The following is a 46,534-nucleotide window of genomic DNA, read 5'->3' as shown; positions in this document are numbered from 1 at the left end:
GGCTGGCCGAGAAGCTGCTGCTGCGCCGCGTGTACGCCAAGCCGCACGAGTTCCACATCCTCGTGACCGTGGGCCTGGCGCTCGCGGTGCAGGAGATCGTCATCGTGTTCTGGGGCCCGCTGGGCAACAGCGTGCCCACGCCCGACCTGCTGCAGGGCGTGGTGATGTGGGGCAGCTTCATCTACCCGAAGTACCGGCTCTTCGTGATCGGCTTCACCGCCGTGCTCGCGGTGCTGCTGTGGTGGGTGCTCGAAGGCACGCGCCTGGGCAGCGCGGTGCGTGCGGGCAGCGAATCGACCGAGATGGTCTCGCTGCTGGGCATCAACGTGTTTCGCGTGTTCAGCCTGGTGTTCGCGCTCGGCGCGGCCACGGCGGCGCTGGCCGGCGTGCTGGCCGCGCCCATCCGCGGGGCCGAGCCCTTCATGGGCGTCGAGGCGCTGGGCGTGGCCTTCGTGGTCGTGGTGATCGGCGGGCTCGGCAGCTTCAGCGGGGCGCTGGTCGGCGGCGTGCTGATCGGCATCGTGCAAAGCCTCATGAGCACCATCTGGCCGCCCGGGGCGAGCCTGATGATCTACATCGCGATGGGCGCCGTGCTGCTGCTGCGCCCGCATGGCCTGCTCGGCCGCAGAGGATGACCGCGCCATGCCAAAGAAATACACCTTCCTGCTGGCGCTGATCGTCGCGCTCGCGCTGCCGCTGTTCATGCGCTCGGGCTCGCTCGCGAGCGAAGTGCTCATCTACGCGCTCGCGGCCCTGGGCTGCAACCTGCTGCTGGGCTACACCGGGCTGCTCTCGTTCGGCCAAGGCATCTTCTTCGGGCTGGGCAGCTACACCATCGCGATCCTGCTCACGCGGCTGCAACTGCCGATGCCGCTCGCGCTGCTCGCGGCCATCGCCATGGGCGCATTGGGCGCGGCGGTGGTCGGCTGGGTCGCCATCCGACAGCGCGGCACCTACTTCGTGATGCTCACGCTGGCCTTCGCGCAGATGTTCTATTTCGTGGCGTACACGGCCTCGGGGCTCACGGGCGGCGACAACGGCCTGCTCGACGTGCCGCGCCCGGCCTTCATGGACACGCCGTGGAAGTACTACGCCTTCGTGGCGGTGATCTTCCTCATCGCGTTCGCGCTGCTGCTCAAGGTGACCGATTCGGTCTTCGGCCGCACGCTGCTCGCCATCCGCGACAACGAGGACCGCGCCGCCGCCGTGGGCTACGACCTCAAGCGCTTCAAGCTGCTGGCCTTCGTGATCTCGGGCGCCGTCACCGGCCTGGCCGGCGGCCTGCACGCGATGATGACCGGCATCGCGCCGCTGTCGAACGCCGAGTACCACACGAGCGAGATGATCCTGGTCATCACCGTGATCGGCGGCACCGGCAACCTCTTTGCCTCGGTGCTGGGCTCGGCCTTCTACGTGCTGCTGGCCGACTGGCTCTCCACGCTGTGGCCGCGCTGGCTGCTGCTGCTGGGCCTGCTGCTGATCGGCGTGAGCATCGGCATGCAACGCGGCCTCTGGGGCCTGGGCGAAAGCATTTGGCGTCGCGTGTTCCGCAAGACACCGGCCGCTACCAAAGCGCCGGCCGTGCAAGGAGAACAAGCATGAGCGACATCCTTATTGAGGCCATCGGCGTCACCAAGCACTACGGCAAGTTCGCCGCGCTCGGCGGCGTCGACCTGAAGATCAAGCGCAACACCGTGCACTCGGTGATCGGGCCCAACGGCGCGGGCAAGACCACGCTGTTCCACATGCTCACGGGCACCGGTACCACCACGGGCGGGCGCATCGTGTTCGACGGCCACGACGTGACGCGCGAGCCCGACCACAAACGCGTGCAGCGCGGCATGGCACGCTCGTTCCAGGTGACCAGCCTGTTTCCCAGCCTGTCGGTGCGCGAGAACCTGCGCGTGGCGGCGCAGGGCATTGCGCCGCGCCAGGCCATGAACTGCTGGCGTGCGCCCATCGGCGAGCGCGCCTGCGCCGACACGGTGACCGAGGTGCTCGCGCGCGTCGGCCTCGAACGGCTGGCCGACACGGCCGCCAGCGTGCTCTCGCACGGCCAGCAGCGCCGCCTCGAAGTGGGCATGGCGCTGGCCGCGAAGCCCAAGGCCATCTTCCTGGACGAGCCGACCTCGGGCATGGGCATCGACGACCTCGACGAGATGAAGCACCTCATCCGCAGCCTGCGCGACGCGCACACGGTGGTGCTGATCGAGCACAACATGAACATCGTGATGGACATCTCCGACACCGTGACCGTCATGCAACTGGGCCGCGTGCTGGCCGAGGGGCTGCCGGGCGACATCCGGTCCGACGCGCGTGTGCGCACGGCGTATCTGGGCAACATGATCACCGGAGGCAAAGCATGAGGAGCGCCGTTTCTTACTCCCTCTCCCCTTGGGGAGAGGGAGCAACAGCCGGACCATGGCCGGCTCTCAGAGAACGGAGGCGACCCGATGAGCGCGAACATCCTCGAAGTCGACGGCCTGCACGCGCACTACGGCAAGAGCCATGTGCTGCAGGGCGTGTCATTCACGGTGGGCGAGGCCGAACTTGTCACGCTGCTGGGCCGCAACGGCGCGGGCAAGTCGACCACGCTCAAGAGCATTGCGGGCGCCGTCACGCCGACCGGCGGGCGCGTGCGCTTTCAGGGCGCCGACATCGCGGGCCAGCCGCCGCACCGCATCGCCACGCGCGGTGTGTGCCTGGTGCCGGAGCATCGCGGCATCTTCAAGCTGCTCACGGTGGAAGAGAACCTGCTGCTCGGCCTGCGGCGCGATTCGCCCTGGCAGCTGGCCGACATCTACCGCATCTTTCCTCGCCTGAAGGAGCGGCGGCGCAACGGCGGCGGGCAGCTGTCGGGCGGCGAGCAGCAGATGCTGGCCATCGGCCGCGCGCTCATGAACCACCCGCGCCTGCTGATCCTCGACGAGCCCGTCGAAGGGCTGGCGCCGGTGATCGTGGAAGAGATCGTCGCGCAGCTCAAGACCATCAAGGCCGCGGGCGTGGCCATCCTGCTGGTCGAACAGAACCTCGAGGTCTGCGTGCAGCTGGCCGACCGCCACTACATCGTGGAGCAGGGCGTGATCGTGCACGAAGCCGGCAATGCCGCCTTCATGGCCGATCACGACGTGAAAGACCGCTATCTCGGCGTCGGGCTTGCCTGATCCGCCCTCCATTCGTCGCAAAAATCATGAACACAACGAACGAACTTTCCACCGCGCCGGACGTGCGCGCCCTGCGCGTGAACGGCCAGCGCCTCTGGGACTCGCTGATGCAGCTCGCACAGCTCGGCGCCACCGAGAAGGGCGGCGTGTGCCGCATCGCGCTCACCGACCTCGATCGACAGGGCCGCGACCTCTTCACGCGCTGGGCGCGCGAGGCCGGCTGCGAGGTGCGCGTGGACGCCATCGGCAACATCTTTGCGCGCCGCGCGGGCCGCAACAACGCGCTGCCCCCCATCACCACCGGCAGCCACATCGACACGCAGCCCACGGGCGGCAAGTTCGACGGCAACTACGGCGTGCTCGCCGGGCTCGAGGTGCTGCGCGCGCTGAACGATGCGGGCATCGAAACCGAGGCACCGCTCGAAGTGGCGGTGTGGACCAACGAGGAAGGCTCGCGTTTCGTGCCCGTGATGATGGGCTCCGGCGTGTTCGCGGGCGCCTTCACGCTCGAACACGCACTCGCGCAGCGCGACACCGAAGGCGTGAGCGTGGCCGATGCGCTGTCGGCCATCGGCTATGCGGGCGCCGTGCCCGCCGCGGCGGCGACGTCGCCGGTCGGTGCCTACTTCGAGGCGCACATCGAACAAGGCCCGGTGCTCGAAGCCAACGAGCGCGTCATCGGCGTGGTCGAGGGCGCGCTGGGCCAGCGCTGGTACGACGTGGTGGTGCAGGGCATGGAGGCCCATGCCGGCCCGACGCCGATGGAGCTGCGAAAAGACGCGCTGCTGGCCGCCGCCGAGCTCGTGGTCGAGGTGAACCGCATCGCACTCGCACACGCGCCGCACGGGCGCGGTACGGTCGGCTGGATCGACAACTACCCGAACTCGCGCAACGTGATCCCGGGCCGCGTGAAGCTCAGCGTCGACCTGCGCGCGGCCGACGACGTGGTGCTGTCGGCCATGGACGCGGCGCTGAAAGAAGCCGTGCAGCGCATCGCCACCAAGGGCAAGGTCGAGGCAACGGTCGAGCAGGTCGTGTACTTCCCGCCGCAGCCGTTCACGCCCGCACTGGTGTCGGCCGTGCGCGAGGCTGCACAAGACCAGGGCATGACGTGGATGAACGTGATCAGCGGCGCCGGCCACGACGCGGTGTACCTCGCACGCGTATGCCCCGCGGCGATGATCTTCGTGCCCTGCCTGGACGGCATCAGCCACAACGAGATCGAGGATGCGCAGCCGGATCACCTCGAAGCCGGCTGCAACGTGCTGCTGCAGGCGATGCTGCAGAGCGCGGGCGTGGCGGGAGTGGCCGCGTGAAGGCGGCGCTTCGCCGCATCGGCCTTCACTGCGTCCTGGCGATGGGAATGGTCGCGGCGTCGACGGCGGCCCTGGCGGCTGGAGAGCCGATCCTGGTCGGCCAGTCTGCGGTGCTCACCGGCCCGTTCACGCCGAACAGCCTCGCGTTCATGGAAGGCCAGACGCTGTTCCTCGAGCAGTTGAACAAGGCGGGCGGCGTCGGTGGCCGGCCCGTCAGGATGATCACCTACGACGATGCCTACATCCCCGAGAAGGCAGCGGCCAATGCCGAGAAGCTGCTCGGCACGGACCGCGTCGTCTGCCTGTTCGCAACCATGGGCACGGGCATCGGCGCGGCCATGGTGCCGGTGGCGGCGAAGTACGACAGCTTCATCTTCGGCGGGCTGACCGGCGCGGCCGTGCTGCGCGGGCCGAAGGTGCCGATCTACCACGTGCGGGAGTCGTATGCCGACGAGGTCTCGCGTGTGATGAACCACCTGACGACCGTGGGCCTGACGCGCATCGCCATCGTCTCCAGCGACGACGCCTACGGCAAGGGCATCGAGAAGGATGCGTTGGCCGCGCTCGAGAAAAGCAAGCAGCCTGCGCTCCTGTCGCTGCGCTTCGATCCGAAGGAAAAGGACCATCCCGCCATCGCGCAGCAGGTCATCGCGAGCGGGGCGCAGGCGGTGTACGTCATCGCGGCCGGTACGCCTGCGATCAACATCATTCGCTCGCTGGTGGCCGCGCCCATCCATCCGCAGATCTACACGAACTCGGTGGCGAGCTCGTTCCTTCTGTACAAGGAACTCGGCGACAAGAGCCGCGGCATCGTGCTGTCGCAGGTGGTGCCGCCGTTCTGGAAAACACGCTTTCCCATCGTCGACGAATACCAGCGCGCGAGGAAGGCCGCGGGCAGCGAAGGCGAAGGCTCCTACCTGGGGCTGGAGGGCTACATCACGGCCAAGGCCTTTGCGGAATCGCTGCAGCGCGTGAAGGGGCCGATCACCACCGAATCGCTGCGCCGCAGCATCGAGAACTCGCCGGCCATGAACCTGAATGGCTTCACGGTCGCGTTCCGTCCCGACAACCGCAACGGCTCCAGCTTCGGCGACATCACCATGCTGGGAAGTGCCGGAAAGTTTGCCCAATGAAAGTCCTGATCGCACGTCTCAACCACGAGACCAACACCTTCTCGCCCGTGCCCACGCCGCTCGCGGCCTTCGGGCCCGACGGCCCGACCTTCGGTGCGCAGGCCTACACCGACAACAAGGGCATGCGCACCGCGATGTCGGCCTTCATCGACCTGGCCGAAGCGGCAGGCGCCGAGGTCGTGACGCCGGTGTCGGCTTCGGCCAACCCGAGCGGGCCGGTCGATGCGCAGGCCTACACCACGCTCACGCAATGCATCGTCGATGCGGCGCCGGGTTGCGACGCGATCCTGCTCGACCTGCACGGTGCGATGGTGGCGCAGAACAGCACCGACGGCGAAGGCGACCTGCTGGTGCGCCTGCGCGCCGCGGCGCCCGGCGTGCCCATCGGCGTGGCGCTGGACCTGCATGCCAACGTGACGCCCGCGATGGTGGAGAACGCCGACGTGATCGTCGGCTTCAAGACCTACCCGCACGTCGACATGTACGAGACCGGCGAGCACGCCGGCCGCCTGCTGTTCGACCTGCTGGCCAAGCGCAGCCAGCCGCACATGCGCTGGCGGCAGCTGCCGCTGATGGCGCACACGCTGCGCAGCGCCTCGTTCACGGGCGCGATGCAGCGGGCCATCGAGGCGGCGCGCGCGGCGGAGGAATCCGAGTCGCTGGCGGTGTCGATTCTTGCGGGCTTCTCGCTGTCGGACATCACGGCGCCGTGCATGAGCGTGATCGTGGTCGATGCGCAATCGCCCGCGCGCGCGCAGGCCACGGCCGATCGCATCGCGGCGCAGATGTGGGCCGAGCGCGAAGCCTTCATCTACCGCAGCGAGCCGCTGGCCGCATCGGTCGCGCGCGCCAAGCTCATCGCCGGCGGCGCGACGCGCCCGGTGCTGCTGCTCGACCACGGCGACAACTGCATGTCGGGCGGCAGCTGCGACACGATGGACGTGCTGCAGGAAGCACTGGCGCAGGGCCTGGACGGCATCGGCGTCGGGCCGCTGTGCGATCCCGAGGCGGTGGCCGCGCTGGTCGCGGCGGGCGAGGGCGCCGAGGTGACGGTGGCGCTGGGCAACAAGGTGTCGCTGGAAGGCATCGGCCTCGCGAAGACGCCGGTGCAACTGACGGGCGTCGTGCGAACGATCAGCGACGGCGAGTACGTGATCACCGGCCCCACCTACACCGGCCAGCGCAGCAGCATGGGCCGCACCGTGCTGTTCGACATCGGCGCGGCGCGCATCGTGGTTACCGAGCGCACGCAGGAGCCGTGGGACATCGGCGTGTTCGAGTGCGCCGGGCTCGATCCGCGCAAAGAGCGCTTCCTGCTGCTGAAGTCGCGCATGTACTGCCGGCCGGTGTTCGAGCCGCTGTCGGCGGCGCTCGTGGAGTGCGACAGCCCGGGCGTGACCAGCTCCGACTACAGCCTGTTCCCGTTCAGCCAGGTGCGCCGGCCGGTGTTTCCGCTCGATGCGAACGCGACGATGGACGTGCCTTCATAACCTGCCACGTCATCGACGCGCGGCGCGTGCCCCGCGACCATTCCTTCACCCCGCGCTGTTGCGGGTCGAACCCTCGAAAGGAACAGTCGCCATGAACACCGCCGCCTCCGACGCCCATGCCATCGCCACCGGCTACATCGCCGTCTGGAACGAGACCGACGCCGCGCGCCGCGCCGCACTGATCGAAGCCGGCTGGACCGCCGACGCCCGCTACGTCGACCCGATGGCGCAGGCCAGCGGCCGCGAGCAGATCAGCGCGCTGGTCGGCGCGGTGCACCAGCGCTACCCGGGCTTTCGTTTCCACCTGCTGGGCAAGGCCGAGGCGCATGGCGACAACCTGCGCTTCTCGTGGACGCTGGGCCCGAGCGGCGCCGACGACCTGATCCAGGGCACCGACTTTGCGCAGGTCGACGCGGGCAAGCTGCGCGCGGTGACGGGCTTTCTCGACAAGGTGCCCGTGGGCGCCTGAGAGGGTTGGGTCAGTCGCCCGTGGGCCGACCGCGCCAGAGCTTGCGGTAGACCGTGGCCCGGCTGATGCCCAGCGTGCGCGCCGCCTCGGCCACGTTGCCGCGCGCATCGTTCACCGCCTTGCGGATCAGCGCGGTTTCCACGTCACGCAGGCGGGGGTGGCCATCGGTCGCGGCACCAGGCATGCCGGGTACGTCGCCGTGCTCGCTGCCGCCGCGCTGGGCCCGCACCTGCACCCGCAGGCCCGACCACAGCGGCACCTCGAGCGTCGCGTCGCCGCGCCGGGCGGCGTCGAACATCATGTGCAGCGGCAGCGCGAACAGGTCGTTGAAATGCAGGCCGCCCGCGTGGCAGGCCAGCGGCTGGTGCAGCATCTGCCGCGCCGCCGCGTTGGCGCCGGTGACATGGCCGGCCGCATCGATGCACAGCAGGCCCTCGGTGGTCTCGCTGCTCGGGCAGCCGGGCCAGAGCAGCCGCAGCAGCAGCTCGCAGGGCTCGCGCTGCACCAGCAGGTTCTCTATGCTGCGGGCCGACATGGTGGCCAGGTGGCGCAGCTCGGGCCGCTCGACCACCTGCACGCCCGTCAGGTCGAGCATGCCGATGCAGTCGCCCCGGGGACCGAAGAGCGGCGCGCCGGCGCAGCTGTACACGCTGGTGTCGTCGAAGAAGTGTTCGCCCCGGTGCAGCCACACCGATTCCTGTTCGGCCAGCGCCGTGCCGATGGCGCTGGTGCCGATGGCGTTTTCGGACAGGTCGACGCCGATGCGTCCGATGTCGCGTGCGTAGCGGGCGGCGGGGTCGGTGCCGTCGGGCAGGGTGCCCACGTCGACCACGATGCCGCGGGCGTCGGTCAGGATGGCGAAGTAGCGGGTGTCGGCAATGGCGCGCGAGAGCCGTTCGATCACCGGACGCGCCGCCGTGACCAGGGCCTTGTTGCATTCGGTGACATCGCGGCTGGCGGTGCGGCTCACGGGTTCGAAGCTCACGCGCTGCTGGGGTCGGCGGCCGGCCTCGAGGCAGCGCTGCCACGAGCGGGTGATGCCCGGATCGACCCGCGCGGCGGCGCGCGGCCGGGGGCCGTCGGCGTCGATCAGCTCACGGCGCGCCTGCGCAATGGCCAATGAACGCTCGATGGGAGGCGGGGCGGCGGAAGCGGACATCATCATGAGGATTCTTCTTCGCGCGGGCAGGGCGGGTGGCTTTTCCGGGCTCGCCGGACGACAAGCTGTTTCATTTTGAGAATTTCCCGCGGTCTGTGCAAGTGTCAAGGGTTTTTGCCTAGGATAGTGCGAAAGAGCGGCATCCAAGATGACCCGCTGAACCAGCCATCACCTTCCACGGAGACAGCCACATGCAGGTCGCTTTCAAGGTCAACGGCCGCCCGGTCACGGTCGACGCCCCACCGAACACCTTCCTTGTGCACGCGATCCGCGAGCACCTCCACCTCACCGGAACCCACGTCGGCTGCGACACCGCCCAGTGCGGCGCCTGCACGGTCCACCTGAACGGCCGCGCGGTCAAGTCGTGCAACATCCTGGTCGCGCAGGCGGCCGGCGCCGACGTCACCACCATCGAGGGCATTGCCGAAGCCGACGGCACCATGCACCCCATGCAGGCGGCCTTCAAGGAATGCCACGGCCTGCAGTGCGGTTTCTGCACGCCCGGCATGGTCATGAGCGCCATCGACCTGTGCACCCACCACCCCAAGTCGAGCGAATCGGAAATCCGCGAGCTGCTCGAGGGCAACCTGTGCCGCTGCACGGGCTACCAGAACATCGTGAAGGCCGTGAAGATGGGTGGCGAGGCCATGGCCTCGGGCACCCCGGTCAAGACCACCGTCACCGCCTGAAAGGGAGCCGCATCATGGGTGCTTCCGACTTCTCCAACCTGCCGCACATCGGCGAGGCCCTGCGGCGCAAGGAAGACTATCGCTTCCTGACCGGCGCGGGCAACTACACCGACGACATCACGCTGGCCAACCAGAGCCATGCGGTCTTCGTGCGCTCGCCGCACGCCCACGCAACGATCAAGTCGATCGACATCACCGAGGCCTCGAAGATGCCCGGCGTGGTCGGCATCTTCAGCGGCAAGGACATCGAAGGAAAGATGGGCGGGCTGCCCTGCGGCTGGCTCATCAACAACCCCGACGGCACCCCCATGAAGGAGCCGATGCACCCGATCCTCGCGATCAAGAAGGTGCGTTACGTGGGCGACCACGTCGCCATGGTGGTGGCCGAGACGGTCGAGCAGGCCAAGAACGCGGCCGAAGCCGTGGTGGTCGACTACGACGTGCTGCCCGCACTCGTGAGCGTGGCCGACGCGGCGAAGAAGACCGGCAGCACCACGCTGCACGACGAAGCGCCCGACAACCAGTGCTACAAGTGGGTGCTCGGCGACAAGGCGGCGGTCGACAACGTGTTCACCACGGCGGCGCACGTCACCAAGCTCGACCTCGTCAACAACCGGCTGATTCCGAATCCGATCGAGCCGCGCGTGGCCATCGGCAGCTACAGCCGCGGCACCGACGACTACACGCTTTATGTGTCGAACCAGAACCCGCACGTCGAGCGGCTGCTGATGACGGCCTTCGTGCTGGGCCTGCCCGAGCACAAGGTGCGCGTGATCGCGCCCGACGTGGGCGGCGGCTTCGGCTCCAAGATCTTTCTGTACGCCGAAGACGTGTGCCTGACTTGGGCGGCCAAGCAGCTCAACCGCAACATCAAGTGGACGGCGGAGCGCTCGGAGTGCTTCCTGTCCGATGCGCACGGCCGCGACCACGTGAGCCACGCCGAAATGGCGATGGACAAGGACGGCAAGTTCCTGGCGATGCGCGTGCACACCGACGCCAATCTCGGCGCCTACCTGTCGACCTTCTCGACCGCGGTGCCGACCATCCTGTACGCCACGCTGCTGGCGGGCCAGTACACGACGCCGCAGATCTACGTCGAGGTCGATGCCTGGTTCACCAACACCTCGCCGGTCGATGCGTACCGCGGGGCCGGGCGGCCCGAAGCCACCTACCTGCTGGAGCGCCTGGTGTCGCGCTGCGCCTGGGAAATGAACCTGGGCCAGGACGAGATCCGCAAGCGCAACTTCATCACCAGCTTCCCGTACCAGACGCCCGTGGCGCTGCAGTACGACACCGGCGACTTCCATGCCTGCATGGACAAGGCGCGGGTGCTCGCCGAGGTCGACGGTTATGCCGCGCGCAAGGCGGCAACCGAGGCCAAGGGCAAGCTGCGCGGCATGGGTTATTCGAGCTACATCGAGGCCTGCGGCATCGCACCGTCGAACATCGCGGGCGCACTCGGTGCGCGCGCGGGTCTGTTCGAATGCGGCGAGATCCGTGTGCACCCGACTGGCAGCGTGACGGTGTTCACCGGCTCGCACAGCCACGGCCAGGGCCATGAAACCACCTTCGCGCAGGTCGTGGCGGCGCGGCTGGGCATTCCGGTCGACAACGTCGACGTGGTGCACGGCGACACCGGCCGCGTGCCCTTCGGCATGGGCACCTACGGGTCGCGCTCCATCTCGGTGGGCGGCGCGGCCATCATGAAGGCGCTCGACAAGATCGAGACCAAGGCCAAGAAGATCGCCGCGCACCTCATGGAGGCGAGTGACGCCGACATCGAGTTCGCCAACGGCGAGTTCACGGTCAAGGGCACCGACAAGAAGATCCCGTTCGGCCAGGTGGCGCTCACGGCCTACGTGCCGCACAACTACCCGCTCGACAAGCTCGAGCCCGGCCTGAACGAAACCGCCTTCTACGACCCGACCAACTTCACCTTCCCGGGCGGCACCTACATCTGCGAGGTCGAGATCGACAAGGAGACCGGCGAAGTGAAGGTCGACCGCTTCACCGCGGTGGACGACTTCGGCACCATCATCAACCCGATGATCGTCGAGGGCCAGGTGCACGGCGGGCTGGTGCAGGGCATCGGCCAGGCACTGCTCGAAAACTGCGTCTACGACAACGAAACCGGCCAGCTGCTCACCGGCAGCTTCATGGACTACGCCATGCCGCGCGCCGCCGACTTTCCGCAGTTCAAGCTCGACACCGTCTGCACCCCGTGCACCCACAACCCGCTGGGCACCAAGGGCTGCGGCGAGGCGGGCGCCATCGGTTCGCCGCCGGCGGTCATCAACGCCGTGCTCGATGCGCTGGCGCCGCTGGGCGTCAAGGATTTCGACATGCCCGCTTCTTCCAGCCGCGTCTGGGAAGCGATGCAAGCCGCCGCCAAGCCCTGAACCGACATAAGAAATAACAGAGAAGGAATCACCCCATGTATGCCTTCACACTCGAACGGCCCGCCAGCGTGGCAGATGCCACCCGGCTGATTGCCGCGGGCGGCAAACCACTGGCCGGCGGACAGACCCTGCTGGCCTCGATGAAGCTGCGGCTGTCGGCGCCCGAACAGCTCGTCGACCTCAGCGGCATCAAGGAACTCACCGGCATCAAGAAGGATGGCGGCACCGTGACCATCGGCGCCATGTCGCGCCACCTCGACGTGGCGAACAACGCCGACGTGAAGGCCGCGTTCCCCGCGCTGGCCGACCTTGCAGCGCGCATCGGCGACCGGCAGGTGCGCGCGATGGGCACGGTCGGCGGATCGGTGGCCAACAACGACCCGGCGGCGTGCTATCCGAGCGCGGTGCTGGCCTCGGGTGCGACCATCGTCACTTCGAAGCGCGAAATTGCGGCCGACGACTTCTTCCTGGGGCTATTCACCACAGCGCTCGAAGAAGACGAACTCATCACCGCGATCCGCTTCCCCATTCCGAAGCGCGCCGTGTACGAAAAGCTGCGCCAGAAGGCCTCCAACTTCCCGCTGGTCGGCATCTTCCTGGCGCAGTACGACAGCGGCGTGCGCGTGGCCGTCACCGGTGCGGGCAACGGCGTGTTCCGCCATGCCGGGCTCGAAGACGCGCTCAACAAGAGCTTCACCGCCGCGGCTGCTGCGGCCGTGAAGATCGACGCGAGCGACCTGAACAGCGACCTGCATGCCTCGGCCGCCTACCGCGCGAACCTGATCAGCGTGCTGACCCAACGCGCCGTGACCAGGGCGCTCGGCTGAAGCAGCCCGCCGCCCACCGGAAGGCGCGACATCCTCGCGTCTTCCGCTACGCTTCGCCATGACTTTCCCGACCATCGACGCCCTTTCCGACGGTTTGATGCAGGCCGGCTACTTTGCCGACCGCCGCCTGGCCACCGCGGTGTTCCTCGCGCTCAAGCTGCAGCGCCCGCTGCTGCTCGAAGGCGAACCCGGTGTCGGCAAGACCGAGCTGGCCAAGGCGTTGTCGATCGCGCTCAACCGCCAGCTGCTGCGCCTGCAGTGCTACGACGGCATGGAGCAGCGCGAGGCGCTCTACGAATGGAACTACGCCGCGCAGCTGCTGCACATGCGCGCGGCCGAAGCCACGGGCGCGGCGCGCGATGTCGAGGCCGAGGTCTACCAGCCGCACTACCTGATCCGCCGCCCGCTGCTGCAGGCGCTGCAGACGCCCGCACCCGGTGCCGTGCTGCTGATCGACGAGGTCGACCGCGCCGACGAGCCCTTCGAAGCCTTCCTGCTCGAATACCTGGGCGAGTACCAGGTCAGCATTCCCGAGCTGGGCACCGTGCGCGCCGTGGTGCCGCCCGTTACCTTGCTCACCAGCAACCGCACGCGCGAGCTGAACGATGCGGTGAAGCGGCGCTGTCTTTACCACTGGCTCGACTACCCCGAGCGCGAGCGTGAGCTGGCCATCGTGCGCGCGCAGGTGCCGCAGGCCGGCGAGACGCTGTCGGCGCAGGTGGCCGCCTTCGTCGCGCGGCTGCGCTCGGCGCCGTTCGTCAACGCCTTCCAGCGTGCGCCCGGCATCGCCGAAAGCGTGGAGTGGGCGCGGGCGCTCATCGCGCTCGACACCGTCGAACTCGACCCCGAGGTGGTCGTCGACACCGCCGGCATCCTCTTCAAGCAGCGCGACGACGTGGCGGCACTGACGCACGAGCTGGCCTCCGACCTGCTGAGGCCCGAGGAACCGCTCGCCACCTGAGAAGGTGTGAACGAACCCGCCATGTCCGCTCATCCCACCCAGGCACGCCCCCTCTGCGTTGCAAATGCTCGCCATAGCGCAAGCTATGGCTGCGCTTTGCGCCTTGAGGGGACGCGCCTGGGCGGGCTGCTCGGCCACGTCGGATTCATTCACACCTTCTGAGCGCTCGGCACATACATGGCCGGCATCCAGCAACTCGGCGACGTCCGCAGCGGCAAGCTGGCGGGCAACATCGCCGCCTTCGGCCGTGCCTTGCGCCGCGCCGGTGTGCGCACCGACGCCATGCGCATTGCGCTCGCGACCGAGGCGGTCACCCTGGTCGGCGTCGAAGACAAGCTCGACCTGAGCGCCGCGATGGAAGCCGTGATGGTCAGCCGCGAGCAAGACCGCTTGGTGTTCCGCGAACTCTTCGACGCGTGGTTCCGCGACCCCGAGCTGGCCAACAAGCTGCTCGCCCAGATGCTGCCCAGCGCGGAAGGCAAGGCCGAGCCCTCCAAGCGACGCCCGCGCGTGCGCGAGGCGCTGAGCCCGCCGCGCCATGCCGTGAAGCCCGCCGCACCGACCAAGCCCGACGAAGAGATCAAGTTCGACGCCGCCATGACGGCCAGCGACCGCCAGCGGCTGCAGCATGCCGACTTCAACGCGCTGGGCGCGGCCGAGTACCGGCTGGTCGAGCGGCTGGCGCGCGACATCACGCTGCCGGTGCCCCGGCTGCCCACGCGCCGGCTGCGCCCGGCCGGGGACGCGGGCAGCGCCCACGCCCGCATGCACTGGCCCGGCGTGCTGCACGAGGCGGCGCGCACCGGCGGCGAGATCCTGCGCCTGCCCCGGCTGGCGCGGCGCGAGCAGCCCTTGCCGCTGCTGGTGCTGGTCGATGTGTCGGGCTCGATGGAGCGTTATGCCCGCCTGCTGCTGGCCTTTCTGCATGCCGCCACGCGGCGGGCCGGCCGGCGTGACGTGTTCGCCTTCGGCACGCGGCTGACCGACCTCACGCCGGCCTTCCGGCTGGCCGACGCCGACGCCATGCTGGAAGCAGCGAGCCTGGCCATCGACGACTTCGCGGGCGGCACGCGGCTGGGCGGTTCGCTGGCGGAGCTGCGCCAGTCGCATGCGCGCCGGCTCATCGGTCGCCGCACGCTGGTGCTGGTGATCAGTGACGGCCTCGACACGGGCGAGCCCACGCAGCTCGAGACCGAGCTGCAGTGGCTGAAGCGCCATTCGCGCCGGCTGCTGTGGCTCAACCCGCTGCTGCGCTTCGAGGGCTACGCCCCTCTGGCGCGTGGGGCCGCCGTGCTGCACCGCCATGCGGACGCGATGCTGGCGGTCCACAATCTGAATGCACTCGAACAGCTGGCCGCCAGCCTGGCCGCGCTGATGCGCGCCAGTCGCTAGGACTGGGCTCAGCAAAGAACAAAGGAAACCCACCATGGAAATGCTCGGAAACCGCCGCCTCGGCGTCACCCAACAACAGGCCTGGGAGGCGCTCAACGACCCCGAAACGCTCAAGAAGTGCATCCCCGGCTGCGACAAGTTCGAGCTCACGGGCGACAACACCTACAGCGTGGCGCTGGCCGTGAAGATCGGCCCGGTGTCGGCCAAGTTCAGCGGCAAGGTGATGCTGTCGGACATCGTCGCACCGGACGGCTACAAGCTCACCTTCGAGGGGCAGGGCGGCGTGGCGGGGTTCGCCAAGGGCTCGTCGAGCGTGTCGCTCAAGCCGCTGGCTGGTGCTGCGGACACGGCACCTGTTGTGGCCGACGGTGCACCCGCTGCGGAGGGCGCACCCGCCGCTGAAGCCGTGCCCGCTGTGCCAGCCGAAGCCGCGCCAGCGCCCGCCGGCTGCGAACTCGACTACACCGTGCAGGCCCAGGTCGGCGGCAAGATCGCCCAGCTCGGCCAACGCCTGATCGACGGTGCGGCCAAGTCCACCGCCGACGATTTCTTCAAGCGCTTCGAGGCCGAGATGCAAAGCCGCTACGGCCCGCCGCCCGCACCGCCCGTGGAAGCATCGGCTGACGAGGCGCCCGCCGAGAAGGCCGGCGTGATGTCGGGCCTCATGAAGAAGATGGGCTTCGGCAAGAAGGACGGCGACGACGCATCCACCCCGGGCGACGCCGCCTGACGCACAAGGTCTTGTCATGGAAAACCTCGACGTCATGGTGCTGCGCACGCTGCGCGACTGGCGGCGTGCTGGCAAGCGCGCGCTGCTGACCACCGTGGTGCGCACCTGGGGCTCGTCGCCGCGGCCGGTGGGCTCGATCATGGCGCTGGCCGAGGACGGCGCCGTGGTCGGCTCGGTCTCGGGCGGCTGCATCGAAGACGACCTCATCGCGCGCTACAGCCATGCCCACGGCAAGGGCGAAGACGTGCCGCTGGGCGCGCCGCCCGCGCTGGTCAAGTACGGCATCACGGCCGACGAGGCGCACCGCTTCGGCCTGCCTTGCGGCGGCACGCTCGAGCTGCTGCTCGAATACGCGCCCGACGCCGACACGCTCGACACGCTGGTCGCCGAACTCGAACGCGGCAAGCTCATGCGCCGCACGGTGACGCTCGCCACCGGCGCGGTGCGGCTGGCCGAGGCGACCGCGCCCGACGAACTCACGGTGAACGACACCGAACTCACCAACACCTTCGGCCCCGAGTACCGCATGCTGCTGATCGGTGCCGGCCAGCTCGCCGAATACCTCGCGACCATGGCCAAGTTCAGCGGCTTCGCCGTGACGCTGTGCGACCCGCGCGCCGAGTACCGCACCGCGTGGACGCTGTCCGGCGTGACGATCACCACCGAAATGCCCGACGACGCGGTGCTGGCCTTCCGGCCCGACCGCCGCAGCTGCGTGGTCGCGCTCACGCACGACCCCAAGCTCGACGACCTTGCGCTGCTCGAAGCGCTGCAGAGCGAGGCCTTCTACGTGGGCGCGATCGGCTCGCGCCGCAACGCCGACGCGCGGCGCGACCGCATGATCGAGCACTTCGACCAGACGGCCGCATCGCTCGCACGCCTGCGCGGGCCCATCGGCATCTTCATCGGCAGCAAGACGCCGCCCGAGATCGCGGTGAGCGTGATGGCGGAGATCCTGGCGGTGAAGAACGCGGTGACGCTGCCGCGCGAAGTGGAAGTGGCGCGCGCCAAGGAAATCCAGCAGCTGCAACCGAGCTGAGCGGGCTCAGTCGACGCCCAGCAGGTCGTAGATGCGGCGCACGTACTCGCCGAACTCCGGGCTGGTCTTCACGTGCAGCTTGCGCGGCTCGGGCAGCTCGATGCGGAAGAAGTCGGCCATGCGCGCCGGGCCGGCCGTGAGCACGGCGCAGTGCGAGCCCAGGAACACCGCCTCCTGGATGCTGTGCGTGACCACGATGAAGGTCTTGCGGCTGCGCTCCCAGATGCGCAGCATCTCCAGGTTCATCTTCTCGCGCGTGAGCGCATCGAGCGCGCCGAAGGGCTCGTCCATCAGCACCAGCTTCGGGTCGTGGATGAGCGCACGCGCGATGGCCGCGCGCTGCTGCATGCCGCCCGAGAGTTCGTAGGGCAGCTTGTCGGCGAAACCCGTGAGGCCGACCATGTCGAGCAGTTCGTGCGCGCGCGCCTTGGCGGCCTTGCGGTCCAGCCCGAGGATGTCGGCGGGCAGCAGCACGTTCTCGAGGATGGTGCGCCACTTGAGCAGCAGCGGTTGCTGGAACACCATGCCGACATCGCGACCCGCATTGAAGCCCGTGCCGCCAGGGCCGCCGATCTCGAGCGTGCCGCCGTCGTGGCCGTGCAGACCCGACAGAATCTTCAGCAGCGTCGACTTGCCGCAGCCCGAGGGACCGACCAGCGAGATCATGTCGCCCGCGTGCACGTCCATCGTGACGTCGGACACCGCGAGGAACTCTTCGTTGCGCTTGCGGTAGACCTTGCGCAGCTGCCGCATGCGGATCAGCGGCGCCTCCTGTGCGGGCGCGAGTACTGCGCTCATGCCAGCCACCGTGCGAGGTTGTCGCGCACGAAGGCGTCGTCGGACAGGTCGCCGTGTTGGCTGTAGACGCGGTCGATTTCCGCCGACTGTCCGTGGCCCAGGCCTTCTTCCGGATCGAGGCACCAGATGCCTTCGAGCAGGCCCTGACGCCGCAGCACCTCGTGGCAGCCCGCGATGCAGCCGTGGAAGTTGTTCGCCACGTCGAAGAAGGCGGCGTTGCAGTCGGTCACGCGCGAATCGAGCGCGAGCAGGGCGGGGCTCAGCGCACCGCCGCTGGCGGCCAGCTCGGCCTTGATCTGCTGCAGCTGATGCACCGCGCTCGACGTCCACACCGACCAATGGCCCAGCAGGCCGCCGCGAAAGCGCACCTGCACGGGCGCGCCGTCGCGAATCGCGGCAAAGGGCAGCGCGAGGTCGAGCACGATGTGGTCGTCGTTGCCGGTGTAGAGAAACACGCGCTCCTCGGCGCGCGCATCGACCAAGCCGCGCACCACGTCGATGCTGCGGTAGCGGTTGAAGGGCGCGACCTTGATGGCCAGCGCGTTCGGAATGAGCGCGAAGCGGCGCCAGAAATCGCTCGACAGGACCGGGCCGCCGACCACGGTCTGCAGGTAGAAGCCGATCAGCGGGATCTCCTGCGCCACCGCCTCGCAGTGGGCGATGAGTTCGTCTTCCGACGAACCGGCCAGCGCCGCCAGGCTCAGCAGACCCGCGTGATAACCCAGAGAGACGGCTGTGCGCGCCTCGGCCTGCGCCTGAGCGGTCGGGCCACACAGGCCGGCGATCATCGCCATCGGGCGCTCGTTCCAGGCCAGGCGGTCCTGCATCGCGGCTTCGAGCACGGTGGCGTAGAGGCCGCGTTCGCGGATCGCGAACTGCGTGGTGTGCACGCCCACCGCGAGGCCGCCGACGCCGGCATCGACGTAGTAGCGCGTCAGCGCGCGCTGGCGCTGGCGGTCGAGCTGGCGATGCGCGTCGAGTGCGAGCGGGTGCGCCGGGATGACGGTGCCTTGCGACAGCAGCGCAAGCACGTCGGCGGGAAGGTCGGAGCGGTTCAGTGGCATGGGCGAAGGTCCTCAGGCGAACTCGGGGCCGGCGATGGCGTGGATGAAGGCGGGGTGTCCGGTGGGCGGCTGCGGGCCGTCGCGCGTGGCCAGCGCCATGCGCGTGAAGCTGCGTTGGGGCGTGAAGCCAGCGGCGCGCAGTGCGGCAGTCATGACCTGGCGGCCGTCGGGCACGTCGATGTAGATGCGTCCGTCGATGCCGCGTGCGGCCTGCGTCAGCAGCGCAGCGGCGACGGTTTCGTCGGACGACAGCAGCGGTCCGATGTGATGCGCAGTGCGGCCCGCGCGCACGAGGCCGAAGCCCAGGCCGTTGCGCACGCAGCGGCTGTCGTCGCGGCCGAGCAGGTCGGCGAGCACCGCGGGGCGCGCGAAGCCCAGCGCCTGCGCGTCGAGCGCGGCAAGGCTGTCGAGGGTCGGCTTGTCGGTGGCGAGCGATGTCGTCGCTGGCGTGGCCTCGCGCTGCCAGCGCGTGAGGCGCCACAGCGGCGTGAAGCCGAAGCTCGCATAGAGCGGCTCGCCCTGCGGCGTGGCGTCGAGCATCGCGACGAGGCCGGCGGCCTTCACCTGGTCGAGGCAGCGCGCGAACACCGCGCGGCCCAGGCCTTGCCCGCGCGCAGCAGGCATCACGAGGATCATGCTGATCCAGGCGACGCCTTCCATCGGCAGCACCGCGCCGCTGGCGACGAGCTGGCCCTCGCCGTCACGTACGCCATGCACCGTGCCGAGCCGCTCGAACAGCCGCCAGTCGTGCGCGGTCTGGTTCCAGCCGCTCGCGGCAACCAGCGCGTCGAGCATCGGGGCGATGCCGGGCGTGATCGACGACAGTGCTTCGACGGCGGGCATGGTCATGGGCTCAGTACTTGCCGTCGCGCGATTCGAATTTTGTTGGCTTGCCGTACTGGCGCTGCTCGCGCGAGATCCAGTCAGCCACCCATCGGATCTGCTGCGCCAGCGGCACGCGCGGGTAGCCGAACAGCCGCTCGGCTTCGCCCGTGTTCATCAGCCAGGCGGTCGGCGCCTCTTGCCCGGTGATCGTCACGGGCTTGTCGAACTGGCGCGCGAACTCTTCCGCGAGCCAGCGGATCGACGTGGTCTCGGGCCCGCTCACGTTGAGCGGCGAGGTCGGCACGGTGGCCGCCGCAAGGCAGCGCAGCGCCTGCGCGTTCGCGTCGCCCTGCCAGATCACGTTGACGTGGCCCATGGTCACGTCGACCGGCTCACCGCGCCACACCTTGAGCGCCACGTCGGCCAGCACGCCGTAGCGCAGGTCGATGGCGTAGCTCAGGCGGAACAGGCGACCCGGTGTGCTGTGGCGCTGCGAGAAGTACTCGAACATGCGCTCGCGGCCCACGCACGAGTTGGCGTATTCGCCGGGCGGGTTGGGCGCGTCGTTCTCGCTCGCGCCCTGGCTGGTCACCGGCACGAAGGGGTACACGCAGGCGGTCGAGAAGGCGACGATGCGCGAGGCATGGAAGTGCTCGGCAACCAGCGCCGGCACGTGCGCGTTCATGGCCCAGGTCAGCGGGTTGTCGGCGTCGGCGCCGAACTTGCGGCCCGCCATGAACACGATGTTGGCGCAGGGCGGCAGCGCGGCGATGGCGGCGCGGTCGAGCAGGTCGCACGCGATGGTTTCGATGCCGTGCGCTTCGAGGGCTTCGCGCACGCCGGCTTCGCTGAAGCGGGCGACGGCGATCACGCGGCGACCGGGCATGGCGTTCTTGGCGAGGCGGGCCAGCGTGGGGCCCATCTTGCCGCCCACGCCGAGGATCATCAGGTCGCCGTCGAGGCGGGCCATGTCGCGCAGGAGGTCGCGCGAGGGCGTGGCCAGGTAGTCTTCAAGCGCGGCTTCGCTCTCGAAGCGCTCCGGAAAGGGCAGGTCGTCGAGGACAGGCGTGGAGGTCATTGGATTCTTGCGTCCTGGGTGATGAAGAGGCGCTCCAGCAGAAGCACCAACAGATAGAGCAGCACGCCCAGGCCCGTAATGAGCAGCACGGCCATGAAGACCGCGGGCGTGTCCAGCGAGGCCTGGACCTGGATCATCAGATAGCCCAGGCCGCGTTCCGAGGCGATGAACTCGCCCACCACCGCGCCCGCCACGGCGAGGATGGTGGCGACCTTCATGCCCGAGAACACGTACGGCAGCGAGCCCGGCAGCTGGATGTAGCGGAACAGCTGCCAGCGCGAACCCTTGAGCGCACGCACGAGGTCGAGCAGCTCGGGCTCGGTCTCGTTCAGCCCGCGGATGGTGGTCAGCAGGATGGGGAAGAAGCACAGGCTGAACGTGATCAGGATGTTCGGCCCGATGCCGTAGCTGAACCAGACGATCACCAGCGGCCCCATCGCCACCTTCGGGATCATGTTGAGCGTGACCAAGAGCGGGAACACCACCAGCATCAGCCGCTTGCTGGTGATGAAGAGCAGCGCGCAAAGAATGCCGAGCACCAGCCCGAGCGCGTAGCCGCCGAACACTTCGAGCGCGGTGACGCCGGTGTTCTTGAGCCAGCTGTAGTTGGGGTTGGCCAGCGTGGCCAGCACCTTCGAGGGCGCCGGCAGGATGAAGGGCTGGATCGCGAAGACCCGCACCGCCAGCTCCCACAGCGCGATGCCCGCCAGATGCACCGCGACCACGAGGGCCCAGCGCTGCCATTCGGGGCGCTCGCCCGACAAGGGCGCAGGTGCGAGGGGCGCCAGAGCGCCATCAGGTGCCGTCATCTCAATTCCTGGGTCTAGGAAGCAATGCGGCGAATCATAGGAGTCGCCACGACCCGAGTCAACCAACTAGTTGATAATTTTCATGCAGCGGCTTTGTCGGGCCGCAAGGCATTGAGCGCGAACTCGATCACGTGCCGGCGGCGCTGCAGCAGCGCGCCGCGTGCATCGAGCGGCTTGCCGAAGATGGCCGACAGCGTGTGGTTGTTGGAGAAGAAGAAATACGAGATGCCGGCGATCGAGATGTAGAGGTTGATCGCATCGAAGTCGGGCCGGAACACGCCCGCCGCCACGCCGCGCTTGAGCGTGGCCTCGAGCATCTCGATGAAGGGCGAGTGCATCTTTTGCAGCCGCTCCGACTCGCGCAGGTGCGCGCCGTGGTTGCGGTTCTCGTCGGCCAGCAGCGCGATGAACTCGGGGTGCTCGGCCAGGTAGTCGAAAGAGAAGGCCACCAGCTGCTTCATGGCTTCCAGCGGCTCGAGTTCGTCGAGCGTGAGCTTCTGTTCCTTCTCGCGGATCTCGGCATAGACCGATTCGAGCGCGACCAGGTACAGCCCCTGCTTGCTGTCGAAGTAGTGGTACACGAGCTGCTTGTTGACCCCGGCGTTGGCGGCGATCTCGTCGACGCGCGCGCCCGCGAAGCCCTTGGTGGCGAACTCGGCCACCGCGGCAGAGATGAGCGCCTGCTTGGCGGCGACGGGGTCGCGCTCGCGTTTCGTGGCAACGGTGCTGCGGGCGGTGCGGGTAGGGCTGGTGGCGGTCATGGTGTTTTGATTCTCCCGGCAGGGGCAACGCGGTCTGGATGATCTGGATTGCTTGTCAACCAAACAGTTGGTAATATAAATTTCAGGACCTGTTTTTACCTTCTTTTGGAGTGATCCGCATGAAAAAGCTGTTGTCGGCCGCCGGCGCCACCGCCCTGCTGATGGCCTCGGCCCCCGCCGCATTCGCGGCCGATGCCATGAGCCTGATGCTCAACTGGACACCCACGGCCGATCATGCGCCGATCTATTTTGCGAAGGCCAAGGGCTGGTACACCGAGGCGGGCATCGACCTGAACATCGAGGCCGGCAAGGGCTCGGCCGTGTCGGCTCAGCGCGTGGGCACGAGCGGCAGCGACCTGGGCATTTCCGACCTGCCCACGACGATCCAGGCCAAGGGCAAGGGCGCCGACGTGAAGGCCGTGATGGTCATCTACGCCAACAGCCCGCAGGGCTTCTACTGGCTCAAGTCGTCGGGCATCAACGGGCCAAAGGACTTTGCGGGCCGCAAGATCGGCAACCCACCGGGCGACGCCGCACGCCTCATGTGGCCGGCCTTCGCGAAGAAGGTGGGGCTCGACCCGGCCAGCGTGACCTTCGTCAACGTGAGTCCGCAGGCCAAGGTGGCGGCGCTGAAGAGCAAGTCGGTCGACATCATCAGCGACTTCTACAACGAGCACGACCTGAAGGCGCGCGAGTTCGGCGCCGACCTGGGCTTTCAGCCGTGGCGTGACGCCGGCGTGAACGTGTACGGCAACTCGCTGATCGTGAACGGCCCGTACCTCGCGAAGAACCCGGGCCAGGTGAAGAAGTTCGTGGCCGTGACGCAGCGCGCTTACGACGCCTGCGTGAAGAGCTTCGAGCCCTGCCTGCAGGCGCTGCAGGCCAGCGTGAGCGGCCTCACGCCCGACAACCAGCGCGACCAGTGGAACCGCATCAAGCAACTCATGCGCGACGACACCACGACCAAGGTGGCACTCGGCGCCTTCGACGGTGCGCGCGTGAAGGCCGACTACGAACTCGTGTCCTCGCTGATCGGCATCGACAAGGCCTATGACCCCGCGACGCTCTTCACCAACGAGTTCCTCGACAAGGGCGTGCGCATGGCGCCCAACTGAAGTGAGGACGCTGCCTTAGCCCGACTTGGCGGCGGGCGGCACCTTCGGGTTGCCCTTCTGCCGTTCGCGGAAGAGGGCGGCACGCATCAGGAAGATGGTGGTGATCGGCGCGGTCAGCACGATGAACAGCACGATCAGCATCGCGTGCAGGAACAGGCTGAAGCCCTGCACCGAGAAGTAGGCGATGGTGGCCACCGTCAGGCACCAGGCGCCCACCGTGGCACCCAGCGTGGGCGCATGGATGCGACGGAAGAAGGTCGGCAGGCGCACCAGGCCGAAGGAGCCGATGGCCGCGAAGGCCGCGCCCAGCACTGCGAATACCGCGGTGATGATCTCGGCCCAGAGGGGCAGGGCAGTGGCACTCATTCGATCACCTCCCCGCGCAGCAGGAACTTGGCCAGCGAGGTCGAGCCCACGAAGCCGAACAGCGCCACCAGCATCGCCGCCTCGAAGTACACGCTGCTCGCGTAGTTGATGCCGAGCACCAGCATCATCAGCATGCCGTTGATGTACAGGCAGTCCAGCGCCATCACGCGGTCTTGCGCGGAGGGGCCGGCCAGCAGGCGGAACAGGGCGCACAGCATGGCCACGGCCAGCAGGAAGAGCGCGGCCTTCAGGGCCCAGAAGAGAACAGGCGTCATGATTCGAAAATCTCCATCAGCGGACGTTCGTAGCGGGTCTTGATCATGGCGATGAAGGCCGCGTCGTCCTCGAGGTCGAACACGTGGATCAGCAGCGTGGTGCGATCGAACGAGACTTCGCCCCAGGCGGTGCCGGGCGTGAGGCACATGATCATCGCGAGCACGGCCAGGCCGTTGGGGTCGCGCATGTCCAGCGGAATCTGCACGAAGCGCGCCGAGATGTCGGCGGTGCGGCGCGTGAGCAGCAGCCGCGCCACGTCGTACGCCGACTTCAGCATGTCGAAGGTGACGAGGAACGACAGCCGCAGCGCCACGCCGGGCCGGCGCATGCGCACCCTGGCAGGCCGCAGGCCCTTGGTGATCAGCGGCACGGCAATGGCGAGCACCGCGGCCGACAGCAGCGTGGCCGCTTCGAGCGACTGGTTGAGCAGCAGCCAGATGACGAACAGCGCGAACGACAGCGGCGGGGAAGGCATCAAGCGTTTCATGGCTTGGCCTCCTCTTTCTTCGCGGGCATCGGGTTGGGCTTCTGCTTCGCGCCGAGCACGGCTTCGCGGTATGCCGTGGGCGTGCGCAGTCCGCCGGCGGTGGCTTGGGCGTGCTGCATCACGGGCTCGGCCCAGACCGTGAGCGCGACGCAGGCCGCGAGCAGGGCGGCCACCGGCAGCACCTCGAGGGCGGGCAGCGAGGGCATGGTCGGGTGATGCTGTGTCCAGAAATGGCGGATGCCGGTGCGGCTCAGTGCGATCAGCGAGAGAAAGCCGGCGACGATCAGCAGCCCGAAGAAGGTCCAGCCGGCCGTGGTGACGACCTTGCTGTCGAGCAGGCCCGAGAGCATCGCGAACTTGCCGACAAAGCCCGACAGCGGCGGCAGGCCCGCCAGCAGCAGCGTGCAGAGCATGAAGCTCAGGCCCAGGAAGGCCACGCCGGCCGGAATGGCGCGGCCGTAGAGCGCCTGCGCATCGTCGTCGAGGTTCACGTCGTTGAGCGCGCGCAGGTCTTCGGCCAGGAAGGGCGCGTTGCCCGCGGCCTCGTGCGGCGCGACGCTCATGCCCGCGTTGCGCCAGCGCTCGATCATGTCGATCAGCAGGAAGAACGCCGCCACCGCGACCGTGGAATTCACCATGTAGTAGAGCGCGCCCGCCCACACGGCCGGCTCGCCCAGCCCGACGGCGGCCAGCAGCGTGCCCGCCGACACCAGCACGCTGAAGCCCGCGAGGTTCGACAGCCGCTGCGTGCCGACGATGCCGATGGCACCCACGAACAGCGTGGCCAGCCCGACGCTCACCAGCGCGGTCTGCCCGAAGGCGGCCGAGGCGCCGGTGTCGGGCGCGAACAGCACGGTCCACAGGCGCAACACCGTGTACACGCCGAGCTTGGTGAGCAGCGCAAACACCGCGCCCACCGGCGACACGGCCGCGCTGTAGGCCGGCACCAGCCAGAAGTTGAGCGGCCACGCGCCCGCCTTGGCAAAGAACGCGGTGGCCAGGATGGCCGCGGCCGCGTGCACGAGGCCGCGGTCGCCCGGTGCGAGCTCGGCGATGCGCGCGCCCAGGTCGGCCATGTTGAGCGTGCCGGTCACGCCGTACAGAATGGCCGCGCCGATCAGGAACAGCGACGAGGCCGCGAGGTTGATCGCGATGTAGTGCAGCCCGGCGCGCACGCGCAGCTGGCCCGAGCCGTGCAGCAGCAGGCCGTACGAGGCCGCGAGCATCACCTCGAAGAACACGAACAGGTTGAACAGGTCGCCCGTGAGGAAGGCGCCGTTCAGTCCCATGAGCTGCAGCTGCAGCAGCGGATGAAAGTGCACGCCCGCGCGGTCCCAGCGTGAGGTCGAGTAGATCGACGCCGCGAAGGCGACCACGCCCGTGAGCGCGACCATCATGGTCGAGAGCCGGTCGGCCACCAGCACGATGCCGAAGGGCGCGCGCCAGTTGCCCGGCAGGTACACGCCGATGGAGCCGGGGCCGCCGCCGGTGTCGGCCGCGTTCACCCAGCGCAGCAACGCCAGCGCAGCGAGCAGGCCGATCAGGCCCGAGACCACGCTGAGGAAGGACTTGGTGCGCCGGCGGTTCTCGTTCATCAGCAGCATCAGCGCCGCCGTGAGCATGGGCACGAGGATCGGCACCGCCACCAGGTGCGGCATGCTGAATTCAAGGAAGCGGTCGAGCAGGTGGAGCACGTCGGTCATTCCACGGCCTCCCGCTCTTCACCGTCCACGTGGTCGGTGCCCGACAGACCGCGCGAGGCGAGCATCACGACGAGGAACAGGGCGGTCATCGCAAAGCCGATCACGATGGCGGTGAGCACCAGCGCCTGCGGCATCGGGTCGGCCGTGTTGGCCAGCGTGGCCTTGAAGCCTTCGACCAGCACCGGCTCGCTGTCGACCTTGAGCCGGCCCATGCTGAAGATGAACAGGTTGACCGCGTACGAGATGAGCGTCAGGCCCATGATGACCTGGAAGGTCCGCGGGCGCAGCAGCAGGTACACGCCCGAACCGGTGAGCACGCCGATGGCGATGGCCAGCACGATTTCCATCAGCGGGCCCCCCCGGTGGTGGCCGCGGCAGCAGCCGCTTCTTCGGCTTCGGCGGCGGCGCGGGCCTCCGCTTCTTTCTCTTCTTGTTCGTCGGCCCAGCGGTGGCTTCGGACGGACTGGTGGGCCAGCGCGGTGAGGATCAGCATGGTGGCGCCGAGCACCAGCGCGAACACGCCGATGTCGAAGAAGAGGGCGCTGGGCACGTGCATGTCGCCCAGCAGCGGCACGTGCAGGTGCGCGGTGTGCGTGGTCAGGAAGGGGTAGCCGAAGGCGATGGCGCCGCCGCCGGTGGCGAGCGCGAACAGCAGGCCGATGGCGATCCAGCGGCGCGGGTAGATGCGCAGGTGCTCTTCGACCCACTCGGTGCCCGAGACGATGAACTGCAGCACCAGCGCGACCGACATCACCAGCCCCGCGACGAAGCCGCCGCCGGGCGCGTTGTGGCCGCGCATGAAGAAGTACACCGACACCAGCACGGCCACCGGCAGCACCAGGCGCACCAGCACGGCCGGCACCATGAGGTAGCCGATGGCGGAGTCGGTGGCGCGGCGCGGGTTCAGCAGGTCGCTGCTGCCGTCGTCGACCTGCAGGCGTTGCTGGATGGGCAGCGCCATCGATTCGATGGCGGGCCGGAAGCGCCGCAGCAGCGCATACACGGTGAGCGCCACGATGCCCAGCACGGTGATCTCGCCGAAGGTGTCGAAGCCGCGGAAGTCGACCAGCATCACGTTGACCACGTTGGTGCCGCCGCCTTCGGTGAGCGCGCGTTCAAGGAAGAAGGGCGAGATGCTCTGCGGGAAGGTGCGCGTCATCAGGGCCCAGGCCAGCGCGGCCATGCCGCAGCCGGCGACGGTGGCCACCAGCAGGTCGCGCCCGCGGCGGCCCCAAGGCCGCAGCCGCATGCGCGCGGGCTGCACCACGTCCTTGCTGCGCATCGGCAGCCAGCGCAGGCCCAACAAAATCAGCACCGTGGTCACGGCCTCGACCACCAACTGCGTGAGCGCGAGGTCGGGCGCCGAGAACCAGATGTACGTGACGCACGAGACCAGCCCGGCGCCCGCGGCCAGCATGAGCGCGGCGAGCCGGTGGAACTTGGCCTGCCACGCGGCGGCCACGGCGCACACGCAGCCGATCAGCCAGGTCATCGCGAACATCGGCGAGAAGGGCAGCAGTTCGCGCGTGCCGCGATCGGCCGGCGTGGCCCACAGCGACGCCGCGGCGCCCGCCACGGCCACCACCACCAGCCACAGCAGCTGCCACTGCAGGCGGCGCGTGCCGAACAGGCGACGGCTGCGCCGGCCGGCTTCGCTCAGCAGCGCGATCAGGTGTTCGAAGATGAGCTGCCCGTCGAAGCGGTGCAGCAGCGGCGTGCGCTCGAGCCGGCCGGTGCCCAGCGGGCGGCGCAGCAGCAGGTAGAGCACGGCGCCGCCCGCGAGCGCGACGAAGCTCATCATCAGCGGCAGGTTGAAGCCGTGCCACACGGCCAGGCTGTAGGCGGGCAGCGTGCCGCCGACCACCGGCGTGGCCGCCGCCGCGAGCATCGGGCCGACCGACCAGGCCGGCGCCACGCCCACCACCAGGCACAGCAGCACCAGAAACTCGACCGGCACGCGCATCCAGTGCGGCGGCTCGTGCGGGGGCTTGGGCACGTCGGGGCCACAGGGCGGGCCGAAGAACACGTCGAACACGAAGCGCGCCGAGTACGCCACGCTGAAGATGCCCGCGAGCGTGGCGATGACCGGCAGGCTGAAGTCGATCCAGGGCGTGGCCTGGATGAACACCGTCTCGGCGAAGAACATTTCCTTCGAGAGAAAGCCGTTGAGCAGCGGCACACCGGCCATCGAGGCGCTGGCGATGATGGCCAGCGTGCCGGTGATGGGCATCAGCCGCATCAGGCCGCTGAGCTTGCGGATGTCGCGCGTGCCGGTTTCGTGGTCGATGATGCCGGCGGCCATGAACAGCGAGGCCTTGAAGGTCGCGTGGTTCATGACGTGGAAGACTGCAGCGACGGCTGCGAGCGGGCTGTTCAGGCCCAGCAGCAGCGTGATGAGGCCCAGGTGCGAGATGGTCGAGTAGGCCAGCAGCGCCTTCAGGTCGCGCTGGAACATCGCCGCGAAGCCGCCGAGCAGCAGCGTGATCGCGCCCGCGCCGCCGACCATCCAGAACCACTGTTCGGTGCCCGAGAGCACCGGCCACAGGCGCGCCATGAGAAACACGCCCAGCTTCACCATGGTGGCCGAGTGCAGGTAGGCCGACACCGGCGTGGGCGCAGCCATGGCGCGCGGCAGCCAGAAGTGGAACGGGAACTGTGCGCTCTTGGTGAACGCGCCGAGCAGGATCAGCACCAGCGCCACCGGGTACAGCGCGTGCGCACGGATGATGTCGCCCGAGACCAGCACGATGTCGAGCTCGTAGCTGCCGACGATGCGGCCGAGCACGAGCACGCCGGCCAGCAGGCACAGCCCGCCCGCGCCCGTGACGGTGAGCGCCATGCGCGCGCCGCGCCGCGCGTCGCGCCGGTGGTGCCAGTAGCCGATCAGCAAGAAGGAGAAGAGGCTGGTGAGCTCCCAGAACAGCACCATCTGGATCAGGTTGCCCGAGAGCACCACGCCCATCATTGCGCCCATGAACGCGAGGAAGAACGAGAAGAAGCGCGGCACCGGGTCGGAGGCCGACATGTAGTAGCGCGCATAGAGCACCACCAGCGCGCCGATGCCCAGCACCAGCATGCAGAACAGCCACGCGAAGCCGTCGAGGCGGAACACGAGGTTCAGGCCGAGGGCGGGGAGCCACTCGATCTCTTGCCTCAGCACGTTGCCGTGCGCGATCTGCGGAAAGAGCCATGCGACCTGGATGGCGCAGCCCAATGCGACGAGCCCTGCAAGGGTCGACTCCCGGTTGCGCGCGTTGGACGGCATCAACGCGGCCAGCACGCTGGCAAGAAAGGGGAGTGCGACGAGAAGGGCGAGGGGCATTGGGGGTCGATTCTATCGACCGACCCTCTGCGAAGCCCCTGGCTATAACCGCAGGAGGACGGGCAGTTTTTTCGCTGTCACGAAGCCAGCACGAGCTGCACGCTGCGGATGCCCAGCCAGGTCAGGACCAGCGAGCCGCACAGGTGCAGCAGGCCGGTGCCCAGTGCCAGCAACGGCCGTCCGCCGAGCAACAGCGCGACCACTTCGGCCGAGAAGCTCGAGAAGGTCGTGAGCCCGCCGAGGAAGCCGGTGATGAGCAGCAGTCGCCACACCGGGTCGAGCTGCGGCAGCGCCTGGAAGACGGCCACCGCCACGCCGACGAAGTAGCCGCCGACGAGGTTGGCGGCCAGCGTGCCGTAGGGCACGGGGCCGCCGGTGTTGAGCCAGAGGCCGAGGCCCCATCGGGCGAGGGCGCCGCATGAGGCGCCGAGGCAGATCGCAAGAGCCGGAAGCAGCATGGGCCTATTGTCTGCTGGTCGGTCGCTACCCCCGGGATTCAAGGCGCCATCTGCTGCGGGAGCCACGTCACCAGCTGCGGCACGAAGTAGATGAGCAGCACCGCGGCCACCATGAGGAAGAACATCGGCAGCGTGACGCGCGCGATGTAGAGCAGGTCTCTCCCGGTCATGCCCTGCAGCACGAACAGGTTGAAGCCCACGGGCGGCGTGATCTGCGCCATCTCGACCACCAGCACGATGAAGATGCCGAACCACACCGGGTCGATGCCGGCCGCGGTGACGGTCGGCATGATCACGCCCATGGTCAGCACCACCATCGAGATGCCGTCCAGGAAGCAGCCCAGCACGATGTAGAACGCGGCGAGCATCAGGATCAGCTGGAACTTCGACAGCCCCAGCGAGCCGATCCACTCGGCCAGGTGGCGCGGCAGCCCGATGTAGCCCATGGCCAGCGTGAGGAAGGCTGCGCCCGCGAGGATCAGCGCCATCATGCAGTAAAGGCGCGTGGCGCCCAGCAGCGCTTCCTTGAAGCTGTGCCAGGTGAGCGAGCCCTGCGCGGCCGAGATGACCATGGCGCCGACCACGCCCACGGCCGCCGCCTCGGTGGCCGTGGCGATGCCCGCATAGATGGAGCCCAGCACCGACAGGATCAGCAGCGCCACCGGGATCAGCGACATCGAAGCCCAGAGCTTCTCGACGAAGGGCAGCTTCGCGTCGGCGGGCGGCACCTTGTCGGGGTTGCGCAGCGCCCAGACCACGATGTAGCCCGAGAACAGCAGCGCCAGCAGGATGCCGGGGATGACGCCCGCGATGAAGAGGCGTGCAATCGACACGTCGGCGCTCACCCCGTACACGATCATGATGATCGAGGGCGGGATCAGCAGGCCCAGCGTGCCGGCGCCGGCCAGCGTGCCGATGACCATGTCGTCGGGGTAGCCGCGGCGCTTGAGCTCGGGCAGGCTCATCTTGCCGATGGTGGCGCAGGTGGCCGCGCTCGAGCCCGACACCGCCGCGAACACCGCGCAGCCCACCACGTTGGTGTGCAGCAGCCGGCCGGGCAGGGCCTGCATCCAGGGCGCGAGGCCTTTGAACATGTCCTGCGACAGCCGCGTGCGGAACAGGATCTCGCCCATCCACACGAACAGCGGCAGCGCCGTGAGCGTCCAGCTCGAGGCCGACCCCCAGATGGTCACGGCCATGGCGTCGCCGGCGGCGCGCGACGAGAAGATCTGCATGGCGATCCACGCCACGCCGGAGAGCGTGAGGCCGATCCACACGCCGCTGCCCAGGATGAGGAACAGGGCGGCGATCAGCAGGCCGGCAATGGCGATGTCACTCATGGCGCAGCGCCTCCGTTTCGGCGGCCTTGGCCGGGCGGCCGCGCCACTCGATCACGAACTCGTCGAGCGACGCGATCGCGAAGACGATGGCGCCGAGCGCCATCGACAGCTGCGGAATCCACAGCGGCGTGGCGTCGTTGCCGGTGGAGATGTCGTGGTAGTCGAGCGACTGCCAGACCAGGCGCACGCTGTACCAGGCAAAGAGCAGGGCCAGCAGCGCCGCGGCGCCCATGGCCCAGCGTTCGAGCCAGCGCTGTGCCGCAGGCGGCAGGTTCTGCATCACCAGCGTCACGCGGATGTGCTCGCCGCGCTTGAGTGTGTGCGCCAGCGCCAGGAAGCCCGCGCCGGCCATCAGGTAGCCGGCGTAGGCGTCGATGCCGGGGATGTTGAAGTGCAGCTGCCGCCCGAGGATGGAGAGCAGCACCATCACCAGCAGGCCGATCATGAAAAGCGCCGCCAGGGCGGCGGCGCTCAGGTAGAGAAAGTCCAGCGTCTTGCGCATCGGGTGCCGTGCGTGCGAAGCCGGGTCACATCTTCTTGTAGGCGTCGACGACGGCCTGGCCTTCGGGGCCGGCCTTCTCGGTCCACTCCTTGATCATGGTGTCGCCGACCTTCTTCATGTCGGCCTTGAGCTGTGCCGAGGGCACGTGCACCGTCATGCCGTTCTTCTTGAGCAGGTCGAGGTACTCGACGTTCTTCTTCTTCGAGGTGTCCCAGCCGCGCTTCTCGGCATCGGCCGCCGCCTTGAGCAGCGCCTGCTGCACGGGCTTGTCGAGCGCGTCGAAGGCCTTCTTGTTCATGAGCACCGCGTTCTTCGGCAACCAGGCCTGGGTGTCGTAGAAGTTCTTGATGTACTCGTAGGTCTTGGTGTCGTAGCCGGTGGAGCCCGAGGACATGTACGACTCGATCACGCCCGTGGCCATGGCCTGCGACAGCTCGGCCTGCTGCACGGTGACCGGTTGCGCGCCCACGAGTTCGCCGATGCGCGCGGTGGCGGGGCTGTAGGCGCGCCACTTCACGCCCTTGAGGTCGGCGGCCGAGGCGATTTCCTTCTTCACGAAGATGCCCTGCGGCGGCCATGCCACGGCGTACAGCAGCTGGATGCCTTGTTCGCCCAGCTTCTTCTCGAGCGCGGGCTTCTGTGCCTGGTAGAGCTTCCAGGCGGCGTCGTAGCTGTCGGCCAGGAAGGGGATGCCGTCGGCGCCGAACATCTGCCATTCGTTCTGGTAATTCACCAGCAGGATCTCACCGAGCTGCGCCTGGCCGCCCTGCACCGCACGCTTGATCTCGGGCGCCTTGAACAGCGACGCGTTGGCATGCACCGTGATCTTGAGCTTGCCGCCGCTGCCCTTGTCCACGTCGCTCGCGAACTGCGTGATGTTCTCGGTGTGGAAGTTGGTGGTCGGGTAAGCGGTGGGCAGGTCCCACTTGGTTTGCGCGAAGGCGGCGGCGCCGAAGGTGAGGCCCGCCAGGGCCATGCCGAACTTGTGATTCATGAACGCGCTCCGGAATGTGGTTAAAGCTGGATGAAAGAAAAGCATACGTGCAAATTCCGGGCCATTCGCTGAGGCATTTCCCTGCCATGTGGTGTCGATGCGGCACAAAGTGCGGGCGTAAAAAAACCGCCTCGGGGGCGGTTTCCTGGTTTCAGGGTGCTGTCACTGCTTGGCGGGTTTCGCTTCGGCCGCCTTGGCGGTCTTGCCCGCCTTGGCAGGTGCTGCAGCACCGTCGAAGCTCTGGCCGTTGACCGTCAGGCCCTCGGCCGACAGCTTGGCCGCGCTCTTTTCCTTCACGCCTTTCACGCGCTGCATGAGGTCGGGCCAGTCCTTGAACTCGCCTTCCTTGCGGGCATCGAGGATGCGCTTGGACAGCGAGGGGCCGACGCCCTTGAGGCCGTCGAGGTCGGCGGCGCTGCCCTTGTTGGCGTCGACGGCAGCGAACGAGACGGCCGCGAAGCACATGGCGAGCGTGGCGATGATTTTCTTGAACATGATGAAAACTCCCTCTTCAATTGTTGGTATGGCTAAGCCGACAGGAATATCGGCTTCGGCTCAACGAGAGGGCGCGCGCGGCAGTTGACGTGAAAACGGGGCCCAGGGCCCCGTGTGACGATTGTTCTGAACCGTGGTCAGAGTTCTTCCACGCGACGCGGCGGATAGCTGTCCCAGGCCTGGCAGCCGGGGCAGTGCCAGAAGTACTGGTGCGCCTCGAAGCCGCAGGCCGCGCAGCGGTAGCGCATGAGCGGGCGGGTGGCCTGGTCGAGCGCGCGTTGCACCTGCGGATGGAACTGCTCGTGCTCGAAGCGCTCGCCGGCGAGCCAGCGCGAGGCGGCGACGAGCGAGGGCTGGTGCGCGAGGTGGGCGATGTAGCTGTCGCGCGGCGTGGGCGCTTCGGTGGGCGTGTCCGCGGGCGTGGCATCGGGTGTGCCGCCGAGCGCGATCATCGCTTCGAGCACGTCGATCGACGGCGACTCGGCATAGCGTCGCTGCAGCAGCGCCAGCGCCTCGCCTTCGCGCTGCGCGGCCACGGCCGCCTTCTGCAGCGCCGCGGCATACAGCGGCAGCGCCAGCGGCGCCGTGTCGCTGAGCCCTTCGAGCGTGTCGAAGGCCGCGGCGGCTTCACCGTTGCGCAGCTGCAAGGTCGCTGTGTCGATGGCCGGCCGCGGGGCCTGCGGCGCCAAGGCCCGGGCCTGCGTGAGCAGGTCGCCGGCGCCCGGCAGGTCGCCGGCCGCGACGCGTTCGTTGGCCTGCTCACACAGGTGATGGGCGCGCCGCGTGCTGTAGCTGGCCTGGTCGGACTCGTCGAGCTTCTGCGCCACGTCGGCGGCCTGCGCCCATTCGCGCGAGCGCTCGTAGATGGCGAGCAGCGAAAGACGCGCTTCGTTCTCGTAGCGCGTGCCTTCGAGCTTCTGCAACGCCGCTTCGGCGCGGTCGAGCAGGCCGGCGCGCAGGAAGTCTTGCGCCAGCGCATGCTGTGCGCGCTCGCGGTCGGCACGGCTCAGGTCGCCGCGGCCCAGCAGGTGCTCGTGCACGCGCACGGCGCGCTGGTATTCGCCGCGGCGGCGGAATAGGTTGCCGAGCGCGAAGTGCAGCTCCTGGGTGTCGGGGTCGTTCTGCACGGCCTCGATGAAGGCGTCGATGGCCTGGTCCTGCTGCTCGTTGAGCAGGAAGTTCAGGCCGCGAAAGTAGGCCTTGGGCGCCTGCCGGTTCTCGAGCTTGAGCTGGCGGATGTCGAAGCGCGATGCGAGCCAGCCCAGCACGAAGGCGACGGGCAGGCCGATCAGCAGCCAGCTGGGATCAAAGTCCATGTTGACGTACGGCGGGAAGGTCGGTGGCCGAGATGGACGGCACGGTCGCGGAGGCGGTGGCGGCAGCCAGCGGCGCGGGCGAAGGGATTTCGGAAACCGCGGGCACCTGGGCTGCGGCAGCGCGGTGTTTCCACCAGCCGGGCAGCATGCCCAGCGCGCCGACCACGAGCCCGCCGGCAAAGGCCGCGAGCACGACGAGCACCAGCGGCGCACGCCAATGGGTTCCGAAGAAGAAGTAGACGGTCGCGTCGTGCTGGTTGTTCAGCGCGAAGGCGAAGAGCGTAAAAAAAATGGCTGCCTTGAGCAGCCACAGGAGGTATTTCATAGCTGTTCCCGTTGCCGGGAGCATTCTACGTTTGCATCCATGCGCATCAGGCCTTGCGGCCGGCGGCTTCCTTGCCTGCATCGAGCTCGGCGGTCTTTGCGTCGACGGCTTCGCGCAGCGCCTTGCCCGGCTTGAAGTGCGGCACGCGCTTCTCGGGGATCTGCACGCTCTCACCCGAACGCGGGTTGCGGCCGATGCGCGGCGGACGGCGGTTGACCGAGAAGCTGCCGAAGCCACGGATCTCGATGCGGTGGCCGCGCACCAGCGCGTCGCTCATCGCGTCCAGGATGGTCTTGACGGCGTATTCGGCATCGCGGTGCGTGAGCTGCGCGAAACGGGCGGCGAGTTCTTCGACGAGGTCTGAGCGGGTCATAGGCCAAACATAAACGAAAAACGTGGACGAAAAAAAAGACAGAGCGGCCCCGGGGGGCCTGCCTCTGTCTTCGGACTCAGCTTACTTGTTGTCGCTGTTGTCGAGCTTGGCGCGCAGCAGGGCGCCCAGGCTGGTCGTGCCCGCGTTTTCGCGTGCCGACTGCTGGCTCAGGTTGGCCATGGCGCCTTGTTCGTCAACCATGTCCTTCTGCTTGATCGACAGCTGGATGTTGCGGGTCTTGCGATCCACATTCACCACGATGGCTGTGACTTCGTCGCCTTCCTTGAGCACGTTGCGGGCATCTTCAACGCGGTCGCGCGAGATTTCCGAAGCACGCAGGTAGCCGATGATGTCTTCGCCGAGGTCGATTTCAGCGCCGCGGGCGTCCACGGTCTTGACCTTGCCGGTCACGATCTGGCCCTTGTCGTTCACGGTCGTGAACGTGGTGAACGGATCGCTGTCGAGCTGCTTGATGCCCAGCGAGATGCGTTCGCGGTCGACGTCGACAGCCAACACGATCGCTTCGACTTCCTGGCCCTTCTTGTAGTTGCGAACGGCGGTTTCGCCGGTTTCGTTCCACGAGAGGTCCGAAAGGTGAACCAGGCCGTCGATGCCGGCAGCCAGACCCACGAACACGCCGAAGTCGGTGATCGACTTGATCGGGCCCTTGACGCGGTCGCCACGCTTCGTGTTCTGAGCGAACTCTTGCCACGGGTTGGCCTTGCACTGCTTCATGCCCAGGCTGATGCGGCGCTTGTCTTCGTCGATTTCCAGGACCATGACTTCGACTTCGTCGCCCAGCGAGACGATCTTGTTCGGAGCGATGTTCTTGTTGGTCCAGTCCATTTCGGAGACGTGCACCAGGCCTTCGATGCCGGGTTCGAGTTCGACGAACGCGCCGTAGTCGGCAATGTTCGTGACCTTGCCGAACAGGCGGGTCGATTGCGGGTAGCGGCGCGAAACGCCCATCCACGGGTCGTCACCCATTTGCTTGAGACCCAGCGAGACACGGTTCTTTTCGGTGTCGAACTTGAGGATCTTGGCGGTGATTTCCTGGCCGGCCTGAACGACTTCGCTCGGGTGGCGAACACGGCGCCATGCCATGTCGGTGATGTGCAGCAGGCCGTCGATGCCGCCGAGGTCCACGAACGCACCGTATTCGGTGATGTTCTTGACCACGCCGCGGACAACAGCGCCTTCCTTCAGGGTTTCCATCAGCTTGGCGCGCTCTTCGCCCATGCTGGCTTCGACCACGGCACGGCGCGACAGCACGACGTTGTTGCGCTTGCGATCGAGCTTGATGACCTTGAATTCGAGGGTCTTGTTTTCGTACGGGGTCAGGTCCTTGATCGGACGCGTGTCGATCAGCGAGCCCGGCAGGAATGCGCGGATGCCGTTGACCAGAACGGTCAGGCCGCCCTTGACCTTGCCGCTGGTGGTGCCGGTGACGAAGTCGCCCGATTCCAGGGCCTTCTCGAGGGCGAGCCACGAAGCCAGACGCTTGGCGGTGTCGCGCGAGAGGATGGTGTCGCCGTAGCCGTTTTCAACGCTGCCGATGGCAACGGAAACGAAATCGCCGGCCTGGACTTCGAGTTCGCCCTTGTCGTTCTTGAACTCTTCGATCGGCACATACGCTTCGGACTTCAGACCGGCGTTGACGACGACGTGGTTGTGTTCGACGCGCACGACTTCGGCCGTGATGACCTCGCCGCTGCGCATTTCGGAACGCTTCAGGGACTCTTCGAATAGGTCGGCAAAAGATTCAGACATTTATGGTTCCTTCCGTCAGGCAGGGTTGGCAGGCGCTCTTGCGAAATTGCGTGCGGCTGCTGGAGGTCTGTAGACGGCGGTTAGGTTGTGGGCGTGAGCCCGGTTGGTTGAACAACCAGCAGGCCAGTGCGCTGTCGCGCGGAAGGAGCCTGCTGGAGCGGTAGGCGCCACCCGGAACACCCGGGAGACGCAAGCCCTTCAAGCGGACTTGAAGGGCTGCACTTCAATCCGCTCAAGCGGACTTGAACGGTTGAATTTCTTGCCACCAGTTCAACACCGTGTCGATCGAGTGTTCGATGGACAGCTGGGAGTTGTCGAGGTGGCGAGCGTCCTGCGCCGGCTTCAGAGGGGCGACGCTGCGGGAAGAGTCCCGGGCGTCACGTGCTTCCAAGTCGGAGCGAAGACTGTCGAGTGTAGTCGAAATACCCTTTGAAATCAACTGCTTATGCCGCCGTTCGGCGCGCTGGGCGGCACCCGCCGTGAGGAACACCTTGAGCGCCGCGTCGGGGAAGATCACGGTGCCCATGTCGCGCCCGTCGGCCACGAGGCCGGGCAGGCGCCGGAAGCGATGTTGCAGGTCTTGCAGCGCCTCGCGCACGGCCGGCAGCGCGGAGACGCGCGAGGCGTCCATGCCGGCGGCTTCGGTGCGGATGTCGTCGCTCACGTCGTCGCCAGCCAGCAGCACTTTGCCCTCGGTGAACTGCAGGGGCAGGGCAGCGGCGAGGGCGGCAATCTGCGCCTCGTTCGCGGCAGTGGCCTCCAGGCCGGCGCGGCGCGCGGCGAGCCCGGTCACCCGGTAGAGAGAGCCCGAATCGAGGTAGTGGTAGCCCAGCAGGCGCGCCACCTCGGCGGCCAGTGTGCCCTTACCCGAGGCGGTCGGGCCGTCGATGCAGATCACGGGCACCTCGGCGGCCTCGGCCACCGAGAACAGGGTTTCGAAGTAGTCGGGGAAGGTCTTGGCGACGCAGTGGGGCTCGAGGATGCGCACCGGCACGCCGGCCGGATTGAAGGCCGCGAGCGAAAAACACATGGCGACCCGGTGGTCGTCATAGGTGCGGATGCTGGCGGGCCGCCACCCGGCGGCGGGCAGCGGGTGGACGCGGATGAAGTCCGGCCCGGCCTCGACCGTGGCGCCGAGCTTCTGCAGCTCGTTCGCCATGGCGTCGATGCGGTCGGTTTCCTTCACGCGCCAGCTCGCGATGTTGCGCAGCGTGCTGGGGCCGTCGGCGTACAGCGCCATGACGGCCAGCGTCATGGCGGCATCGGGGATGTGGTTCGCGTCGAGGTCGATGGCCTTGAGGGGCCAGGCGCCGCGGCGGATTTCGAGCCAGTTCGGGCCGCTGTCGACCAGCGCGCCCATCTGTTGGGCGGCGTCGATGAAGCGGATGTCGCCCTGGATCGAGGCCGCGCCAACGCCTTCGATGCGGATGCCGTTCTGACCCGAAACGCCCGCCGCAATGGCGCCAAGTGCTATGAAATAGCTAGCAGACGAGGCGTCCGCCTCGACGTGGATCTCGCCTGGCGAGCTGTAGCGGCTGCCGGCGGGAATGGTGAAGCGCTCCCAGCCGTCGCGCTGCACTGTGATGCCGAAGCGCGCCAGCAGGTTCAGCGTGATCTCGATGTAGGGCTTGGAAATCAGCTCGCCGACGACTTCGATCACGATGTCGTTGGCTGCTGCGAGCGGCAGCGCCAGCAGCAGGGCGGTCAGGAACTGGCTCGACACGTCGCCGCGCACGCGGATCGGCGCGCCGAGCGCCAGTTCGTCGTGCGACACGGGGTGGATGCGCAGCGGCGGGTAGCCGGGGTTGCCGAGGTAGTCGATGCGGCAGCCCAACTGCGTGAGCGCGTCGACCAGGTCGCCGATCGGGCGCTCGTGCATGCGCGGCACGCCGCTGAGCTCGAACTCGCCGCCGAGCAGCGACAGCGCCGCGGTCAGCGGGCGCATGGCCGTGCCGGCGTTGCCCAGGAACAGCGGCAACAACGTCGTGCCCAGCGCTGGCGGCAACTGGCCGCCCAGGCCCGTGATGCGCAGCGAACTGTCGGCCGGCTCGATGCCGCAGCCCAGCGCGCGCAGGGCGTCGAGCATCACCCGCGTGTCGTCGGAATCGAGCAGGTCGTGGATCGTGGTGGTGCCGCTGGCGAGCGCGGCCAGCAGCAGCACGCGGTTGGAAATGCTCTTGGAGCCCGGCAGCTGAACCGTGCCGGCGGCGCCCACGAGGGGCGGAAGGTCGAGAAAGGCAGTCGAGAACATGTCAGCTGTCCTGCTGGGCCAGAGCGTCGGTGCTCGAATTCGGCCTCCAGGCGGCGCGCGCCTTGCTGGCGGCGGCGATGGATTGCTCCAGGCCTTGCAGGTCGCCGGCGGTCATCAGCGCCTCGAGGTCTTCGAGCGCCTTGCGGAAGGCCTGCGACTGTTGCAGCACCTGCTCGCGGTTGGCGAGCAGCACGTCGCGCCACATGACCGGGTCGCTGGCGGCGATGCGCGAGAAATCGCGAAAGCCCGGGCCCGCGAGGCTCAGGAAGCGGTCGCCTTGCGGCTGGCCGGTGAGGGCATTGGTGTACGCAAAGGCCAGCAGGTGCGGCAGGTGGCTCACGGCGGCGAAGGCGGCGTCGTGCTCTTCGTACGTCATCGTGATGACATTGGCGCCGATGCCGCTCCACACCTGCGAGGCGCGCTGCACATTCGAGCGCAGCGTGGTCTTGACGGGAGTCAGCACGACCTGGCGGCCGGTGAACAGCGACGCTTCGGCATGCTCGATGCCGGAGACTTCCTTGCCGGCGATCGGATGGGCTGGCACGAAGTTCGCGAATTGCTTTTGCAGGCCGTTGCGCGCGGCTTCGATCACGTCGCCCTTGGTCGAGCCGACGTCCATCACCAGCGTGTCGGCCGAGATGCCGTGGCGAATGGCCTTGAAGGTGGCCTCCGACGCGGCCACCGGCACCGCCAGCAGCACGAGGTCGGCGCCCGACACCGCCAGCAGCGCCGACGGCGCCGCCACATCGATCACGCCGAGCTGGCGCGCGCGCTCAGTGGTGGAGGGCGACTTGCTGTAGCCGACCACGCGTTTCACCAGCTTCGCGCGTTTGAGCGCGAGCGCAAAGGAGCCGCCCATGAGGCCGCAGCCGATCAATCCCAGTTGCTCGAACATCGCGTCGGTCCGTTCGGCTCAGGCTTTGATCGGGTAGGCGCCGAGCACCTTGTAGAAGGCGCAGAGGCCGCGCAGGTCGGCCAGCGCCGCCGCCACGTTGGGCTGCGAGGGGTGGCCGTCGAGGTCGATGTAGAAGTAGTACTCCCACTGGCCGGTGCGCGCGGGGCGCGACTCGAAGCGCGTCATCGACACGTTGTTGGCCTTCAACGGCACCAGCAGGTCGTGCACTGCGCCGGGGCGGTTCGGCACCGATACGATCAGGCTCGTGCAGTCCTTGCCCGAAGCCGGCGGCATGGCCAGCGTCTGCGGCAGGCAGATCACCGAGAAGCGGGTGCGGTTGTACGAGTCGTCCTGGATGGCGTGCGCCACGATGTGCAGGCCGAAGCGGGTGGCGGCGCGTTCGCCGGCCAGCGCGGCCCAGGCCGGATTCGTGGCCGCGAGGCGCGCGCCTTCGGCGTTGCTCGACACGGCGCGTCGCTCGGCATTGGGCAGGTGCTTGGACAGCCAGGTCTGGCACTGCGCCAACGCCTGCGGGTGGGCCAGCACGGCCTCGACGCCTTCGAGCGAGTTGCTGCTGCGCATCAGGTGATGGCGCACCAGCAGGCTGACTTCGCCGACGACGTGGGTGGGGGAGTGCAGGAACAGGTCGAGCGAGCGCGTGACCACGCCTTCGGTCGAGTTCTCGACGCCGACCACGCCGTACTGGGCGCTGCCCGCGGCGGTGGCGTGGAACACCTCGTCGAAGCTGGCGCAATAGATCAGGTCGGCGGCGCCGCCGAAGTACTCGATGGCGGCTTGTTCGCAGAAGGTGCCTTCGGGGCCGAGCACGGCCACGCGTTGGGGCGATTCGAGGGCCAGGCAGGCCGACATGATCTCGCGCCAGATGGCCGCGACATGGAGGTCCTTGAGCGGACCGCCATTGCTGCTTTGCATCTTGTTGATGACCGCGGCCACGCGATCGGGGCGGAAGAACGGCGTGCCTTCGCGCTTCTTGACCTCGCCGACCAGCTCGGCCACATGGGCGCGCTCATTGAGCAGGCTCAGGAGCCGTTGGTCGAGCGAGTCGATCTGCACGCGCAGATCGGCCAGGCTTTCGGAGCTGTCGGGGGAGGTGGGTGGTGTGGGGGCAGAGGCGGTCATCGGTGCGAGCAACAGGGCATGCGCCTACGCATGCGATCGCTCGAATTCTCTCATGTAGGCCACCAAGGCCTGCACCCCTGCCAGCGGCATGGCGTTGTAGATGCTCGCACGCATTCCGCCGACCGACTTGTGGCCCTTGAGCTGCAGCAGTCCGGCTTCGCGCGCACCGGCCAGGAAGGCCTCGTTGCGGCTTTCGTCGGCCAGGAAGAACGGCACGTTCATGCGCGAACGGCAGCTTGTGTCGATGCGGTTGGCGTAGAAGTCGGAGCCGTCGATGTACCCGTACAGCAGCGTGGCCTTCTCGATGTTGCGCTGCTCCATGGCGGCGATGCCGGTGAGCTCGCCTTCGGTCTGCTGCAGCAGCCACTGGAACGTGAGCCCCGCCATGTAGATGCCCCAGGTCGGCGGGGTGTTGTACATGGAGTGGTTGTCGGCCACGGTCTTGTAGTTGAACGCGCTCGGGCAGATCTCGAGCGCATGGCCCAGCAGGTCGTCGCGCACGACCACGATGGTCAGGCCGGCGGGGCCGAGGTTCTTCTGGGCGCCGCCGAAGGCCAGGCCGACGCGACTCCAGTCGACGCTGCGTGAAGCGACATGGGAAGAAAAATCGATGACCAGCGGCGCCTTGCTGCCGAGCGCGGCCAGGTCGGGGAGTTGCTGGAACTCGATGCCGTTGATGGTCTCGTTGCTGCACACGTGCACATACGAGGCATCGCCGGACAGCTGCCAGCTTGCGGGATCGGGCAGCTTGGTGTGCTGGTTGTCAGCGTTGCTCGCGGCCACGCGGGCCGTGCAGTAGCGCTGCGCTTCCTTGTGCGACTTGGCGCTCCAGCTGCCGGTGACAACGAAGTCGGCGGCAGCGCCGCGCGACAGGTTCAGCGGCACGATGGCGTTCTCGCCAAGTCCGCCACCCTGCATGAACAGGATGTGAAAGTGCGAGGGGATGGCCAGCAGCGTGCGAATGTCGGCTTCGGCCTGGGTGCAGATGGCACCGAATTCCTTGCCGCGATGGCTCATTTCCATCACGCTCATGCCGCTGCCCTGCCAATCGAGCATCTCGGAAGCGGCGCGTTGCAGCACCGCCTCCGGCATGGCAGCCGGACCGGCCGAAAAGTTGTAGGGGCGCTTGCCGGCCGGCGTCTGCTGCTGGGTCACGGTGCTTTACTTTGTCTTGGCGGGAGCCTTGGCGGCGGGCGCCTTGGCGGGAGCTGCTGCACCATCGGTGGGGGCACCGAGGGCCTTGGCGACGTTGGTGTCGAGTGCGCGCATCTTGGGTTCGATGGTGGCGCGGGTGTCGGTCACCAGCTTTTCCGTCAGTGCGGTCTGCATCTTCGGGTTCAGTTCCTGGTACTTCTTGCTCAGGGGCGAGTTGATCCAGGCCAGCAGTTGCTTGAGCTCTTCTTCGGTGAAGTTCTGCTCGAGGATCGGCGTGAGGGCGCCAGGGGCGATCTGCACGGCCTTGTCGCGCACGACCGGGTAGGCGTCGTCGAAGTACTTCTTCAGTTCGGCGTCAGCGGCCTTGGCGGCGGATTCGCGCTTGGCTTCGGGCACTTGCGTCTGCAGGTACTGCGAACCGGCTTGCGCGATGGGGGCGCTCGACTGCTCGATCAGGCCGCGTGCCAGCGACTCGATGCCGGGGCGCTGGATCTCGATGAACTGCTTGATCAGCGTGGCCTTGTCCTGGGCCATGGCGGCCATGGACGAGCCGGCGAGAGCAGCGGTCAGGAGTGCGAGCTTGAGTTGTTTTTTCACTGAGGATTCTCCGTTGAAGATGTGGAAGTGTCGTCTGCGTCCGGCTCGCTTTCGCCGACCGCGTCGTTTTCGACGATGCGTTGAAGCCCGCTGAGTTTGGCGCCTTCGTCGAGCCCGATCAGCGTGACGCCTTGCGTCGCCCGACCCAGTTCGCGAATCTCGGCCACACGGGTGCGCACGAGCACACCCTTGTCGGTGATGAGCATGATCTCATCGTCCGCATGAACGAGCGTGGCGGCAACGACCTTGCCGTTGCGCTCACTCTGTTGAATCGCGATCATGCCTTTGGTTCCGCGGCCATGACGGGTGTATTCGGTAATGCTTGTGCGTTTTCCGTAACCATTTTCGGTGGCGGTGAGCACGCTTTGCTGCTCGTCCTCGGCCACCAGCATGGCGATCACGCCCTGACCCGGCTCCAGCGACATGCCGCGCACACCGCGGGCGTTGCGGCCCAGCGGACGGACGTCTTCTTCGTCGAAGCGCACGGCCTTGCCGTTGTCGCTGAACAGCATCACGTCGTGCTTGCCGTCGGTAAGCGCCGCGCCGATGAGGTAGTCGCCTTCGTCGAGGTTCACGGCAATGATGCCGCCCTTGCGCGGGTTGCTGAATTCGTCGAGCGCCGTCTTCTTGACCGTGCCCATCGAGGTCGACATGAACACGTACTGGTCGGCCGGAAAGTTGCGCTTCTCGCCGGTGAGGGCGAGGGCGACGTTGATCTTCTCGCCTTCTTGCAAGGGGAACATGTTGACGATGGGGCGTCCGCGCGAACCGCGCGAACCCGCCGGCACTTCCCACACCTTGAGCCAGTACAACCGGCCGCGGTTCGAGAAGCACAGGATGTAGTCGTGCGTGTTGGCAATGAAGAGCTGGTCGATCCAGTCGTCTTCCTTCGTCGCCGTGGCCTGCTTGCCGCGACCGCCGCGTTTTTGTGCGCGGTACTCGCCGAGCGGCTGGCTCTTGATGTAGCCGCTGTGCGAGAGCGTGACGACCATGTCGGTCGGCGTGATCAGGTCTTCCGTCGAGAGGTCGTAGGCACTGTGCTCGACCAGGCTGCGGCGGGCGCCGAGCTTGCTTTGACCGAACTCCTGCTTGATCTCGCCGAGTTCGTCGCCAATGATGATGGAGACGCGTTCGGGCTTGGCCAGGATGTCGAGCAGGTCGTCGATCTCGGCCATGACTTCCTTGTACTCGGCGACGATCTTGTCCTGCTCGAGGCCGGTCAGGCGCTGCAGGCGCATCTGCAGAATTTCTTGGGCTTGCGTTTCCGACAGGCGATAGAGGCCATCGCCGCCCATGCCGAACTCGCGCTCGAGGCCTTCGGGGCGGTAGTCGTCGGCGTTGATCACGCCGCCGTCGGCGCGCGAACGCGTGAGCATTTCGCGCACCAGCTTGCTGTCCCAGGCGCGGGTCATCAGCTCGGCCTTGGCGACCGGCGGGGTGGGCGATTCGCGGATGATGCGAATGAACTCATCGATGTTGGCCAGTGCCACTGCCAGGCCCTCGAGCACGTGGCCGCGTTCGCGGGCCTTGCGCAGCGTGAAGACTGTGCGGCGCGTGACCACTTCGCGGCGGTGCTGCAGGAAGACCTGGATCAGGTCCTTCAGGTTGCACAGCTTGGGCTGGCCGTCGACCAGCGCCACCATGTTGATGCCGAAGGTGTCCTGCAGCTGCGTCTGCTTGTAGAGGTTGTTGAGCACCACCTCGGGCACTTCGCCGCGCTTGAGTTCGATCACCAGGCGCATGCCCGACTTGTCGGACTCGTCCTGGATGTGGCTGATGCCTTCGATTTTTTTCTCGTGCACCAGCTCGGCCATGCGCTCCTGCAGCGTCTTCTTGTTGACCTGGTAGGGCAGTTCGTCAACGATGATCGCCTGGCGCTGGCCGCGGTCGATATCCTCGAAGTGGCACTTGGCGCGCATCACGACCTTGCCGCGACCGGTGCGGTAACCGTCCTTCACGCCGTTGATGCCGTAGATGATGCCGGCGGTGGGGAAGTCGGGCGCCGGCACGATCTCCATCAGCTCGTCGATGCTGGCTTCGGGGTTGCGAAGCAGGTGCAGGCAGGCATCGACCACTTCATTGAGATTGTGCGGCGGGATATTCGTGGCCATGCCGACCGCAATACCGCCGGAGCCATTGACCAGCAAATTCGGCAGCTGGCTCGGTAAAACTTTCGGTTCTCTTTCAGAGCCGTCGTAATTGTCCTGAAAGTCGACAGTTTCCTTGTCGATATCGGCCAGCATTTCATGCGCAATTTTGGCCAGCCGGATTTCCGTATAACGCATTGCGGCGGCGTTGTCGCCGTCGACCGACCCGAAGTTGCCTTGGCCGTCGACCAGCATGTGGCGCATCGAGAAGTCCTGGGCCAGCCGGACGATGGTGTCGTAGACCGACTGGTCGCCGTGCGGGTGGTACTTGCCGATCACGTCACCGACGATACGGGCCGACTTCTTGTACGGCCGGTTCCAGTCGTTGTTGAGCTCGTGCATCGCGTACAGCACGCGCCGGTGCACCGGCTTGAGGCCGTCACGGGCGTCGGGAAGGGCCCGGCCAACGATCACGCTCATGGCGTAATCGAGGTAGCTGCTGCGCATTTCCTCTTCAAGACTGATGGGCAGGGTTTCTTTGGCGAAGGAGGTCATGAGCTAGAGGCTGGCGGCAGGAAGGCGAAATTTTACGCTGTGAGGGGTGTCGCACCGCCGCAACACAAGGGCTCTATTCCGCCTCCGTCCTACGCTTCGGGGGCGTCCAGCGGCCTGTTTGCCAAAGACCCTATGGCACAATCGTCTCAACGTTTTGGGTGGTGGTCACTTAAAGCGTCCTTGATTCGCAGCGCGGCTGCGGCTTTTTCCCCAAGAGGAGAACCATGAAGAAACTGAATAAAGTGGCGATGATGTTTGCAGTCGCTGCGCTCGCCACTGCCGCCGGCGCGCAGACCCGTGTCACCGCTGCGAACGGCGGTCCTACGATCGACAACTGGCAAAACGGCACCGGCGAACTCGTCTGGAAGAACGGCACGAACGAACTGTGCTGGCGCGATGCCAACTGGACGCCCGCAACGGCTGCCGCCGGTTGCGACGGTGCTCTGGTTCCGGCTGGCCCGGCTGCTGTGGCTCCTACGCCTGGCGCTCCGGTTGCTCCGCCTCCCGCACAAGTCGCTGCTTCGAAGGTCACCTTCGCTGCTGACGCCTTCTTCGACTTCGACAAGTCGGTTCTGAAGCCTGAAGGTCGCGCCAAGCTGACCGACCTGGTCGAGAAGATCCGTGGCGTGAACCTCGAAGTCATCATCGCTGTGGGTCACACCGACTCCATCGGTACCGACGCATACAACCAGCGTCTGTCGGTGCGTCGCGCCGAAGCCGTCAAGGCCTTCCTGGTCTCGAAGGGCATCGAACGCAACCGCGTCTACACCGAAGGCAAGGGCGAGAAGCAGCCAGTGGCTGACAACCGCACCAAGGAAGGCCGCGCCAAGAACCGTCGCGTGGAAATCGAAGTGGTTGGCACCCGCGCCAACTGATCGATCGATTCCATCGACGAATGAAAACCCCGCC

General features: G+C 67.5%; 45 protein-coding genes. 17 read left to right on the top strand and 28 right to left on the bottom strand.

What is annotated here, in order from left to right:
- The 8 genes from AAG801_RS12775 to AAG801_RS12740 form a co-directional block, all read left to right on the top strand.
- Nucleotides 1–635: branched-chain amino acid ABC transporter permease (locus tag AAG801_RS12775; RefSeq protein WP_341888704.1), on the top strand; the 635-nt coding region annotated here is incomplete at its 5' end.
- 7 nt (nt 636–642) lie between these two features.
- Nucleotides 643–1,602: a branched-chain amino acid ABC transporter permease gene (locus tag AAG801_RS12770; protein ID WP_341888703.1), complete on the top strand. Its 960-nt coding sequence runs from the start codon at nt 643–645 to the stop codon at nt 1,600–1,602.
- Nucleotides 1,599–2,366, top strand: coding sequence for an ABC transporter ATP-binding protein (locus tag AAG801_RS12765; RefSeq protein ID WP_341888702.1), 768 nt, complete (start codon nt 1,599–1,601; stop codon nt 2,364–2,366). Before AAG801_RS12770 ends, AAG801_RS12765 begins: the two co-directional genes overlap by 4 nt.
- 87 nt (nt 2,367–2,453) lie before the next feature.
- Nucleotides 2,454–3,164 carry an ABC transporter ATP-binding protein gene (locus tag AAG801_RS12760; protein ID WP_099795895.1) on the top strand — a complete coding sequence of 237 codons (711 nt, stop codon included), beginning with the start codon at nt 2,454–2,456 and terminating at the stop codon, nt 3,162–3,164.
- Between the two features lie 26 nt (nt 3,165–3,190).
- Nucleotides 3,191–4,480, top strand: coding sequence for a Zn-dependent hydrolase (locus tag AAG801_RS12755; protein WP_341888701.1), 1,290 nt, complete (start codon nt 3,191–3,193; stop codon nt 4,478–4,480).
- Nucleotides 4,477–5,613 (top strand): ABC transporter substrate-binding protein, encoded by a 1,137-nt coding sequence (locus tag AAG801_RS12750; RefSeq protein WP_341888700.1) that lies wholly within the window; start codon nt 4,477–4,479, stop codon nt 5,611–5,613. Before AAG801_RS12755 ends, AAG801_RS12750 begins: the two co-directional genes overlap by 4 nt.
- Nucleotides 5,610–7,103 carry a M81 family metallopeptidase gene (locus AAG801_RS12745; protein ID WP_341888699.1) on the top strand — a complete coding sequence of 498 codons (1,494 nt, stop codon included), beginning with the start codon at nt 5,610–5,612 and terminating at the stop codon, nt 7,101–7,103. The genes AAG801_RS12750 and AAG801_RS12745 overlap by 4 nt, the downstream gene beginning before the upstream one ends.
- Nucleotides 7,104–7,194: 91 nt before the next feature.
- Nucleotides 7,195–7,572 (top strand): nuclear transport factor 2 family protein, encoded by a 378-nt coding sequence (locus AAG801_RS12740; RefSeq protein ID WP_341888698.1) that lies wholly within the window; start codon nt 7,195–7,197, stop codon nt 7,570–7,572.
- 10 nt (nt 7,573–7,582) lie between these two features.
- Here the strand turns inward: AAG801_RS12740 and AAG801_RS12735 are convergent, their stop codons facing one another.
- Entirely contained in the window at nt 7,583–8,731 is a 1,149-nt protein-coding gene (locus tag AAG801_RS12735) for a helix-turn-helix domain-containing protein (protein WP_341888705.1), read from the bottom strand.
- 191 nt (nt 8,732–8,922) lie between these two features.
- Here AAG801_RS12735 and AAG801_RS12730 point away from each other — a divergent pair, with 191 nt between their 5' ends.
- The 7 genes from AAG801_RS12730 to AAG801_RS12700 all read left to right on the top strand — a co-directional run bounded on the left by AAG801_RS12730 (nt 8,923) and on the right by AAG801_RS12700 (nt 16,768).
- Complete coding sequence (locus AAG801_RS12730; RefSeq protein WP_341888697.1) at nt 8,923–9,420, top strand: (2Fe-2S)-binding protein; 498 nt, start codon at nt 8,923–8,925, stop codon at nt 9,418–9,420.
- A gap of 14 nt (nt 9,421–9,434) precedes the next feature.
- Nucleotides 9,435–11,819: a xanthine dehydrogenase family protein molybdopterin-binding subunit gene (locus AAG801_RS12725; RefSeq protein ID WP_192195675.1), complete on the top strand. Its 2,385-nt coding sequence runs from the start codon at nt 9,435–9,437 to the stop codon at nt 11,817–11,819.
- Nucleotides 11,820–11,854: 35 nt separating this feature from the next.
- Nucleotides 11,855–12,646: a xanthine dehydrogenase family protein subunit M gene (locus tag AAG801_RS12720; RefSeq protein WP_341888696.1), complete on the top strand. Its 792-nt coding sequence runs from the start codon at nt 11,855–11,857 to the stop codon at nt 12,644–12,646.
- Between the two features lie 58 nt (nt 12,647–12,704).
- A complete protein-coding gene (locus AAG801_RS12715) occupies nt 12,705–13,607 on the top strand; it encodes a MoxR family ATPase (RefSeq protein ID WP_101492521.1) in 903 nt (300 codons plus the stop codon).
- Between the two features lie 177 nt (nt 13,608–13,784).
- Nucleotides 13,785–14,999, top strand: coding sequence for a VWA domain-containing protein (locus tag AAG801_RS12710; protein ID WP_341888695.1), 1,215 nt, complete (start codon nt 13,785–13,787; stop codon nt 14,997–14,999).
- A gap of 34 nt (nt 15,000–15,033) precedes the next feature.
- The gene (locus AAG801_RS12705; RefSeq protein WP_341888694.1) at nt 15,034–15,729 is read left to right on the top strand and encodes a carbon monoxide dehydrogenase subunit G; all 696 of its coding nucleotides are present in this window, start codon (nt 15,034–15,036) and stop codon (nt 15,727–15,729) included.
- A 16-nt stretch (nt 15,730–15,745) separates the two neighbouring features.
- Nucleotides 15,746–16,768 (top strand): XdhC family protein, encoded by a 1,023-nt coding sequence (locus tag AAG801_RS12700; protein ID WP_099795905.1) that lies wholly within the window; start codon nt 15,746–15,748, stop codon nt 16,766–16,768.
- A 6-nt stretch (nt 16,769–16,774) separates the two neighbouring features.
- Here AAG801_RS12700 and AAG801_RS12695 read toward each other — a convergent pair whose 3' ends face one another.
- The 6 genes from AAG801_RS12695 to AAG801_RS12670 all read right to left on the bottom strand — a co-directional run bounded on the left by AAG801_RS12695 (nt 16,775) and on the right by AAG801_RS12670 (nt 22,103).
- Entirely contained in the window at nt 16,775–17,566 is a 792-nt protein-coding gene (locus tag AAG801_RS12695; protein WP_341888693.1) for an ABC transporter ATP-binding protein, read from the bottom strand.
- Complete coding sequence (locus AAG801_RS12690; RefSeq protein ID WP_341888692.1) at nt 17,563–18,630, bottom strand: dihydrodipicolinate synthase family protein; 1,068 nt, start codon at nt 18,628–18,630, stop codon at nt 17,563–17,565. Before AAG801_RS12690 ends, AAG801_RS12695 begins: the two co-directional genes overlap by 4 nt.
- A gap of 12 nt (nt 18,631–18,642) precedes the next feature.
- Entirely contained in the window at nt 18,643–19,479 is an 837-nt protein-coding gene (locus AAG801_RS12685; RefSeq protein ID WP_341888691.1) for a GNAT family N-acetyltransferase, read from the bottom strand.
- A 4-nt stretch (nt 19,480–19,483) separates the two neighbouring features.
- Entirely contained in the window at nt 19,484–20,533 is a 1,050-nt protein-coding gene (locus AAG801_RS12680) for an NAD-dependent epimerase/dehydratase family protein (RefSeq protein WP_341888690.1), read from the bottom strand.
- On the bottom strand, nt 20,530–21,342 hold the full coding sequence (locus tag AAG801_RS12675) for an ABC transporter permease (protein WP_341888689.1): 813 nt from the start codon (nt 21,340–21,342) through the stop codon (nt 20,530–20,532). Before AAG801_RS12675 ends, AAG801_RS12680 begins: the two co-directional genes overlap by 4 nt.
- Before the next feature lie 80 nt (nt 21,343–21,422).
- A complete protein-coding gene (locus tag AAG801_RS12670) occupies nt 21,423–22,103 on the bottom strand; it encodes a TetR family transcriptional regulator (RefSeq protein ID WP_099795911.1) in 681 nt (226 codons plus the stop codon).
- 119 nt (nt 22,104–22,222) lie between these two features.
- Here AAG801_RS12670 and AAG801_RS12665 point away from each other — a divergent pair, with 119 nt between their 5' ends.
- Nucleotides 22,223–23,218: an ABC transporter substrate-binding protein gene (locus AAG801_RS12665; protein WP_341888688.1), complete on the top strand. Its 996-nt coding sequence runs from the start codon at nt 22,223–22,225 to the stop codon at nt 23,216–23,218.
- Between the two features lie 15 nt (nt 23,219–23,233).
- Here the strand turns inward: AAG801_RS12665 and mnhG are convergent, their stop codons facing one another.
- From mnhG to gyrA, 21 genes are all read right to left on the bottom strand, one after another.
- On the bottom strand, nt 23,234–23,584 hold the full coding sequence (gene mnhG, locus AAG801_RS12660; RefSeq protein WP_101492513.1) for a monovalent cation/H(+) antiporter subunit G: 351 nt from the start codon (nt 23,582–23,584) through the stop codon (nt 23,234–23,236).
- Entirely contained in the window at nt 23,581–23,859 is a 279-nt protein-coding gene (locus tag AAG801_RS12655) for a K+/H+ antiporter subunit F (protein WP_056582692.1), read from the bottom strand. Before AAG801_RS12655 ends, mnhG begins: the two co-directional genes overlap by 4 nt.
- A complete protein-coding gene (locus AAG801_RS12650) occupies nt 23,856–24,347 on the bottom strand; it encodes a Na+/H+ antiporter subunit E (RefSeq protein WP_341888687.1) in 492 nt (163 codons plus the stop codon). Before AAG801_RS12650 ends, AAG801_RS12655 begins: the two co-directional genes overlap by 4 nt.
- Complete coding sequence (locus tag AAG801_RS12645; protein ID WP_341888686.1) at nt 24,344–26,050, bottom strand: monovalent cation/H+ antiporter subunit D; 1,707 nt, start codon at nt 26,048–26,050, stop codon at nt 24,344–24,346. The genes AAG801_RS12650 and AAG801_RS12645 overlap by 4 nt, the downstream gene beginning before the upstream one ends.
- Nucleotides 26,047–26,397 carry a Na+/H+ antiporter subunit C gene (locus tag AAG801_RS12640; RefSeq protein ID WP_056582686.1) on the bottom strand — a complete coding sequence of 117 codons (351 nt, stop codon included), beginning with the start codon at nt 26,395–26,397 and terminating at the stop codon, nt 26,047–26,049. The genes AAG801_RS12645 and AAG801_RS12640 overlap by 4 nt, the downstream gene beginning before the upstream one ends.
- The gene (locus AAG801_RS12635) at nt 26,397–29,372 is read right to left on the bottom strand and encodes a monovalent cation/H+ antiporter subunit A (RefSeq protein WP_341888685.1); all 2,976 of its coding nucleotides are present in this window, start codon (nt 29,370–29,372) and stop codon (nt 26,397–26,399) included. Before AAG801_RS12635 ends, AAG801_RS12640 begins: the two co-directional genes overlap by 1 nt.
- A gap of 77 nt (nt 29,373–29,449) precedes the next feature.
- Entirely contained in the window at nt 29,450–29,830 is a 381-nt protein-coding gene (gene crcB / locus AAG801_RS12630) for a fluoride efflux transporter CrcB (protein WP_194273985.1), read from the bottom strand.
- Between the two features lie 38 nt (nt 29,831–29,868).
- A complete protein-coding gene (locus AAG801_RS12625) occupies nt 29,869–31,170 on the bottom strand; it encodes a TRAP transporter large permease subunit (protein WP_192195690.1) in 1,302 nt (433 codons plus the stop codon).
- Nucleotides 31,163–31,672 (bottom strand): TRAP transporter small permease, encoded by a 510-nt coding sequence (locus AAG801_RS12620; protein ID WP_341888684.1) that lies wholly within the window; start codon nt 31,670–31,672, stop codon nt 31,163–31,165. Before AAG801_RS12620 ends, AAG801_RS12625 begins: the two co-directional genes overlap by 8 nt.
- A 25-nt stretch (nt 31,673–31,697) precedes the next feature.
- Entirely contained in the window at nt 31,698–32,666 is a 969-nt protein-coding gene (locus AAG801_RS12615) for a TRAP transporter substrate-binding protein (RefSeq protein WP_099795918.1), read from the bottom strand.
- A 162-nt stretch (nt 32,667–32,828) separates the two neighbouring features.
- Nucleotides 32,829–33,161 (bottom strand): helix-hairpin-helix domain-containing protein, encoded by a 333-nt coding sequence (locus AAG801_RS12610; RefSeq protein WP_341888683.1) that lies wholly within the window; start codon nt 33,159–33,161, stop codon nt 32,829–32,831.
- Between the two features lie 137 nt (nt 33,162–33,298).
- Nucleotides 33,299–34,477: a lipopolysaccharide assembly protein LapB gene (gene lapB, locus AAG801_RS12605; RefSeq protein ID WP_341888682.1), complete on the bottom strand. Its 1,179-nt coding sequence runs from the start codon at nt 34,475–34,477 to the stop codon at nt 33,299–33,301.
- Nucleotides 34,467–34,802, bottom strand: a complete 336-nt coding sequence (locus tag AAG801_RS12600) for a LapA family protein (RefSeq protein ID WP_341888681.1) — start codon at nt 34,800–34,802, stop codon at nt 34,467–34,469. The genes lapB and AAG801_RS12600 overlap by 11 nt, the downstream gene beginning before the upstream one ends.
- Before the next feature lie 46 nt (nt 34,803–34,848).
- Nucleotides 34,849–35,175, bottom strand: a complete 327-nt coding sequence (locus tag AAG801_RS12595; RefSeq protein ID WP_056582668.1) for an integration host factor subunit beta — start codon at nt 35,173–35,175, stop codon at nt 34,849–34,851.
- Between the two features lie 81 nt (nt 35,176–35,256).
- Nucleotides 35,257–36,945, bottom strand: a complete 1,689-nt coding sequence (rpsA, locus tag AAG801_RS12590; RefSeq protein ID WP_056582667.1) for a 30S ribosomal protein S1 — start codon at nt 36,943–36,945, stop codon at nt 35,257–35,259.
- A 232-nt stretch (nt 36,946–37,177) separates the two neighbouring features.
- Complete coding sequence (locus tag AAG801_RS12585) at nt 37,178–39,196, bottom strand: bifunctional 3-phosphoshikimate 1-carboxyvinyltransferase/cytidylate kinase (RefSeq protein WP_341888680.1); 2,019 nt, start codon at nt 39,194–39,196, stop codon at nt 37,178–37,180.
- A gap of 1 nt (nt 39,197) precedes the next feature.
- On the bottom strand, nt 39,198–40,091 hold the full coding sequence (locus AAG801_RS12580) for a prephenate dehydrogenase/arogenate dehydrogenase family protein (RefSeq protein WP_341888679.1): 894 nt from the start codon (nt 40,089–40,091) through the stop codon (nt 39,198–39,200).
- Nucleotides 40,092–40,109: 18 nt separating this feature from the next.
- Complete coding sequence (gene pheA / locus AAG801_RS12575) at nt 40,110–41,231, bottom strand: prephenate dehydratase (protein WP_341888678.1); 1,122 nt, start codon at nt 41,229–41,231, stop codon at nt 40,110–40,112.
- Nucleotides 41,232–41,255: 24 nt separating this feature from the next.
- Nucleotides 41,256–42,386 carry a 3-phosphoserine/phosphohydroxythreonine transaminase gene (gene serC, locus AAG801_RS12570; RefSeq protein WP_341888677.1) on the bottom strand — a complete coding sequence of 377 codons (1,131 nt, stop codon included), beginning with the start codon at nt 42,384–42,386 and terminating at the stop codon, nt 41,256–41,258.
- 6 nt (nt 42,387–42,392) lie between these two features.
- Nucleotides 42,393–42,983 (bottom strand): DUF2059 domain-containing protein, encoded by a 591-nt coding sequence (locus AAG801_RS12565; protein ID WP_341888676.1) that lies wholly within the window; start codon nt 42,981–42,983, stop codon nt 42,393–42,395.
- Nucleotides 42,980–45,625: a DNA gyrase subunit A gene (gene gyrA, locus AAG801_RS12560; RefSeq protein WP_192195697.1), complete on the bottom strand. Its 2,646-nt coding sequence runs from the start codon at nt 45,623–45,625 to the stop codon at nt 42,980–42,982. Before gyrA ends, AAG801_RS12565 begins: the two co-directional genes overlap by 4 nt.
- Nucleotides 45,626–45,849: 224 nt before the next feature.
- On the opposite strand from gyrA, the gene ompA reads away from it, so the two are divergent.
- Complete coding sequence (gene ompA, locus AAG801_RS12555; RefSeq protein ID WP_101492498.1) at nt 45,850–46,500, top strand: outer membrane protein OmpA; 651 nt, start codon at nt 45,850–45,852, stop codon at nt 46,498–46,500.
- Nucleotides 46,501–46,534: the final 34 nt, after the last annotated feature.

Source organism: Variovorax sp. YR752 (genome assembly GCF_943372545.1).
The sequence above is the reverse complement of the archived record's forward strand: the minus strand, read 5'-3'. Positions and strand labels throughout refer to the sequence as shown.

What these genes read in the sequence shown, in the direction of transcription:
- AAG801_RS12770 (WP_341888703.1), top strand. Translation starts at nt 643, where the DNA reads ATGCCAAAGAAATACACCTTCCTGCTGGCGCTGATCGTCGCGCTCGCG.
- AAG801_RS12765 (WP_341888702.1), top strand. Translation starts at nt 1,599, where the DNA reads ATGAGCGACATCCTTATTGAGGCCATCGGCGTCACCAAGCACTACGGC.
- AAG801_RS12760 (WP_099795895.1), top strand. Translation starts at nt 2,454, where the DNA reads ATGAGCGCGAACATCCTCGAAGTCGACGGCCTGCACGCGCACTACGGC.
- AAG801_RS12755 (WP_341888701.1), top strand. Translation starts at nt 3,191, where the DNA reads ATGAACACAACGAACGAACTTTCCACCGCGCCGGACGTGCGCGCCCTG.
- AAG801_RS12745 (WP_341888699.1), top strand. Translation starts at nt 5,610, where the DNA reads ATGAAAGTCCTGATCGCACGTCTCAACCACGAGACCAACACCTTCTCG.
- AAG801_RS12740 (WP_341888698.1), top strand. Translation starts at nt 7,195, where the DNA reads ATGAACACCGCCGCCTCCGACGCCCATGCCATCGCCACCGGCTACATC.
- AAG801_RS12735 (WP_341888705.1), bottom strand. Translation starts at nt 8,731, where the DNA reads ATGTCCGCTTCCGCCGCCCCGCCTCCCATCGAGCGTTCATTGGCCATT.
- AAG801_RS12730 (WP_341888697.1), top strand. Translation starts at nt 8,923, where the DNA reads ATGCAGGTCGCTTTCAAGGTCAACGGCCGCCCGGTCACGGTCGACGCC.
- AAG801_RS12725 (WP_192195675.1), top strand. Translation starts at nt 9,435, where the DNA reads ATGGGTGCTTCCGACTTCTCCAACCTGCCGCACATCGGCGAGGCCCTG.
- AAG801_RS12720 (WP_341888696.1), top strand. Translation starts at nt 11,855, where the DNA reads ATGTATGCCTTCACACTCGAACGGCCCGCCAGCGTGGCAGATGCCACC.
- AAG801_RS12715 (WP_101492521.1), top strand. Translation starts at nt 12,705, where the DNA reads ATGACTTTCCCGACCATCGACGCCCTTTCCGACGGTTTGATGCAGGCC.
- AAG801_RS12710 (WP_341888695.1), top strand. Translation starts at nt 13,785, where the DNA reads ATGGCCGGCATCCAGCAACTCGGCGACGTCCGCAGCGGCAAGCTGGCG.
- AAG801_RS12705 (WP_341888694.1), top strand. Translation starts at nt 15,034, where the DNA reads ATGGAAATGCTCGGAAACCGCCGCCTCGGCGTCACCCAACAACAGGCC.
- AAG801_RS12700 (WP_099795905.1), top strand. Translation starts at nt 15,746, where the DNA reads ATGGAAAACCTCGACGTCATGGTGCTGCGCACGCTGCGCGACTGGCGG.
- AAG801_RS12695 (WP_341888693.1), bottom strand. Translation starts at nt 17,566, where the DNA reads ATGAGCGCAGTACTCGCGCCCGCACAGGAGGCGCCGCTGATCCGCATG.
- AAG801_RS12690 (WP_341888692.1), bottom strand. Translation starts at nt 18,630, where the DNA reads ATGCCACTGAACCGCTCCGACCTTCCCGCCGACGTGCTTGCGCTGCTG.
- AAG801_RS12685 (WP_341888691.1), bottom strand. Translation starts at nt 19,479, where the DNA reads ATGACCATGCCCGCCGTCGAAGCACTGTCGTCGATCACGCCCGGCATC.
- AAG801_RS12680 (WP_341888690.1), bottom strand. Translation starts at nt 20,533, where the DNA reads ATGACCTCCACGCCTGTCCTCGACGACCTGCCCTTTCCGGAGCGCTTC.
- AAG801_RS12675 (WP_341888689.1), bottom strand. Translation starts at nt 21,342, where the DNA reads ATGACGGCACCTGATGGCGCTCTGGCGCCCCTCGCACCTGCGCCCTTG.
- AAG801_RS12670 (WP_099795911.1), bottom strand. Translation starts at nt 22,103, where the DNA reads ATGACCGCCACCAGCCCTACCCGCACCGCCCGCAGCACCGTTGCCACG.
- AAG801_RS12665 (WP_341888688.1), top strand. Translation starts at nt 22,223, where the DNA reads ATGAAAAAGCTGTTGTCGGCCGCCGGCGCCACCGCCCTGCTGATGGCC.
- mnhG (WP_101492513.1), bottom strand. Translation starts at nt 23,584, where the DNA reads ATGAGTGCCACTGCCCTGCCCCTCTGGGCCGAGATCATCACCGCGGTA.
- AAG801_RS12655 (WP_056582692.1), bottom strand. Translation starts at nt 23,859, where the DNA reads ATGACGCCTGTTCTCTTCTGGGCCCTGAAGGCCGCGCTCTTCCTGCTG.
- AAG801_RS12650 (WP_341888687.1), bottom strand. Translation starts at nt 24,347, where the DNA reads ATGAAACGCTTGATGCCTTCCCCGCCGCTGTCGTTCGCGCTGTTCGTC.
- AAG801_RS12645 (WP_341888686.1), bottom strand. Translation starts at nt 26,050, where the DNA reads ATGACCGACGTGCTCCACCTGCTCGACCGCTTCCTTGAATTCAGCATG.
- AAG801_RS12640 (WP_056582686.1), bottom strand. Translation starts at nt 26,397, where the DNA reads ATGGAAATCGTGCTGGCCATCGCCATCGGCGTGCTCACCGGTTCGGGC.
- AAG801_RS12635 (WP_341888685.1), bottom strand. Translation starts at nt 29,372, where the DNA reads ATGCCCCTCGCCCTTCTCGTCGCACTCCCCTTTCTTGCCAGCGTGCTG.
- crcB (WP_194273985.1), bottom strand. Translation starts at nt 29,830, where the DNA reads ATGCTGCTTCCGGCTCTTGCGATCTGCCTCGGCGCCTCATGCGGCGCC.
- AAG801_RS12625 (WP_192195690.1), bottom strand. Translation starts at nt 31,170, where the DNA reads ATGAGTGACATCGCCATTGCCGGCCTGCTGATCGCCGCCCTGTTCCTC.
- AAG801_RS12620 (WP_341888684.1), bottom strand. Translation starts at nt 31,672, where the DNA reads ATGCGCAAGACGCTGGACTTTCTCTACCTGAGCGCCGCCGCCCTGGCG.
- AAG801_RS12615 (WP_099795918.1), bottom strand. Translation starts at nt 32,666, where the DNA reads ATGAATCACAAGTTCGGCATGGCCCTGGCGGGCCTCACCTTCGGCGCC.
- AAG801_RS12610 (WP_341888683.1), bottom strand. Translation starts at nt 33,161, where the DNA reads ATGTTCAAGAAAATCATCGCCACGCTCGCCATGTGCTTCGCGGCCGTC.
- lapB (WP_341888682.1), bottom strand. Translation starts at nt 34,477, where the DNA reads ATGGACTTTGATCCCAGCTGGCTGCTGATCGGCCTGCCCGTCGCCTTC.
- AAG801_RS12600 (WP_341888681.1), bottom strand. Translation starts at nt 34,802, where the DNA reads ATGAAATACCTCCTGTGGCTGCTCAAGGCAGCCATTTTTTTTACGCTC.
- AAG801_RS12595 (WP_056582668.1), bottom strand. Translation starts at nt 35,175, where the DNA reads ATGACCCGCTCAGACCTCGTCGAAGAACTCGCCGCCCGTTTCGCGCAG.
- rpsA (WP_056582667.1), bottom strand. Translation starts at nt 36,945, where the DNA reads ATGTCTGAATCTTTTGCCGACCTATTCGAAGAGTCCCTGAAGCGTTCC.
- AAG801_RS12585 (WP_341888680.1), bottom strand. Translation starts at nt 39,196, where the DNA reads ATGTTCTCGACTGCCTTTCTCGACCTTCCGCCCCTCGTGGGCGCCGCC.
- AAG801_RS12580 (WP_341888679.1), bottom strand. Translation starts at nt 40,091, where the DNA reads ATGTTCGAGCAACTGGGATTGATCGGCTGCGGCCTCATGGGCGGCTCC.
- pheA (WP_341888678.1), bottom strand. Translation starts at nt 41,231, where the DNA reads ATGACCGCCTCTGCCCCCACACCACCCACCTCCCCCGACAGCTCCGAA.
- gyrA (WP_192195697.1), bottom strand. Translation starts at nt 45,625, where the DNA reads ATGACCTCCTTCGCCAAAGAAACCCTGCCCATCAGTCTTGAAGAGGAA.
- ompA (WP_101492498.1), top strand. Translation starts at nt 45,850, where the DNA reads ATGAAGAAACTGAATAAAGTGGCGATGATGTTTGCAGTCGCTGCGCTC.